Source organism: Nocardioides rubriscoriae (assembly GCF_008087085.1).
GTDB classification, from domain to species: Bacteria; Actinomycetota; Actinomycetes; order Propionibacteriales; family Nocardioidaceae; genus Nocardioides; species Nocardioides rubriscoriae.
This window is the reverse complement of sequence record NZ_VIYJ01000003.1, coordinates 55,724-111,714: the sequence shown is the minus strand read 5'-3', so window position 1 is coordinate 111,714 and position 55,991 is coordinate 55,724. Positions and strand designations below refer to the sequence as shown.

Below are 55,991 nucleotides of genomic sequence, written 5' to 3'. Positions count from 1 at the left end.
CCGGCACGGTGCGTCGGCTGGTGCCGGGGCTCGCCTGAGGGGTCCGCGGTCGAGGATGTCGCGCCACCCACCGTCACCCCACGGTGGTTGAGGAGGTCGCGCTAGCGACCGTCACGAGACCCACCGGGCGAGGCCGTACGACGACCCGACCCCACGGTGGTCGAGGAGGTCGCGCTAGCGACCGTCACGAGACCCACCGCCCCCACCTACCCCCGAATACTCATCCACAAATTCGTCGCTCACACTTTCGAATATATGCCGTCGGGCGTAGAATGAATCCATGAGCACCCGCACCCGGACCCCCAGCAGCGACCCGCTGCTGGAGTCCGTGCGCGCGCACCGCGACGACGAGTCCAGGGTGCAGGTCGCCAAGCTCAACGCGGTCCTGGACTGGGCGATGGTCAACACCGCCGACGAGTCCGAGACCGCGGTGTTGTTGGACCCGATGGAAGAACCGGCCCTGCACCTGGGCGGCCCCGGGTGCCCCGTGATCGGCGAGTACGCCGCCCTCGACCTCGCCCTGTCGCTGGGCATGTCCACCGACGGTGGTCTGGCCTACCTGGGCAGAGCGTTGGAGCTGCGCTACCGGTTGCCCAGGCTCTACGCCCGCGTCGTCAAGCTCGAGGTCCCGGTCTGGAAGGCGTTCCGGGTCGCCGAGCACACCACCGACCTCCCTGTCCTAGGTGCAGCCGAGGTCGACAAGGACATCGCCCCCTTCCTGCGCACCTGCTCCTGGGCCCAGGTCGACCGCGCCGTCGACGCCGCCCGCGCCAAGCACGACCCCGACGAAGCCGAACGCCGCCGCAAGAAGGCCGCCGAGAACCGTCACGCCGACGTCCACCTCGGCGACGCGTCGACGTCAGGGACCGTGGAGATGACCGCGACCCTGGACCTGGCTGATGCGATCGACCTGGAAGCCGCCCTGAAGAACGGCGCCCAGGCGTTGGCCGACCTCGGGTCCACCGAGACCCTGGACGTACGCCGCTCCCAGGCCCTGGGTGAGATGGGCCGCCACCAGCTCGCCCTGGACCTCCTCACCGGTGAGATCACCGGTGGCACCGGTCGTGGGATCACGCTCTACGCCCACCTCGACGCCGAGCACCCCGACCTGCCCTGGTTCCTCGACAACACCCGGTCCCCGGTGCTGGTCGAGCAGATCCGCGCCTGGTGCCAGCAAGCGGGTACCAAGGTCACCGTCAAACCGGTCGTCGACCTCGCCGCCGACCCCTCGACCGAGGCCTACGAGCCCACCGACGCGATCCGTGAGCTCGTACGCCTCAGGGACCACACCTGTGTGTTCCCCGGCTGCACCCGACGCCGGGTCGACCTCGACCACATCATCCCGTTCACCGCCGGCGGACCCACGTCAGCGCACAACCTCGCGATGCTGTGCCGCAGACACCACCGCGCCAAGACCCACTCCCGGTGGCGCTACGTCATGCTGCGCCCCGGGCTCTACCACTGGACCAGCCCCACCGGCGCCACCTACCTCGTCGACCGCAGACCCCCACCACTCCGCCCACCCCGTCCACCCCGTCGACGACCCTGACCGCCCCGATGACCCCGCCCAGCACCACCACGGCGGGGTCACCGGCACGCCCAGCGGTCCTCACCCCACCGTCTGGTCGGAGCAGGCTGCACCACACGGAGGTTGAGGAGGCCGCCCGCGGCCGTCACGAAACCACCCAGCCGCAGGGTGCAGACCAAGTCACCCAGACCCGCTGCGGTGAGCGGGTCTCGAGACGGTCGCGGGCGACCTCCTCGACCACCGTGGGATCGGGTCGGATGCGCCGGCTGCGGTCGGCAGGCGACCTCCTCGACCACCGTGCCGTGACGTCGTACGACGACCGGGCCCCACGGTGGTGGAGGAGGCCGCCACGGCCACGTGGTAGCCATGGCGCGTGAGCGACACACCGCAGCAGGTCGTCCAGCAGGACTGGACCGACGCCGACGACCAGCCCCAGCGGGTCCCCGACGCCACGGTCGAGCGGGTGCTGGCGGTGATGGGCGAGCCCCCGGCCGACCTCGAGCGCACCGCTCCGCTCGTGACGCGACGCGGGCGGCGTACGGGACTGGCGGGCGAGGTGCGGCTCGAGGACGGCGGCAGCGCGCGCCTCGATGACGTCGTGCCCGATGACCTCCCGTTCGGCTACCACGTGCTGGTGCCCGACGACGACGCCCCAGAGCGCCGGCTGGTGGTCTCCCCCGGACGCTGCTGGGTGCCCCCGGAGCAACGGTGGGGCTGGGCCGTCCAGCTGTACGCCGCGCGCTCGGCCGGCAGCGCCGGCGTCGGCGACCTCGCCGACCTGCGGGCGCTGCGGGAATGGACCGAGTCGCTGGGCGGTGGGTTCCTGGTGGTCAACCCGCTGCACGCGGTGGCACCGGTGCTGCCGCTGGAGGCCAGCCCCTACCTGCCGGCGACGCGGCGCTTCCGCAACCCCGTCTACCTGCACGTCGACGAGGCCCCGGCGGTGCCGGTCGACGGCATCGACCGCGACACGGCCTGGACCCACAAGCTGCGGGTGCTGCGCGAGGCCTTCACCGCGCGCGACGACGACACGGCCTTCGACGCCTGGCGGGCCGACGTGGGCCGGCCGTTGGAGGAGTTCGCCACCTGGATGGTCCTCGCGCAGGAGCACGGCGGCGACTGGCACGAGTGGCCGGCCGAGCTGCACGACCCGCACGGCGACGCCGTACGACGCCTCGCCGAGGAGCGCGCCGACGACGTCACGTTCCACGCCTGGCTGCAGTGGCTGCTGTCGGAGCAGCTGCGCGAGGCCACCGGCGACCTGACGGTCGTGCAGGACCTGCCGATCGGGGTGTCCGGCGGCGGCGCCGACGCGTGGGCCTGGCAGGGCGTGATGGCCGACGGCATCACCGTGGGCTGCCCGCCCGACGCGCTCAACAGCGTCGGTCAGGACTGGGGCTCGCCGCCGTTCGTGCCGTGGCGGCTGCGGGCGGCCGACTACGAGCCGTTCGTGCAGTCGGTGCGCGCGACCATCGCCGGCGCCGGTGGGCTGCGGATCGACCACGTGATGGGCCTGTTCCGTCTGTGGTGGATCCCGCAGGGCGCCGGGCCGCAGGAGGGCTGCTACGTGCGCTACCCGGCCGACGACCTGCTCGACATCGTCTGTCTCGAGTCGCACCGTGCCGAGGCCGTCGTGGTCGGCGAGGACCTCGGCACCGTCGAGGATGGCGTGACCGAGGCGCTCGCCGAGCGCGGCATCCTGAGCTATCGCGTGCTGTGGTTCGAGGACGACGACCCCGCGACCTGGCCGGCCGGGTCGCTGGCCACGGTGACCACCCACGACCTGCCGACGGTCACCGGGCTGTGGAACGGCTCCGACGTCGACGACCAGCTGGCCTCGTCGGACCAGGCCGAGGCCGACGTACGGGCCGGCGCCGACCACCTGCGCGCTCAGCTGCAGCGCGACGGGCTGGCCGACGACGCGTCGGCTCAGGAGGCCGTGGCGGCGGCGTACGCCCAGCTCGGCCGGGCCCCGTCGCTGCTGCTGTCGTTCTCGCTCGAGGACGCGGTGGGCGAGCAGCGCCGTCCCAACGTGCCGGGCACGACGCCGCAGGAGCGGGACAACTGGTCGGTGCCGCTGCCGGTGCCGGTCGGGGACCTCGCCGACCACCCCGGCCCGGCCGCGCTGCTGCGGGCCGCGGGCGTGGGCCCGGCAGCGCAGCGCGAGCCCCTGCACGGCTGAGGAGCGCCGGCAAGGAGCGGCTCAGGCCGTACGCCGCTGTGTGCCGGCCGTGGCCTGGGTCTCGTCGGTCCCGACGGTTCGGCGCAGCGTGCGCAGCACGCGCTCGAGGATGCGCGAGACCTGGGCCTGGGTGAGGCCGAGCTCGACCCCGATCTCACGCTGGCTGCGCTCCTCGTAGAACCGCAGGAACAGCACCTGACGGTCGCGCAGGGCCAGCCGGCTCATCGCCGGTCCGACCAGGCAGCGTGCCTCGACGGCGTCGTGCGCGCTGCGACCGTCGACGAGCAGGTCGCCCATCGTGGCCGACCCCTCCTCACCGAGCGGACGGTCGAGCGACGGCGGGTTGAAGCAGCCGAAGGCCGTGACGACCTCGGCGTACTCGGCGGCGTCGATGCCGAGCCGGTCGCGCACCTCGGTGTCGGTCGGCTCGCGGCCGACCTCGCGGCGCAGCTCGACGGTCGCGTGGGTGGCCCGGGCCTGCAGCTCCTGCACCCGGCGCGGCGGGCGCACCATCCACGACCGGTCGCGGAAGTGGTGCTGCACCTCGCCCCTGATCGTCGGCACTGCGAAGGTCAGCAAGTCCTCGGCCTGGGTCGGGTCGTAGCGGTGCACAGCCTTGACCAGACCCTCGTACGCCGCCTGCTGCAGGTCCTCGATCGGGACGCCGCGGTCGCGGTAGCGGGAGGCCACCGCGTCGGCGATGCGCCGGTTGAGCACGACGACCTCGCTCCGGAGGTCCTGACGCTCCTGCTCGTCGGCGGTCTGCCGGGCGCGGTGCAGCAGCTCGCGGGTGCTGTCGGCCCGCTCGGCTCGATCGGTGACGCAGGGACGCGCGAGGATGCTCAGGGACATGACGGTGATAGGCCTCCGATGGGCGCAGGGGAAGACGGACGGCGCGACGACGGCGTCACGCGGTGGTCCAGAAGGGCCGATGGACGGCAGCCGAGAATTCAGTGGAACGGGGCCCGATGGGGCGCATCCCGTTCCTCCACGTTAGGGGCCCGGCGGCGCGAGGACCCCCATCCGCGCGGGTGATCGTCAGGGAGCGGGCCGGTCCAGGGTGGCGAGGAAGGCCGCGAAGCCGCCGGAGACGCGACCCTGCAGGCGCGAGGAGGTGAGCACCGGCCGGGTCGCCGCGCCGTAGCGGGCGCCCGTGGCGAGGAGTCGCCGGTAGAGGTCGAGGTCCTCGCGGTCGGCGAGGTGCGCCCAACCGCCGGCGGCGTCGTACGCGGACAGCCGGAATCCGAGGTGCGCCCCGTGCACGCCCACGCGGCCGTCGTCGTGCAGCGCGTGCCACGCGGCGACGACCGCGGCGGCGGCGGTGTCGTCGGGCTCGACGCGCCCCAGGACGACGTCGGCACCGGCCCGGGCCACCGCGAGCTGGTCGGTGAGCCAGTCGACCGGCACCCGGGAGTCCCCGTCGGTGCAGGCGATCCAGGTCGCGGCGGGGGCGACGGCGTCCGCTGCGGCCAGCGCGGCCGCACGGGTGGTGCCGGCGGCCCGGGCGGCGCCGACGTTGCCGGCCGCGGTCACGACGACGTCGACGTCGCGACCCGCGCAGACCTGGGCGCTGTCGTCGGTGCAGGCGTCGAGGACGACGGTGAGCCGCGCGGTCACCCCGGCGGTCGCGTCGCGGACGTGCTCGAGCGCCGCGGTCAGGGAGTCGAGGGCCGCCGGAAGCAGCTGCGCCTCGTCGTGGGCCGGCACCACGACGTGGACCACCTCGACGGTGTCGGTCGGGTCGCTGGCCATGCAGCGAACGTAGCGGCCGTGGCGTGCCGGTCCTCCTCGGTCACCCGCTCGAGGGAGTTCGACGCACCACCTGCCCGGGTGACGGAAGCCGCGTTGCGGGCGCGACGTCGTAGGTTGCCAGGACGTGCTCGACGACAACGACCGGACGACGACAGGGGAGACGTGTGGACGCGGGAGACGGCAGGACGGTGCTGGTCACCGGCGCGACCGGCTACGTGGGCTCGCGCCTGGTGCCGGCCCTGGTCGAGGCAGGTCACCGGGTGGTGGCCGCGAGCCGTGACACCGCGAGCACCGACGACTACCCGTGGGCCGACGACGTGGAGACGCGCGCGTTCGACGTCACCGACGACGACCTCGTCGCCCGCGCCGTGCGGGACGTCGACACCGTCGTCTACCTCGTGCACTCGATGGAGTCCGAGGACTTCGTGCGCCAGGACCGCGAGGCGGCCCAGCGGGTCGCCGCCGCGTGCGCCGACGCCGGGGTCGGCCAGGTCGTCTACCTCTCGGGACTGGTGCCCCACGGCGACCTCTCCGACCACCTGCGCTCGCGCCTGGAGGTCGAGGAGGTCTTCCTCGACGGCCCCGTGCCCGCGGTCGTGCTGCGGGCCTCGATGGTCATCGGCGCCGGGTCGACGTCCTACGAGCTGCTGCGGCGGCTCAGCGAGCGCATCCCGCTGGTGACCCCGGTGCCGCGGTGGATGCGCAGCTCGATCCAGCCCGTGGCGGTCGAGGACGTCGTGCACGTCATCGTCCGCGCGCTCGGGTCGCCCGGCACCAACCGGCACTACGACGTCGGCGGCAGCGAGGTGCTCTCCTACCCCGAGCTGCTCGCGGCGTACGCCGAGGTCGCCGGCCTCCGCCGTCGACGGCTCCTGGTGCCCGGCGTCCCCCAGCGGCTGGTCGGCTGGGCCTGCGCGCGCATCAGCGGCCTGCCGGTCACCGAGGTCTCGTCGCTGACCGAGAGCCTGCGCCACGACATGGTGTGCCGCGAGGACGCCGTACGCCGCGACCTGCTCGAGGACGGCTACCGCTTCACCGGGGTCGCCGAGGCGCTGCGGCGTTCTCGCGACGGCAACGGTGCCCCCGGCACGTCCGTGCGCGGCGACGTGCAGTCCGCCGCCGCGACGGACCCCGCGTGACGGCCACCGTGGCGAGCCCGGTGCTGCTGTCCCCGGGGGGCGCCCCGGACCCGCTCCTCACCGACGTCGCCGCGCAGGCGCAGGCACTGGCCGGCGCGGACGTCGCCGAAGCCCTCGCCTGGGCCGCCGACCTCGCCGACCTGGTGCCCGACCCCGGCAGCGGCGCCACCCGCCTGCGCTGGGAGGTCCTGGCCACGGTGGCGGCGCAGGACCTCACCGTGGCCCGGACGATCGAGCCGCACCTCGACGCGGTGTCGATCCTGCACGAGGCGGGCGGGTCCGCTCCCGCCGGCAGCACGTGGGGGGTCTACGCCGCCGAGGGCCCGCCACCGCGCCTCGAGGCGGTCGCCGACGGCCCCGGGTGGTGGGTGCTGACGGGGCGCAAGCCCTGGTGCTCGTTGGCCTCCGTCGTCTCGCACGCGTTGGTGACCGCGTGGGTGGAGCCCACCCGCCGCGGACTGTTCGAGGTCGACCTGAGCCACCCCGGCGTCTCCGGCGACGACGGCGTCTGGGCGGCCCGCGGGCTGACCGCGATCACCTCGACGGCCCTGGTGATGGGCGCCGTTCCCGCCCACGCGGTCGGCGGTCCGGGGTGGTACCTCTCGCGCCCGGGCTTCGCCTGGGGCGGCATCGGCGTCGCCGCGGTCTGGTACGGCGGCGCCGTGGGGGTCGCGCGCCGACTGGCCCGCGCGGTCCGCGACCGCGAGCCCGACCAGGTCGGCCTGATGCACCTCGGCGTCGTCGACGCCGCCCTCACCTCGGCCCGCGCCGTGCTGGCCGAGGCGGCGGGCCTGGTGGACGGGGTCGACGGCGTCGAGGGCGGCTCCCTGACGGGCGACGGCGCGGCGCTGCTGGCCGCCCGGGTCCGCCACGTGGTGAGCTCGGCGGCCGAGACGGTGCTCACCGAGGTCGGGCACGCGCTCGGACCCGCACCGTTGAGCCAGGAACCCGATCACGCGGCCCGCGTCGCCGACCTCACCCTCTACCTGCGCCAGCACCACGCGGCACGCGACTCCGCTGCCTCCGGGCGCCTGCTCGCCGACGGGGACTCCCCGCCGTGGTGACGTTCCGCCACGACGACGCGTCCGGCACCTCCGCCTCCGGGTGGCGTGCGGAGACCGCGCGCCACGACCTGCCCGCGGTGGACCTCGCGGCCCTGACGCGGGTGGTCGTGCTCGCCGCACACCCCGACGACGAGACACTCGGCGCCGGCGGGCTCGTGGGTCGCGCGCACCGGCTCGGCCTCGAGGTCGTCGTGGTGGTCGCGACCCGAGGCGAGGCCTGCCACCCACGCTCCCCCACCCACTCCCAGGAGCAGCTGGCCGCCCTGCGCGCCGTCGAGCTCGACGCCGCCGTCGCGCTGCTGTCGCCCGGCACCCGCCCCGTGCTGCTCACGCTGCCCGACGGCGGGGTGCGCGACCACGAGGACGCCCTGGTCGCCCGGCTCGTCGACCTCGTCGGCGACGGCCGCGACACCCTGCTCGTCGCGCCCTGGCGCGGTGACGGGCACGCCGACCACGAGGCCGTCGGGCGTGCCGCGGCGGCCACGGCCGCCCGCAGCGGCGCCCGGCTGCTGGAGTACCCCGTCTGGTTCTGGCACTGGGGCGACCCCGCCGCCGCCCCGTGGGCGAGCGGACGACGTCTCGACCTCGACCCGGCCGAGCAGACGACCAAGCAGGCCGCCGTCGCCGCCCACCGCACCCAGGTGCGTCCGCTGTCACCCGCGCCCGGCGACGAGGCGCTGCTGTCAGCCGACTTCCTGGCGCACTTCGCGGCGTCGTACGAGGTGTTCTGGGAGGGCGCGGCCCGCGACGACGCCCTCGACGCGCTGCACGAGGCCCAGGCCGACCCGTGGGGCGTCGACCGTCGTTGGTACGAACGCCGCAAACGCGCTCTGCTGCTGGCGATGCTGCCGCGCGAGCGGTTCCGGCGCGGGGTGGAGGTGGGGTGCTCGACCGGCGCGCTCGCCGCCGACCTCGCTGCCCGCTGCGACTCCCTGCTCGCGCTCGACGCCAGCCCGTCGGCGACCACCGCGGCCCTCGCCCGGCTCGCCGGGCTCGACCACGTCGACGTACGTCTCGGGTCGGTGCCCGTCGACTGGCCCGACGGCGCCGTCGACCTCGCCGTCGTCAGCGAGGTGGGCTACTTCCTCAGCCCGGCGGCCCTCGACGGGTTGGCCGCCCGTCTCCGCGGGAGCCTCACCCCCGACGGCGTCGTCGTGCTCTGCCACTGGCGGCACCCCGTCGTGGGGTGGCCCCTCGACGGCCCCGGCGTGCACGCCCGGCTGCGCTCAGCCGGGCTGCCACCGGTGGTGGCCGAGTACGCCGACCGCGACGTCGAGGTCCTCGTGCTCGCGGACCCCGCCCAGCTCCCCGACCCCCACGCCGGCTGACTAGCCGCGACCGCGGCGGATCGCGGCGGCCTCCTCGGCCTGCTTGCGCTCCTTGTTCGCCTTCTTGTCCAGCCCCCGGGTGTCGCGGTGGGGCAGCAGGATGTCGTCCTCGGCGGGCTCGCCGCGCTGCAGCTGGCGGCCGCGTTCGAGCTCGGCGTCGAGCTCGCCGCCGAACAGCAGCGCGATGTTGGTGATCCAGAGCCACAGCAGGAAGACGATGACGCCGGCCAGGGCGCCGTAGGTCTTGTCGTAGGAGGAGAAGTTGGCCACGTAGAAGCCGAACGCCACGCTGGCCCCGACCCAGACGAGGATGGCGACGACCGCACCGACGCTGATCCACCGGAACGACGTCGGCCGCACGTTGGGGGTGAAGTAGTACAGGAGCGCGACGATGACCATCACGATCCCCAGCAGCACCGGCCACTTGGCGATGTTCCAGACCAGGACGGTGGTGTCGCCCAGGCCGATCGAGTCGCCGACCGCCTGCGCGGCCGGGCCGGTGAGCACCAGCGCTGCCAGCACGACGGCGACCAGGACGACCAGCACGGCGGTGAGGAGGAGCATCGCCGGTCGCAGCTTCCACACCGGGCGCCCCTCCCCCTTCTCGTAGATCCGGTTCATCGCGCGACCGAAGGCACCGACGTACCCGCTCGCCGACCAGAGCGCGCCGGCGAGGCCGAGCACGAAGGCGAGCCCGGCGCTCTGCGAGCCGCTCAGGTCACCCAGGGTCGGACCGATGGAGTCGACGACGCCACCGGCGCCGATCTGGTCGAGGATCTTGAGCACCTCGTCGACGGCCGACGGTCCCTGCCCGACGAGTCCCAGGATCGAGGTGAGCGCGATCGCGGCCGGAAACAGTGCGAGCACGGCGTAGTAGGTCAGCGCGGCGGCGAGGTCGGTGCACTGGTCGTCGGAGAACTCCGAGAGCGTCTTGCGCAGCACGAACTTCTTCGACCGACCGGTCAGCTCGGTCGGCGAGTCGGGCTCGCGCTCGTCCGCCGACACGTCGCGACTGGTGGCTGCGGCGGGCTTGCGGTGAGCACTGATCTCGGTGGCCGTGGTGCTTCGTTCTTCTGGCATGGCATCTCCTCGCGTCGTGCCGCAGCGGCGGTAAAACGACTGAGACCCCTCCGCCCGCCGAGCGGAGGAGGAGCCTCAGACGAACCCCGGCACGGTTCGGTCGGACAGAGCCGGGATCGAGCGTCGGCGACGGCGGGACTGCGTAAGTCCGACTCCATCAGCGACACCACTGACGTTACGTCGGTCGGCGCCTGGCCACCCCCACCCCCAGGAATGACTGCGGTCGCTCAGGACCCCCGCTTGCGCGACACGAGGTCGAAGAGAGGGCCGACCACGTGGTCGTAGGTGCGCGGCGCCAGCCGGAACGCCGCCATCATCCCGTAGTTGAGATAGGCGGTCTGCACCTCTCCGGAGCGGTGCAGGCGTGCGTCGACGCGGTCGAGGACGACCCGCGCGACGCGTTCGGGACTGATGGTCGGCGGGGGCGGCGAGTTGACCCCGCCGGCGTCGTCGAGCGCGTTGTCGTAGATCGGGGTGTCGACGCTGCCGGGCGCCACGTGGCTGATGCGCACCCCGGGCTTGTCCACGTTCTCGATCACCAGCTGGCGCGCCAGGGCGCGCACGCCCCACTTGCTCACGACGTACGGCGTCATCTCGGGCACGGCGATGTGGCCGAGCAGCGACCCGACCAGCACGAGGTCGCCGCGGCCCTGCTCGCGCATGACGGGGATGACGTGCCGCGCTACGGACGCAGCGCCGAGCAGGTTGATGCCGACGACCTGGGCGAAGTCGTCGGCGGTGGTCTCCTCCGTGCGGCCGTAGCTGACGATGCCGGCGCAGTGCAGCACGGCGTCGATGCGTTGGTGCAGGGCGAGCACCTGCTCGACCATCGCCGCGACCGCGGCGTCGTCGGAGACGTCGGTGACCACGACGTCGGCCGACGCGGCGCCCGCCTCGCGGCACGCGCCGGCCACCTCTTCGAGCACGTCCGCGCGGCGGGCCACCAGGACGAGGTGGTGGCCCTCCCCCGCGGCGCGCAGCGCGGTGGCCTCACCGATGCCGCTGGAGGCGCCGGTCACCACGACGACCATCTCGTGACGGCGGCCGTGACCCACCAACCGGGTCAGCACGAGGGCGCCCGTCGGGGGGAGTCGGCCGCCGCGAGGGCCGCACTAGCGTCGAGGACATGAGCATCAGCAAGGGCGACAAGGTCCACTGGAACACCTCTCAGGGCAAGACGGTGGGCAAGGCGGTCGAGAAGAAGACGAGGGAGTTCCAGCACGACGGCCAGAAGTTCAAGGCGAGCGACGACGAGCCCTACTGGATCGTCGAGTCCGACAAGACGGGAGCGACGGCTGCCCACAAGGAGTCGTCGCTCGAGAAGGGCTGAGGCGTGCGTTCGGTCGTCGTCGTCGGCGCCAGCAGCGGCATCGGACTGTCCGTCGCGCAGCAGCTGAGTGCCCGCGGTGACCGGCTCGTGCTGGTCGCGCGCGACGAGCAGCGGCTCCACGCCGTGGCCGAGAGCCTGCCCGGACCGACCGTGGTCGCCGCCGCCGACGTCACCGACGCCGACGCGGTCGAGCGGGCGGTGGCCGCCGGCGTGGCGGCGTACGGCCGGGTGGACGGCGCGGTGACCACGGCCCAGGCGATGGCCTACGGCTCGGTCGAGGACCTGCCCGCCGAGGTGCTGCACCACCTGGTCGACGTCGCCGTCGGCGGCACCGCCAACCTCGCCCGCTCGATCCTGCCGCGCTTCCGCGAGGCCGGCGGCGGTCACCTGGTCGTGGTGAGCTCGCTGCTCGCCGAGATCGCCGTGCCGTCGATGGGCGGCTACTGCGCCGCGAAGTGGGGCCAGCTCGGGCTGGTGCGCGTGCTGCAGACGGAGGTACGCCGCGAGCGCGGCCTGCACGTCAGCCTCGTGCTGCCGGGCGCCGTCGACACCCCGATCTACCGCCAGGCCGGCACCTACGCCGGCCGCCTGGGCTCCGCACCGCCGCCCGTGGTCACGCCCGAACGCGTCGCTGCGGCCTGCGTGCACCGCCTCGACCGTCCGCGCCGGATCGACCACGTCGGGCCGGCCAACCTGCTGGCCGTCGCAGGCTTCCGCGGCCTGCCTGCCGTCTACGACCGACTCGTCGGCCCCATGGTCGACCGCGTCGTGCTCCGCGGTCCTGAGTCGGCCGACGACTCCGGCAACGTCTTCGAGGCGGACCCGTCCGACGAGGGCCTGCGCGGCGGCTGGACCACCGGCGGGCGTCTGCGCGACCGGCGGACCGGACGGGCGAGGTGGCGCGGGTAGGAAGGGCATGAGGTGGTCGACGTTGTCACGCCGACCACCTCACGGGCTCACCCCGACAGCGAGCCCCCCGATGGGTGAGCACTGCTCACCCTGACGACCTACTCGGCGAGCTTGGCGATCGCCTGAGCCCACAGGAAGTACTTGTTGGTGCCGAGGTCACCGATCGTCTTGATGCCCAGGGCCTCGGTCAGCAGAGCCGCCTTCGCGTCACTGATGCCCTGCAGCGCTGCCACCGGAGCGTCCACCAGCTCCTGCACCGGCTTGGTCTCGTACGCCTTGTCGAGCTTGTCCTCGATGCCTGCCACGTCATGTCCCTTCGGTGGGTGGTGCGCGCCGCGCGGCGCGCGACCCGATTCAACACCCGTACAGCCCCGGCGCACGGACAAACGCCCCGAGGCGCGACCCGACCACACGGTGGTCGAGGAGGTCGCCCTGGCGACCGTCACGAGACTCACCCCCACCGATCCCGAAAACTCCTCCATAAACCAGTCGCTCACACTTTCGAATATAAGACATCGGGCGTAGAATGAACGCATGACCACCCGCACCCGGACCCCCAGCAGCGACCCGCTGCTGGAGTCCGTGCGCGCACACCGCGACGACGAGTCCAGGGTCCAGGTCGCCAAGCTCACCGCCGTCCTCGACTGGGCAGCGGTCAACACCGCCGACGAGTCCGAGACCGCAGCCCTGCTCGACCCCATGGAAGAACCGGCCCTGCACCTGGGCGGCCCCGGGTGCCCGGTCATCGGCGAGTACGCCGCCCTCGACCTCGCGTTGTCACTAGGGATGTCCACCGACGGCGGCCTGGCCTACCTCGGCAAAGCCCTCGAGCTGCGCTACCGCCTCCCACGCCTGTACGCCCGGGTCGTGCGGCTCGAGGTGGCGGTGTGGAAGGCCTTCCGCGTCGCCGAGCACACCACCGACCTCCCCTTGGCTGGTGCGGCCGAGGTCGATAAGGACATCGCCCCGTTCCTGCACTCGTGTTCGTGGGCCCAGGTCGACCGGGCCGTCGACGCCGCGCGGGCCAAGCACGACCCCGACGAAGCCGAACGCCGCAGGAAGAAGGCCGCCGAGAACCGTCACGCCGACGTCCACCTCGGCGAGGCCAACACGTCGGGCACCGTGGAGATGACCGCCACCCTGGACCTGGCCGACGCGATCGACCTCGAAGCCGCGTTGAAGAACGGGGCCCAGGCGTTGGCCGACCTCGGATCCACCGAGACCCTGGACGTCCGCCGCTCCCAAGCCCTGGGAGAGATGGGCCGCCACCAGCTCGCCCTCGACCTCCTCACCGGCGAGATCACCGGTGGCACCGGGCGTGGGATCACGCTCTACGCCCACCTGGACGCCGAGCACCCCGACCTGCCCGGGTTCCTCGACAACACCTGGTCCCCGGTCCTCATCGAACAGATCCGTCACTGGTGCCAGGCCGCCGGCACCAAGGTCACCGTCAAACCCGTCGTCGACCTCGCCACCGACCCCGCCACTGAGGCCTACGAGCCCACCGACGCGATCCGCGAGCTCGTACGACTCAGGGACCACACCTGTGTGTTCCCCGGCTGCACCAGACGCCGGGTCGACCTCGACCACATCATCCCGTTCTCAGCGGGTGGGCCGACGTCGGCTCACAACCTCGCGATGCTCTGCCGGCGCCACCACCGCGCCAAGACCCACTCCCGCTGGCGCTACGTCATGCTCCGACCCGGGCTCTACCACTGGACCAGCCCCACCGGCGCCACCTACCTCGTCGACCGCAGACCCCCACCACTCCGCCCACCCCGTCCAGCCCGCCCATCACGTCGACGACCCTGACCGCCCCACCGACCCCGCCCAGCACCACCACGGCGGGGTCACCGGCACGCCCAGCGGTCCTCACCCCACCCTCCGGTCGAGCAGGCTGCACCACACGGTGGTTGAGGAGGCCGCCCGCGGCCGTCACGAAACCACCCCGGCCGCAAGGTGCAGACCAAGTCACCGAGAGCGGCTGCGGTGAGGGGGTCTCGAGACGGTCGCGGACGACCTCCTGGACCACCGTCGGGTGACGTCGTACGACGACCGAGCCACACGGAGGTTGAGGAGGCCGCCCGCGGCCGTCACGAAACCACCCCGACCGCAGGGTTCGGACCAAGTCATCGAGGCCCGCTGCGGTGAGTGGGTCTCGAGACGGTCGCAGGCGACCTCCTCGACCACCGTGGGATCGGGTCAGATGCGCCGGCTGCGGTCGCAGCCCACACACCTCGACCACCGTGAAGGTCAGTCGGGTCGGCCCGGCTCCAGCGCGACGCGCGGGCGGCTACCCCCGCCGCACCCTCAACCCGTCGCCCTCGGACTGCCCCTGTCGCGGGGCGCGGTCGACGTAGAAGTAGGACGCCTCATTCACTGGAGCGTCCGAGACCGCACCGACGACGCTGGCGTCGACGACGCGAGTGGACTGCAGGCACCGGGCGGGGAAGCTGATCCGGAAGGTGTTGCGGCGGTAGTCGATCCGGTGGCGGACGTCGCGGCAGGGCACGCGTCCCCGTTGACGTGCGCGCGGCCCTGGAGGTCGGTGGGACTGACCTCCACCTCGGCCTCGAGGTACTCGAGCTGGACGTCGGACTCGTAGCGCAGGTTGACCGACAGGTAGCGCGAGGGCACGTCGCGACGCAGGTCGCGGAAGCGGACGACGGCCGAGAACCGACGGTCGGTGTAGGTGAACCGGTAGCGCAGGATGTCGCCGTCCGCACGGTCGACCAGGTGCGCCCGCTCCCCCCTGCTCGAGTGGCGCACGTCGTGGGAGCGGTCGCGTCCGCGGAGGGTCTCGGCCGAGGCGGGGGCCGGGGTCGCGGCGCTCGCAGCAAGGAGGGTGGTCAGGACGGCGAGGAGGACGCGCTTCACGCGCTGACCGTACGTCGCAGAGTCCGGGGTCGGTGCCGTCGGGACCAAAGACCCCAGTCGAACCCTGACCGAGATCGAGGGGTCGGTGATGGCCCGAACGGGCCATGCGTGATGCATGATCGGCCATCAGCAAGGACTACGGCTCCCTAGGGTGAACCGTTCATCCTCGGGCGCCGGGCTCGGCCGGCACCAGGAGCCACAATTGGGGGGGAACAACATGCACGCACGCACCTACGGCCGGCTCGGCACGACTCTGGCAGGGATCGCCGTCTCGGTGATGGCCCTGTCCGGCGTGGCCAACGCCGCGGCCAGGACGATCTCGGTCCCGGACGGCTTCGTCAAGGGTCTCTCGGACACCCGCGCGACGGGCCACTACGAGGTGACCAGCACCGGCGGGCTCCACGTCTACACCGAGGGCGCCACCGGCACCGACAAGGTCGCCGAGTACGTCGCCACCGACGTCGCGCTCAAGGGCGTCGGGGAGCCGAGCCTCGACTACACCAACACCGCGGGCGGTCTGCCCGGTTTCCAGCTCGTCGTCGACTTCAACGCGGACGGCACCGACGACGGCATCCTCGTCGGCGAGCCCGCTGCCTACGGCAACGACTGGTGGCTGAGCAACGGCTCGCAGCAGTTCGTCAAGGACGGCGCCCCGTCGCACACCGGCGGGTCCGGCAGCGACAACCACGGCACGCTCGACCAGTGGCGCGCTGCGTTCCCGACCACGGTCGTCCACGCCTTCGGCTTCTCGCTGGGCTCGGGCGTCAAGGGCGACGGCGTCATCAACGCGATCAACTTCGCCGGCGACACCTACACCTTCACCCAGCCCGTCGTGCTCACGAGCAAGGACCAGTGCAAGAACGGCGGCTGGGCCACCAGCACCAAGCCGGTCTTCAAGAACCAGGGCGACTGCGTCAGCTCCTTCGCGACCGCGAAGTAGCCGACCTACCGACACACCGCCCCGGCCGTCTCGGCCGGGGCGGTTCGTCATCGCAGCAGGTCGACGAGCGGCGCGGCCCGCTCGAGCGCGGCCGCCAGCATCTCGGGGCGCGCGGCGTACCACTGCCGGTGGGCCGCCGTCACCGCATCGGTGGTGACCGGCTCCCCGTCGACCGTCCAGACCGACGTCGGTGATGCCGACAGCGCGTGCGCCGCGACCACCTCGGGCAGCAGCGGTGCGTGGATCGACGTCAGCAGCGGTCGTCGTACGCCGGGCGGGCGCGGGGGCAGGCCGAGCGCCGACCGCACGCGCGCGGCCAGCGGCTCGAGGACGGTGTTGCCGGGGTGGTTGATGGTGCGCATCGAGTCGGCGACGGGAGCGGCGAGCAGGTCGCTGACCCGGACGGTGTCGTGGACGGCCTCGCGGCGGGCGAGCTCGGCGACCGAGGCCTCGGCGACCGCCCGGACGGCCGAGACCGTCAACGGCGGCAGGGGCGGCAGACCGGCGGCGGCGAGGATCGTGCGGACGTCGTGGTACGGCGCGACGGGCGGGTCAGGCTTCTCGAGCCCGGGTGGGTGCACCAGCAGGTGGTAGGGGTGCAGGCCGGCGTAGCGGACCGGCGGGACGAGCGCGGTACGCGCCCCGGGCGGCAGGTGCGCGACCAGCTGACGGGTGCCGACGGGCAGCCCGCGGTAGTCGTCGCCGACAGGTTGGGCGACGAACAGGTCGGTGCGCGCCAGCAGCTCCTGCAGCGGCGCGACGTCGGCGGCGGTCAGCTCGAAGACCGGGGGCAGCCGCTGGGAGACGACGTCGTCGGCGTCGAGCAGCAGCCGCAGCGACTCAGCCTGGCAGTTGCCCAGCACCACGAGGGTCAGCGTCACCGCGCCCAGCCGCCCAGCCACGCCTCGAGCGTGTGCCGCGGAGCCCACGGCGTCAGGTGCTCGTCGGCGACCGGGTGCACGGGCGCCAGCTCGAGGCGCCCCCACCGCTCGGCGCGCCGTGCGAGCCGCAGGTCGGTCAGGGTGCCGACCCCGAGGTCACGGTGGGCGTGACCGTCGAGGCTCCCGACGGCCGCCCGCCAGTCCCCCAGCGCCCCGTGCCGCAGGTCGAGGTGCAGGCGCGCCTCGTCCGGCACCCCGGGCACGAGCCGCGGGTCGTCGCCCACGAGGGCACGGTGCTCGGCCGACAGCACCACCCGCGCGGTCGGCACCGCCGCCCACAGGCCGTCGACGGTGACCAGCAGCTCGGTCGGCGTCATCACCGGCGCGCACGACACCACGAGGTCGGCCGGTCCGCGCACCAGGCCGCGCCACCCGGTGCCGGGCACGGCGACGTGGTCGGCGATCGCCACGGTCTCGCCGAGCAGCGCTGCGTCGGACCGCGAGCGGGCCCCGGCGTCGGGGCCGTCGTGCCACGCCACCGCGTCGCGCCGGTGGGCGACCAGCCCGCCGTGGCGCCAGGAGCGTGCGGCGAGGTCCCAGTCCTCGCCGCCGTAGGCCGTGAACGACTCGTCGCAGCCACCCAGCTCGTCCCACCACCAGCGGCTGCACCCGACGATCGCGCCGATCACGAAGCGGTGGCTCGTCTCGTCGGCGTCGAGCAGCTCGCTCGAGGCGGCGTAGGCCTCGGTCAGCCAGGCCGGCTCGGGCAGCTCGGTGCGCGACCCGTCGGCGGCGTACGACGCGTGGCGGCGGCGGCCGACGACCAGGCACTCGGGCAGCCGCGACGGCAGGTCGGCCAGCGCCTCGACGCAGCCGGGCTCGGGGGTCGTGTCGGCGTCGAGCAGCACCAGCAGCTCGCCGGTGGTGGCCTCGACCCCCCGGTTGCGGGCGGCCGCGACCCGGAAGCCGCGGTCGTCCTGCCGCACCAGCCGTACGCCGTCCGGCACCGTGGGCGCGACGGCCGAGCCGTCGTCGGTCACCACCACCTCGTCCGGCGGTCTCGTCTGGGCCCCGAGCGCCGCCAGGGTGCGCGCCAGCTCCTGTGGCTGCTCGAAGTGGCTGACGACCACCGACACGCGCAGCCCCGGCACGGCCGGACCCGCGAGGTCCCACCGGTTGCCGGTGACCGTGCCGCCGAACGGGGGCGGCCTCACGTGGTGCGCCACCACTCCTGGTAGGCCAGCGCGACGTCGGGCAGGTGCGGGGCCAGGTCGAGCCCCGGCCGGGTCCAGGTGGTCTCGGGGCGGCGCAGGGCGTCGGCGACCCGTTCGGCCAGCGTGTCGTCACGAAACAGCGTCAGCGTCCCCGCGCGTAGCGCCGCCATCTCGCGGGCGTAGGCGCCGTCACGCACGAGCGGGCGGCGCCCGGCGGCGAGCCAGGAATTGAGGCTGCCCGAGGCCGAGACGTTGCGGTGGGCCACCACCGGCACCGCCACCGACCGCAGGGCCGCTGCGACCTCGTCGTCGGGCAGGTGCCCGGTCACCTCGATCGAGACCCCCAGGGCCGAGGCGATGCGGCAGAGGTCGGCGACCTCGTCGGCGTGGCCGTCGGCCGCGCGCCCGATGACCCGCACGCGCGCCGGGGTGCCGTCGCGGCACAGCCGGGCGGCGGCCCGCACGACCTCGCGGTGGCCCTTGCCGGGGTAGACGAAGCCGAAGACGCCGAGCACCGGCTCGAGGTCGAGGGGCACCAGGCCCGCCTGCGGCGAGCGGTCCACCGGCAGCGGCACCACCGCGCCGCGGGCCTCGGGGGCGCACCACCGCGTGACCAGGTCGTGCTCGTGGTGGGAGCTGGTCGCCCAGGCCCGCACCGCGCGCACGATCCGGCCGTACGCCGCCGCGCGGGCCTCGAACACCGGCCCGTCGGTCGGCTGTGGCACGTCGTGCAGCGTCACGGTGAGCGCGACGGCACCGGCCAGCCGCTCGACCGCGCGAGCCGCGTCGTCGGGGGTGGGCCCGAGGAGTCGGTCGGTGAGATGCAGGTGAACCGGCCCGTCGTGGGCGGCAGCGGTCACGAGGTCGCGCACGACGCCGGCCCCGCACGCGGAGGCGACCTCGCCGGCATAGCGGGCGACACCGTGCGAGGAGTCGCCCAGCACGAGGTGGAGCGGGACGGCGCGGTCGGTGCGGGCGAGGGTGGGGGTGGGGACGGCTGCGGGGTCGCGGAGCCGTTCGGCGGCCTGGCTCATCCGTACGACGCCACCATGCCGCGGTGCATCACCCGGTCGCCCACGACACCGGCGTGGTCGGCGCGGTGCAGGACGCAGGCGTTGTCCCAGATCACGAGGTCCTCGGGCGCCCAGGCGTGGTCGTAGGTGTTGTCGGGGCGGGTCGAGTGGGCGAACAGCTCGGCCACCAGCGCGTCGGACTCGGCCTGGTCGAGGCCGCTCACCGACGCGCAGCGCGCCGGGGTGGTGAGGTAGAGCGACTCGCGACCGGTGACGGGGTGGGGTCGCAGGATCGGGTGCGCGGCCTCGGTCTCGCCGCCGGCGTCGGCGTCGACCCCGGTGACGACGTGGGTGATCGCGCGGCCCTCGACCCGGCGGCGCAGGTCGTCGGGGAGCGTCGCGGCGGCGGCGTACTGGTTGGTGAACTGGGTGGCGCCGCCCTGCGCGGGCACCGTCACCGCCCGCAGCGCGGTGTAGGCCGGGGGCGTGGAGACATAGCTGGTGTCGACGTGGAAGGAGCTCTTGGGCGGCGCGTCGGTGCCCCACCGCCCGACGTTGCTGATCACGTTGAGGTCGGGGAACCCGTCGAGCGGGGTCTCGCCCGCGGTGAAGGCCAGGTCGCCGAAGCCACGCAGGAAGGCCAGGAACGCGTGGTCGTCGAGCACCTGGCCCGGCAGCACCGCGACGCCGTGCTCGGCGAGCAGCCCGCGCAGCACCGGCACCAGGGCGGTCGGGTCGTCGGCGACCTGGACGCCGGTCACCCGGACGCCGATCGGGTCGAGCACGTCGGTCTTCACGTCGGTCTTCACGTCGGTCATCGGGCCACCTCGGGGATCGCTTGGCGCACGGACAGGTCCAACAGGTCGAGGAGCTTGATGCCCGCCGCCTCGGCCATCACCACGACCACGGACGTCGGGGCGAACGAGCAGTAGAGCGAGGCCTCCAGGAAGTAAGGCTGCCCACCAGGGTCGACGCGGAAGTCGAAGAGCCCGTGGTGGCGGCAGCCGAGCGCCGCGTAGGCGAGCAGCGCGGCCTGCTGCACAGGGCCGGTCACGGGGTCGGCCGGGTCGACGACCCAGGCGTGCGCGGCGTCCTTGGCGACCAGACCGAGATCACCGCTCTCGTCACGGGCGAGCTTGTCGGCGTGGTCGCGCACCGGCTTGGTGGTGGCGTCGACGGCATACTCCTCCAGCGGCAGGCAGACCAGCCCCTCTGGGGTCTCCACGACCCCGCAGCGCACCTCGCGGCCCAGCTCGACGAAGGTCTCCACCAGTGCGCGGTCGCTGTGCTCGCAGGCCAGCCGTACGGCCTCGTCGAAGGCCGCGGCCTCGCGGACCAGCGTGAGGCCCAGGGAGTTGTCGGCGTCGGCGGGCTTGACCACCACCGGCAGCTCGAGGCGCAGCGGGTCGCCGGGCCGCACCACCTGCGAGGCCGGGACAGCGACCCCGGCCGCACCCACGACGGCCGAGGCGCGCGGCTTGTCGGCGCCGACGGCCATCACGTCGGGGCGGTTGCCGACGTAGGGGATCTCGAGCAGGTCGAGCAGCGAGCGGTACGTCGTCATGCCGGGCCGACAGAACATCTGCGGCAGCGCGACGTCGACGTCGAGCCCGTCGAGGTGGGCGATCGCCTCGGCCAACGACAGGGCGGGAGCAGCGGCGAGCGCCTCGTCGTCGAGCGCAGCGGGGAAGCGCCACGCACCGCCCGGCGAGACGTGGGCGACGACGTGCTCGTCGCCGCCCCCGCGCGCGGCCACGGCGTCGAGGCAGCCACGGGAGTAGAGCCGGGAGACGTCGTCGAGCAGCGGGTCGACGGCCGAGCCGGTCAGGTGGAGGTAGCGCATGCTCAGTCCCCCGCCGGCTCGACGAGCTTGCCGATGTTGACGTCGACCTTGAGCCACGGGCGCCCGGCGCGCAGGTTGGCCAGCAGCAGCGACGGCAGGTGCAGGTGGTGCAGGGCCAGGAAGGGCAGCGGGTCGTGGCCGTCGAGGACCGCCTCGGTGCCGCGCGCGATGGTGCGCAGCCGCCCCGGCGCGGTCGAGGGGTGGCGCAGGGCCTGCCACAGCTCGTGGTGCAGCCAGTAGGTCGGGCGCCCGCCCAGCGGCGGCTCGACCGGGTCGGCGTCGTCGTCGAGGTAGGCCGCGGCGACCTCGGGACGCCCGGCCAGCAGGGTGATCGCGGAGTGGGTGCGCGGGTTGCACTCGATGGCCCGCACGGTGCCGTCGGACGCCTCCATGAAGTCGAAGGACACCTGCCCGGTCAGGCCGTACGCCGCCACGAACCGCTCCACCCAGTCGCGGATCACGGGGTGCTCGACCTGCTCGTAGGTCAGCTGCCAGGCCGAGGACCGGCAGCACGCCCAGACCAGGAGCCGGCCGTCGCGAGCGGTGCCGTGGGTGCACCACTCGGTGCCGGCCAGCAGCTCCTGCAGGATCCACGGCTGCTCGGGCGAGATCGGCAGGTCGCGCACGAACGCGGCCGTCTCGGCCGGGGTCGGGCGCGGCAGCGGCGTGAGGTCGAGACGGCGCACCGGGTCGTAGGGGATGCTCTTGAGCACCCACGGCCCGGGGTGGGCGGCGAAGTCGAAGTCGAGCACCTGCCGGGGATCGGTGATCCGGTGCGTCGCCGGCACCGGCAGGCCGACCGCGGCCGCCATCTCGGCGAAGGCGTGCTTGTCGTCGACGCGGCGCAGCGCGTCGGTGTCGAGGTGCACGACCTCGCAGTGGCCGTCGAGCAGCTCGGCGGCCTGCGCCTCGGGCAGGCTCGACGCCGGGCTCGACACCGGCACCCACACGTCGACGCCCTCCTCCTTGACGATGCGGAGCAAGGCGTCGGCATAGTCGGGGGAGGTGAGGTCGGGCACCACGTGGAAGGCGTCGACGGCGTTGCTGAACCGGTGGCCGGTCAGCCGGTAGCGCGCGGTCTCGACCAGCACGACCCGGTGCCCCGCGGCATGGAACAACCGCGCCAGCACGAGCGCCTTGGTCATCTTGCCGCCGCTGACGAGCACCGTACGACGCTCGCCGCCCGGCACGGCCGGTCGCGAACCACGCCGCAGCACCGCCGCGCCCACCAGCGCCAGGTTGATCGGCAGCGTCGCCTCGAGCAACGCGATCGCGGCGAGCGACCTCGCACGCGCGGCGGTGGTCGCGACGAGGGTCACGAGACGCGCCGGATGAGCGTCACGCCGTCGCGCAGCGGCAGCAGCACCTGCTCCAGCCGGTCGTCGGCGGCGACGCGGGCGTTGAAGGCGGCGATCGCGGCGCCGTTGGTGGTCGGCGACAGCGACGCCCAGGGCTCGCCCTGCAGCAGGGTGTTGTCGACGCACACGACCGCGCCCGGGGCGAGGAGGTCGAGGTCGAGCAGCAGGTCGAGGTAGTCGGCGTACCCGGCCTTGTCGGCGTCGATGAAGACCAGGTCGAACCACTCCCCGTCGGCGCCGAGCTGGCGCAGCGAGTCGGCGGCCGGGCCCACCCGGACGTCGATCAGGCCGCCGGCCGGCGAGGCCGCGAAGCCCTCACGGGCGATCGCCGCCGCGCGGTCGTCGAGCTCGCAGGCGACCAGGTGGGCGTCGGCGGGCATGGCCTCGGCCATCGCGAGCGCCGAGTAGCCGGTGAACATGCCGATCTCGAGCACCCGCCGGGCTCCCGTGATCGCCACCAGCATCCGCAGGAACGCGCCCTCGACGTGGCCGGAGAGCATCTCCTGCTCCAGGTGGCCCTCCCACGGCTCGGCGCGGGTGCGGTCCTCGAGCGCCACCAGGGCGGGTGAGGCCGGCGAGGTGCACCGGGCCACGTAGTCGTCGAGGCCGTGGAGCAGGGTGCGGGCGCGGGCGAGGTCGGCGAGCACGTCCGGGTCCGCTCCGTCGAGCCGGGACTCGACGGAGGTGAGGAGCGCCGCGGCGATCCCGACCGGGGTCACCGGACGTGCTGCCGCGACGGTCACGACTCGCGCGCCGTGTACTGCTCCACGCCCTCGCCACCGCGCGGGTAGCCGGCACAGATCTTCTTGTGCTCGCCCAGCACCCGCACGAGGTCGGCGACGGTGAGGTCGCTGAGGAAGTGGCAGGTGCCGATCGGCTTCGGTACGGCGGCGCGCAGCTTGCCGTCGCGCGTCTGCATGATCGACGGCGTGGCCTTCTCGAGCAGCTCGGGGGTGAAGAACGGGCTGTCGATCGCCAGGCCCACCGCGCTGAACAGGCCGAGGATCCGGTCGCGGTCGGCGGTCGTGATGTGACCCTGCTGCTCGGCCAGGGTCGCCGAGAACGCCATGTCGACGCTGATCGCGTGGCCGTGGAACAGCGGCGGGTCGGGCGTCAGCTCGAGCGTCGGGCTCCAGGTGTGGCCGTAGGCGATGACCCGGTCGAGGTCGAGCTCGTGCAGGTTGGGCACCTCGAGCTCGAGCATCGTGCGGATCGCGTCGTAGGTGATCCGGTCGGCCTCCTCGCGCAGGTGCTCGGCACCCTCGGCGTAGCCGAACGACGTGTGCAGCAGGTCCTCGGCGTACTTCTCGAGGCCCTCGAAGATGCCGAGGTTGGAGACCACGGCGATCTTGATGATCTCGGCGATGCCGTTGCGGATCTGGTCGACCGGCAGCGTCTGCAGCAGCGAGAAGTCGAGGAAGACCTGCTTGGACGCGTGGTAGGCGCCCAGGCGGTTCTTGTGCTTGCCGTGGTTGGCGCCGACCTTGATCGACACGCTGGCGTCGATCAGGCCGATCAGCGTGGTGGGGATGCGGATGTAGTCGGTGCTGCGCTTGTAGGTCGCGCACGCGAAGCCGGCCACGTCGGTGGTCAGACCGCCGCCGACGATGAGCACGCGCTCCTTGCGGTTGAGACCGAACTCGGCGAAGGCGTCGACGATCTTCTCGAGCGTGCGCAGCGACTTGGCGGTCTCGGCGATGCGCACCGGCACCGTCGTCAGGGCGATGCCGTGCTCGGCGAAGTAGGCCTCGGCGCGGTCGCCGTGCAGGCGCAGGACGTTCTCGTCGATGACCATCAGCACGCGACCCTGCTCGCGGAACGCGTCCGCGAGCTCGGCGTTGGCGGCGTCGAAGACCCCGTCGACGTACTGCAGGGTGTAGTCGATCTTCTCGTAGGCCTCGACGTGGAAGGCCTTGTCCGTCGCGGTCAGGCGCGCGGTCGGCGCGGCGCTCATCGGCGCAGGTCCGCGAGGTCGAGCGCGTCCACGCGGCGTACGTCGCCGAAGTCGTGGGTCACGGTGTTGCCGTTGGGGAACGCGACCACCGGCACGCCGGCGGCCTTGGCCGACTCGACGCCGCCCAGGTTGTCCTCGATCGCGACGGCCTCGGAGGCGTGGGCGCCGATCTGCGCCAGGGCGTAGGAGTAGGCCTCGGCGTCGGGCTTGCGGGCGCCGACCTTCGACTCGTCGACGACGACGTCGAACTCGGCGAAGTCGACCTTGCCGGCCAGGGCGTCGCCCAGGGCGGCCACGTTGTCGGCCGAGGTGGTGGTGACCAGGCCGACCTTGAGGCCCTGCTCCTTGGCGGAGCGGAAGGTCTCGACGACACCCGCGCGCGGGGCGACGTCGGTGGAGCGCAACGTCTCCTGGTAGATCCGCGACTTGGTCGCGTGCACGGCGTCGGCGTCGACGGTCTCGCCGCGGTCGGCGGCGTAGGCCGCGACGCGGTCGCGACCGCCGTTGGAGCCGAGGAGTCCGGCGTACTCCTCCTGGTCCCAGGTCCAGTCGAGGCCGTGCTCGGCGAACGCGCGGTTGAACGCGTCGCGCTGGATCTCGGACGTGTCAGCCAGGGTGCTGATCGATCCGAAGAGGATGGCGGGCATGGGTAGTCCGTTCCGCGCGTGGTCGCGCTGCGTTGGCAGTGAGGTGCCGGGCGTGAGGACTCGCCCTGGCTGCGCGTGCGGTGTGGCCGGAGGTCACTCGACGCTTGGCCTCGAAGGCTGTCAGCCCCCACCGGCAGGGGGACCACCCTTCGGTGGAGGGGACGCGATGTTCACCCGTGCGGGCGAGGCCGTTCACCCCGGGCGTTCGCCCGGACTCGGTGGGGCCCGGGTCAGGACCGGCTGATCGCGAACGCCACGATGAAGCCGGCGGTGCAGATCGCGCCGTTGAAGACGTGGGTACGCTCGAACGCCTCGGGCACCATCGTGTCGGCCACCATCGCCAGGATGGCGCCGGCGGCGACGGCGGTGATCACGGCGACCACGTCGGTCGGGGCGCCGTCGAGCAGCGCGTAGCCGAGCAGCGCGGCGATCCCGCTGGCCACCGCGATGGCGCCCCACACGCCGAAGACGAAGCCGGCGCTGCGGCCCTTGCGCTTCATGCCGGCCGAGCTCGACAGGCCCTCGGGCAGGTTGGAGATCACGATCGCGGCGAGCACCGCCACCCCGACGCCGTGCCCGGCGGTGAGCGACAGGCCGAGCACCGTCGACTCGGGGATGCCGTCGAGCAGCGCCCCGACGGCGATGGCGGTGCCGCTGCCGGCCTGCTCGTCCTCGCTGGGCTGCTGGTCGCCGGAGCGCTTGCGGTGGCGCGCCCCGCGGGCGTTGAGCACGAGGTTGGCCGCGACGTACGTCGTCGCCCCGAGCGCGAGGCCGCCGACCGCCGGGCCGAGGCCGCCGGTGGTCTCGGCCTCGTCGACCAGGTCGAAGGCCAGGGCCGAGATGAGCACGCCGGCCCCGAAGGCCATCACGCCGGCGATGACCAGGCGCGGCACCCGCACCCACCACGCGACCGCCGCGCCGACCACCAGGGTGCCGCCGGACAGCAGTCCCCAGAGACCGGCCTGCGCCCAGAGCGGCATCAGCCGACCGGTCGGGCCAGCGCGTTGACCGCGAGGGAGAAGACGGGAGGAAGGACGCGGGCAGCCGGCACGATGACCGACCGTAGCGGTCGCGGCGTGGTCGCGACGACCAGCCCGGCGGTGAGCCAGCGGTAGCGCCGGGTGACCCGTCGCCACTCCGCCTCGTAGTCGTCGGGGCGGTCGGCGGCGACGGCCCGGACCGCGGCGGCCGACTGCCCGAGCGCGAGCGCCACCCCCTCGCCGGTCAGGGCGTCGACGTAGCCCGCGGCGTCGCCGACCAGCAGCACCCGCCCCGCCGTACGACGTCGCGCCGACTGGCGCAGCGGTCCGGCGCCGCGCACGTCGCTGGCCGCCTCGGCGTCCGCGAGCCGGGCGCGCAGCCCGGGGAAGGCGGCGAGGTGGTCGTCGTAGGAGCGGCGGGTGGTCGACAGCACGGCGACCCCCACGAGGTCGTCGGCCACGGGGGTCACGTAGGCCTCGGCGTCGCGGGCCCAGTGCACCTCGACCCGGTCGGTCCACGGCGCGAGCGCGTAGTGACGGCGCTGGCCGTAGCGGGCGGTGCCGCCGTGGGGCCTGTCGAGCCCGAGCGAGCGGCGCAGCGGGGAGTGCAGCCCGTCGGCGGCCACGAGGTAGCGGGCGCGGACGCCGTCGACGGTGACGCCGTCGTCGTCCTGCTCGACGGCCTCGGCCTTCGTCTGCACGACCTCGACCCCGGCGGCCTCGACCACGTCGCGCAGCGTCGCGTGGAGCACGGTGCGGCGCACGCCCCGACCGGGGCCCTCGCGGAAGGCTGCCGTGGCCTGGCGGCCGGGCGCGCAGTAGGCGATGCCCGAGATCGGGTGGCCGGAGGGGTCGACCCCGAGGTCGTGCAGCGCGGCCAGGGCGCCCGGCATCAGCCCCTCGCCGCAGGCCTTGTCGATGACCGCCGTACGGGGCTCGAGCACCCGCACCGACAGGCCGGCGCGGGCCGCGTGCAGCGCCGTGGCGAGGCCGGCGGGACCGCCGCCAGCGACGAGGAGGTCGACGGTGGGGGTCATGGGGTCGTCCCTCTGGCCCCAGGATTCACCGGCCGGCCGGTGAATGCGTGACCGGGCCGATAAGATTTCAGCGTCCCGGTCGGGGTTTCACCGGCCGGCCGGTGAAACCCGGCACCCATGCGACGCACAGGACTCATCATGCCGCGGCCGGCAGACTCGCGAGCGCCTCGTTCTCGACGCGCAGCCGCACCCGCAGCAGCCCGGCGTTGACGACGGTGAAGACCAGCGCGGTGATCCACGCACCACCGATCAGCGGGAGCGCGACCCCCTCGACGACGACGGCGACGTAGTTGGGGTGGGCGACGTACCGGTACGGGCCGCCGGTGACCGGGGCCAGGCCGGGCACGATGATCACGCGGGTGTTCCAGCGCGGCCCGAGGGTCGTGATGCACCACCAGCGCAGGGCCTGGCTGGCCGCGGCGAGCACGAGCAGCGTCGCGACGAGCCACGCCGGCGGGTCGGGGCGCAGCACCCAGACCTCGACCAGCGCGCCGACGAGGAAGCCGGTGTGGAGCACCACCATGAACGGGAAGTGCTCGCGGCCGGTCTCGACGCCGCCACGCTCGAACGACCAGGCGGCGTTGCGCTTGGAGACGACCAGCTCGGCCAGCCGCTCGAAGCCGACGGCGAGCACCACGACGGTGAAGAGGACCTCGGTGCTCATGCTCACGCCCTCAGCAGGACGAGCTCGGAGCAGAAGCCGGGGCCCATGGCCAGGAGCAGGCCGTAGGAACCGGGCTCGGGCGGGTGGTCGCGCAGGGTGTCGGCGAAGACGTGCAGCACCGACGCCGACGACAGGTTGCCGATCGCGGCCAGGGAGTCCCAGGTGACCTGCAGGGCCTCGCGGCCGACACCGAGGGTCTCGGCCATGGCCTCGAGCACCTTGGGGCCGCCGGGGTGGGCGACGTAGAAGCCGATGTCGGCGCGGGTCAGGCCGTGGTCGGCGAGGAAGCGGTCGACGTCGTCTCCGAGGTAGTGGCGCACCACGTCGGGGACGCTGGAGTCGAGGACGATCTTGAGGCCGCCGGCGCCGACGTCCCAGCCCATGGTGCGCTCGGAGTCGGGGTAGAGGCGGCTGCGGCTGTCGAGCACCTCGGGCTGCACGCCGTGGCCTCCGACGAGCTCGCGGGCCCGGTCGGCTCCGGCCGCGACGACCGCGGCGGCACCGTCGCCGAAGAGCCCGCTGGCGACCAGGTTGGCGACCGACACGTCGTCGCGCTGCAGGGTCAGCGAGCACAGCTCGACCGACATCAGCACCGCGATCTGGTCGGGGTGACCGACGAGGTAGTCGTGCAGCCGGGCGATGCCGGCCGCCCCGGCCACGCACCCCAGCCCCACCAGCGGCACCCGCTTGACGTCGGGGCGCATCCCGATGAGGGCGGCGACGCGCGCCTCGAGCGACGGCACGGCCAGCCCGGTGACGGTGGCGCTGATGATGAGGTCGACGTCGGACGGCGCCAGGTCGACGGCCTTCAGGGCGTCGACGACGGCGCGCGCCCCCAGCGCGACCCCGGCCTCGATGAAGGCGTCGTTGGACTCGCCGAAGTCCTTCAGCGCGCCGTAGCGCTCGAGCGGGAGCGCGGTGTGGCGGGTCTCGACGCAGGCGTTGCGGTGGAAGCGGTCGACGACCCGGCGGTCGAGCGCCCCCCGGATCATGGTGGTCGCGAACGACTCGGTGATCTCGGCCTGCGTGTAGCGGTGCTCGGGCAGGACACCCCGCACGCTGAGGACTCTCATGGCTTCTCCTTCATGGTCGTCGTCGTGGTCATCGTGTCGGAGCCAGGTACGACGTGGCGAGGGCGCGCGCCAGCGACGGCGTGATCCGGCCGCGGGCCAGGCCCAGCTCGACGAGGTCGTCGAAGACCCGCTGGTCGCGGGCCGACGCGCGCAGGCCGGCGTCGAGCACGCGGCCCGAGCGGCACAGCCGTGAGGCCAGGGCGGTGTGGCGCAGGTGCCGGGCCAGGATCGGCCGGGTGGCGCGCGCGTAGCGGCGTCCGGCGCTGGCCGGGTCACCGGCCGCGATGGCCTCGGCGGCGGCGCGACCGGCGGCCAGGCCGGTCGCGACGGCGTAGAAGATGCCCTCGCCGGTCATCGGGTTGACCAGGCCGGCGGCGTCGCCGACGAGCAGCACGCGGCCGTCGGCGGGGTGCCAGTGCGCGGTCGACAGCGGCAGGTGGTGCCCGACCCAGTCGGTGCCGCCGGCGGTGCTGCCGGGCAGCAGCTCCTCGAGCCGCGCCAGCAGCCGCGCCTTGGTCGGGGCGCGGTGGCCGTCGCGCAGCAGCTCGCCGTAGCCGACGTTGGCCAGGCCGTCGCCGCGGTCGAAGGACCAGGCGTACGTCGGCTGCGGGCCGCCCCGCCCGTCGGCACCGTCGGCACCGCCGAAGACGATGCGCTGGGTGCCCTCGTGGCCGGCCGGCGTGGGCGCGTAGCCACGGATCGCCAAGGCCGTCGCGCCCTGCGGTTGGCCGAGCGCCTTGCGCAGCACGGAGTGCGCGCCGTCGGCACCCACCACCACCGCGGCCTCGTCGAGCTCGGCCAGGTCGCGCACCCGGTGTCGGACCAGCGTCGCCCCGGCGGCCTGGGCAGCCTCCACGAGACGGGCGTCGAGCACGGTGCGCGGCACGACGTACGCCGGGCGCGCCATCAGGCGCTCCACCCCGCGGCCGCCCCGGGTCAGGCTCAGGGTCGTGACGGGCTCGCGGTCGTCGAGCAGCCCGGTGACGCCGACGCCCTCGAGCAGGTCGAGCACGTGCGGGGCGACGCCGTCGCCGCAGGACTTGTCGCGGGGGAAGTCGGCGCGGTCGAGCAGGGTCACCTCCAGCGAGGGGTCGGCGGCCCGCGCCCCGAGCGCGGCGGAGGCCCCCGCCGGTCCGGCGCCGACGATGGTCAGGGCGGTGACGGGGCTCATCGCGCGCCCGCCACGAGCAGGGCGACGTCGACCAGGGCGATCACGATGGCGGCGCGGAAGGGCCACCGGCCGCGGCCGACGGCGGCCAGCACCGCGAGCACGGCGACGACACCGAGCGCCGTCCACGTCAGGGCCCCGACGGAGGCCGGGCCCAGCGCCGCCAGGGCCGAGGCGGTCAGCAGCACCGTGGCGGCCGCGACCCGCGAGGCCCGCTCCCCCATCCGGTGCGGGAGCCCGCGCACACCGGTGCGCGCGTCGTCGGCGAGGTCGGGCAGCGTGTTGAGCAGGTGGGCCCCCACCCCGAGGGCCGCCCCGGCGCCCACCAGCCACCACGCCGGCAACGGGTGACCGTCGCCGGCGAGCGACACGACGGCGGGCAGCGACCCGAACGCGACGGCGTAGGGCAGCCACGACAGTGCCGTGGCCTTGAGGCCGAGGTTGTAGGCGTGTCCCATGCCGACCAGGAGCACCAGGTGCACCACCCCGCTGCGCCAGCCCGCCGCGAGCGACAGCACCACGCACGCGAGGGCCGCGACGACCAGGCAGCGCTGCACCAGGCCGCGCGGCAGGGCACCGGTGGCGATCGGCTTGTCGGTGCGGCCGACCTCGGCGTCGCGACGGGCGTCGAGCAGGTCGTTGCCCCACCCGATCGTCAGCTGGCCGGCGAGCACGGCCGCCGTCACCACGACGAGCCGACCGGGGTCGAGGTCGAGCGCGACGCCGATCAGCGCGGCCAGGGTGGTGACGGCGACGCAGGGGCCGCCGTGGGCTGCGGCTGCGAGCGCGCCGAAGGTCCCCGCCGCAGCGGGGACCGTCTGCGGAGCCGGCGCGTGTGGAGCAGGTATGCCTGTCACCCTCGCACGAGTGCTGCTCGTGGTCCTCACCCCTATCGTGGTGTGCGATGACCACTCCTGCCCCCGCCGCCGAGCTCGTCGACGTCGTCGTCCTCCTCGACGACGCCGGTCAGCCGATCGGCACCGCGCCCCGTGCCACCGTCCACTCCACCGAGACCCCGCTGCACCTGGCCTTCTCGTGCCACCTGCGTGACGCCGCCGGCCGCACCCTGGTGAGCCGCCGGGCCCTGTCCAAGCGCACCTGGCCGGGGGTGTGGACCAACTCGTTCTGCGGCCACCCCCGCCCCGACGAGAGCTTCGAGGACGCCGTACGCCGCCACGCGCGCCACGAGCTCGGCCTCGAGGTCACCGACCTGCGCCCCCTGCTGCCCGACTTCCGCTACCGCGCGGTCGACGCCGCCGGGATCGTCGAGAACGAGGTCTGCCCCGTCTTCACCGCGGTCGCCGCCGGCGAGCCGCTGCCCAACCCCGACGAGGTGGCCGAGCTGCGCTGGGTCGACGTCGCCGACGTGCTCGCCGTCGTCGAGCGGGCCCCGTGGGCGCTGAGCCCCTGGCTGGTCGAGCAGGCCCCCGCGCTGCGGCTGCTGCTCGCGGAGCAGTCGCCGTGACCACCGTGAGCACCACCGGCACCGCGACCGGCGTCGACGACCAGAGCCTGGCGCGCCTGCGCCGCTGGAACCTCGGGCTCACCGCGCTCCACGGCGTCCAGGCCGTGCTCGTGCTCGTGCTGGCCACCGACTTCAGCATCACCGTCACCTCGTCGTTCCCCGACGGACCGCCCGGCAGCACCGTGCCCGCCCCGACCGACCAGTTCGACGTCGCGATCGGCCCGGCCATCGCGGTGTTCCTGGCCCTGGCCGCGCTCGACCACCTGCTCACCGCCACGGTCCTGCGCGGCCGTTACGAGGTCGACCTGCGACGTGGCATCAACCGCTTCCGGTGGGTCGAGTACTCGATCAGCGCGACGATCATGGTGATCCTGATCGGGTTCTACAACGGCGTCACCGGCATCTCGGCGATCCTCGCGATCGCCGGGGCCAATGTGGCGATGATCCTGTTCGGCTGGCTGCAGGAGAGCGTCAACCCGCCGGGGCGCGCGACCGTCACGATGATGCCGTTCTGGTTCGGGTGCTTGGCCGGCGCGACCCCGTGGGTGGTCATCTTCGTCAACCTCTTCGGGGCCAACGCCAACGGCGACCTGCCCGGCTTCGTGTGGGGCATCGCGATCTCGCTGTTCGTCTTCTTCATGAGCTTCGCCGCCAACCAGTACCTCCAGTACCGCGGGATCGGCCGGTGGGCGAGCTACGCCTACGGCGAGAAGGTCTACCTCGTGCTCTCGCTGGTCGCGAAGTCAGCCCTGGCCTGGCAGATCTTCGGCGGGTCGCTGGCCGGCTGAGCGTGGGCCGGGCCCAGCCCGGCTCAACCGGCCACGACGGCCCGGCCTACGCCGTCGCCGGAGCCGGCTCCCCCGTGGTCGTCGCGGCGACGACGCGGGGCACGACCTGGCTGCCCGCCCACCCGTAGGCGTTGCCGACCAGGAACGAGATCAGCATGACGGTGAAGGGGCCGGTCGGCAGCGAGAAGTCGGTGCCCGAGGCGCCCGTCAGCAGACCGAACAGGACCGTGGTGGCGAACCCGATCACGGAGCCCGGGACGAACCCCAGCGCGTCCACGAGCGAACCGAGGATGAAGACGGCCGTCATGCCGCCGACGATGAGCGCGACCACGATGTCGCTGGTGGTGTGGCTGAGCATCACCAGGGCGACCGTCCCGCACACGATGCCCCACACGTTGGTGGCGGTCGACGAGGCGAGGGTGGCGGTCGTGCCACCTGCGGCGAAGTAGCTGGCCGCCCCGAGGAACGTGGCCGGGACAAGCAGACCGAGGCTGGCGAACGGGCCGACGTACAGGTAGGTGATCACCACTCCCACGAGTCCGACCACCAACGCTGACGCGACTGGAACCTTCATTGACTGACCTTCTTCCCCATGGCCGGGGGCGTCTGGCTGACGCGTCCCTACGGCGCTCAAAGCCTGTGGGCCATCAGGACGGCTCGACAATGGGAGGGGACGAAAGTTTTCCGCTGAGAACCCGCCCGAAACAGAACCGGCCCTTCAGACCCCGACGGCGCGCAGCCGTTTACCTCCCGGTCGCACGCGCCGGGGGGTCAGCGGGGGGCATCGGGGGTCAGCGCGGCGGCGCCGGGAGCGCGTCGGTGGCCTCGAGCTGCCCGAGACCGGTGAGCATCAGCAGGTCGACGACGACCGAGCGCAGCTGGGCGAGCACGACCTCGGCGGTCATCTCGTCGGCGCGCTCGACCTCGCCGGTGGCCCGCCCGATGGCGACGAGTCCGTCGCGCTGGTCGTCGGGCATCCGGTCGTCGCGCAGGTCGGCGACCATCCGGTCGACGGTGGCGGCGAGGTCGCCAGCGAGGACGGCGTACGCGTGCGGGACGGGGCGGCGCCGGTAGGCACTGACCGCGACCTGGCGCACCAGCACCCGCGTCGAGCGCAGCGCCCGGTCGAGCGGGTCGACGATGTCGGCCACCCGGCGGATGCCGGGGCGGTGCCGGATGCGGAACGGCGAGGACGCGACGACCGCCATGCCCTCGTCGGCGGCCGACTGCAGGCGGCGCACGAGGTGGTCGGTCGCGCGGGCGTCGACGAGCAGGTCGAGGCCGCGCTCGGCGTCGCCGTCGACCATGACCTCGGCCGCGGCGCGCAGCAGCTCGGCGACCTTGCCGAGCACGGCGGCGGCCTGCTCGCGCGGACGGCGCAACGGCGCCGACGGCACGACGGTCGCGGCGACCAGGGCCACGAGGCCGCCGACGACGGCGTCGGTCCAGCGCAGCAGCGAGTCACCGGTGCCGGGCACCAGCGCCGCGACGAACAGCGACTGCACCGCCGCCTGGTTGACGAAGAGGGTGCCGGCGTCGAGGAGCACCGCTGCGGTCATGGCCAGGCCCACGATGAGCGCGATCTGCCAGGCGCCGGAGCCGACCCAGATCACCAGCAGGTCGCCCAGGAACACCCCGATCGCCACGCCCGAGGTGACCTCGACGACGCGCCGCAGGCGCTGGGCGTACGACGTCCCGAGCGCCACGACGGCCGCGATCGGCGCGAAGACCGGCACCTGGTGTCCCAAGAGGTCGTGGGCGACGAACCACGCGACGCCGGCCGCGACCGCGCACTGCGCGACCTGCCACCGCTTGTCGCGGAAGCGGTCGAGCCGCTGGGCCAGGCTGCGGCGTCCGCGCTGCCGTCCGCGCTCGAACGACGCCAGCTCCATGGGGCGATCGTGCCACCCCGGACCGGTGGCGCGGTCAGGCCTCACTCTGCGTGGTCAGCCGGGCGAGTCGCTCGGCGGCGTCGGGGTGCTCGTCGCGCACGTCGATCGCGAGGACACGGTCGAGCGCGGTGAGGCCGAGCACCGTCGACACCGGGTGCGAGGGCCGCCAGATGACCATCTCGACCCGCAGCACGCGCGCTCGGCGCCAGGTGGCGACCAGCGCACCGAGCCCCGTCGAGTCGAGGAAGGTCACGCCGGCGAGGTCGACGACCAGCATCCGGCAGCCGTCGATGAGCACCTCGGCCAGCGTGCGCCGCAACGCCCCGACGCTGAGCAGGTCGACCTCGCCGGTGACGGTCGCCGTCACGCAGTCGAGCTCGCGCTCGGTCACGACCGAGAAGGCTGCAGGACCCATGTCCCCCTCCTGACGGTGTCGCACTCCGAGCGGACGCCACGATGTTGGAGGACCAGTCTTACCCGTCAGGGAGGCTTGCGCAGCACCCGTGCAGGTGATACAGGCTGCGCCTACTCGGCGACCAGCGCGTCGTCGTACTCCTGGCGCGGGCGGCGTACGGCGGCGAGCAGGTCGGGCTCGCCGGCGGCCTGGTCGAGCACGACGAGCGTGCTGCGCACCGCGTGGGCCGGCAGCGCCGCGAGCTCGTCGGCCCACTCGCGGGCGGCCTGCGCCGCGGCGCCGGCGGGCGCGACGCGGTTGACCAGCCCGAGGGCGAGGGCCTCGGCGGCGTCGACGCGGCGTCCGGTGACGGCGAGCTCGGTGGCGGCGCGCGGGCCGACGAGGCGGGGCAGGCGCACGAGCCCACCGTTCTCGGCGAGCCGGCCGCCGGCGACCTGGTCGAGCGCGAGCCCGACCGGCTCCTCGAGCACCACGAACGGGCAGGCGAGCAGCGCTTCGAACCCACCGCCGCGTGCGTCACCGGCGACCGCGGCCACGACCGGCTTGGTCAGCCTGCGGGCGGTCAGGCCCGCCCAGCCGGTGCGGGGCAGGTGCTCGGGCTGGCCGGTGAGGCCTTCGGGCAGCAGCAGCACGAGCACCCGCGCGGCGGCGTCGGCCTCGAAGGCGTCGAGCACGCCGGAGAGCTCGTGGTGCCCGTCGGCGGCGAGGACCCCCGGCACGTCGACCTCGACGACGGGGCTGCCCGTGTCACGGCGTACGACGACGTGGTCGTAGGCGTCGCGCCACCCGACCGGCGGCCGCGGGACCAGCTCGTCCATGCGCTCGCGGCTCAGGGCCACCCGGTTGGCCGGTCCGGTCGCGCGCACGAAGAGCCGCTGCCCGACGGGCTCGCGGTCACCCTCGAGCCAGTCGGCGACCTCGTCGTCGCCGGGCACGTTGGCGGCCACGAAGCGGTGGCCCTCGGCGGTGCGGGCGACGACGACCGCGGTGCGGCCCGAGCGGCCGTGGCGCACGGTCCACGACTCGATCGTGCCCCACCCGTCGGCCGGCTGGTCGTCGAGCGGGACCGGACGGCGCTGGTCGATCGCGGCCTGGAGCACCGCGTCGTCGCCCTCGCGCCACGGCGCCGGGTCGGCGGAGTAGACGCCGACCGAGACCTTGGACAGGGTGCCGCCGTTGGCGCTGACGACGCCGATCGAGCCCGGCTCGGCGCGGGTGCGCTCCACGACCTCGGCGATCGCGTGCATCGAGTAGTTGTTGCCCGGCCCGCCGAAGAACGGCAGCCCGCCGGTCAACGTGAAGCCGCGCGGGTCGTCGGGCTCGAGGCCCAGGCCGTCGAGCAGCTGGGAGACGGCGACCGGGAAGCAGGAGTAGAGGTCGAAGAAGTCGACGTCGTCGAGCGACATGCCGGCCATCGCGAGCGCGGAGTGCACCGCGACCGGCTGGGTGGGCGCCGAGGCCAGGTCGGGGCGGTCGAAGAAGTCCTGCTCGCGCAGGTCGCAGCGCCCGTGCAGGAAGACCCACCGCGACTCGTCGATGCCCAGCCGCCTTGCGGTGTCGACCGAGGTGAGCACGAGCGCGGCGCCCTGGTTGACCAGGTCGCGCGAGACCACGAGCCGGGTGTACGGCGCGGCGATCACCCGGTTGCGCTCGTCGACCTCCATCAGCTCGGCGCCGGTGATCTCGACGGGTGCGACCGCGTGCGGGTTGGCCGCCGCGACCTGGGTGAAGGGCGCGAACAGCTCGCCCATCGATGCGGCGTACGTCTCGCGCGACTGGCCGTGCTTGGCCCGGCGCGCGTTCTCGGCCAGCGCGTAGATGCCGGCGACCTCGTGCAGCCCGTGGGCGAGCGCACGCCGGCTGACCATGCCGCGCAGGCCGTAGCCGCGGTCCTCGAGCGACCCGCCCGGGTCCTCGGACCAGTCGGGCCGCTCGGCCCCCTCGAGCCCGGCCAGGTGGCGCGCGGTCGACATCGCCTCGCCACCGGCCAGGAGCACCACGTCGGCCCGACCCGCAGCGATCTCACGCGCCATCTCGGTCACGAGCTTCTGCGGCGACTGCCCGCCCCCGATCTCGAGGACCGCGCGCGCCGGGTCGGCCCCGACGCGCTGCGCGATCGAGCGGGGCACGTTGGTCGAGCGTCCGAACGGCACCGCGCTGAGCGGTGTCGACACCTCGAACTGCCGGGTCGCCGCCACCACGTCGACCGCCTGCGCGAGCGTCGCTGCGTCGATGCCGGTGTCCTCCAGCGCCGCGCGCGCCGCCCTCGCCGCCAGCTCGACCGGGGACAACCCCTCGTAGCCGGGGTCGTCGATGCGCTCGGAGCTCTGCCCGGCGCCCACCAGCACGGGCGTCCTCGGGTCCACGTCAGTCACGCGAGGGAGCCTAGAGGCCCGCGCCGATCGCCGTACGACGCCACCACACGTCGGTCGACGGGGGGTCAGGTCAGGGAGATGCGGACCTCGGGCCGCAGGTCGCCGGACGACGACACCCAGCCCAGCCCCGGCTCGTAGCCCCGCAGCACCCGGGCCGGGGAGCCCCCGACGACGGCGTGGTCGGCGACCGTGCCGCGTACGACGGAGCCGGCGGCCACGACGACGTTGCGGCCGATGGTCGCGCCGGGAAGGATGATCGCGCCGTGGCCGATCCAGGAGCCGGCACCGATGCGCACCGGGGCGTGGGCCCCGAACTGGCGGCCGATCGGCACGTCGGGCTGCTGGTATCCGTGGCTGGCGTCGCAGACGAAGACGTCCTGGCCGAGCCACACGTCGTCGCCGAGCTCGATCGACTCGTGGGCGGTGAGGCTGCAGCGGGCGCCGATGACGCACCGCTCGCCGACGACCAGCCCGCGCGCGGGGGCGCCGGGGTCGCCGGGCCCGTAGCCGACCGACAGGGTGACGTGGCGACCGACGAGGGTGTCGCGGCCGACGTGGATCGAGGCGGGGTTCATCACGCTGGCGGTCGGGAAGCCGATCGCGACGCCCTCGCCGAGGGTGCCGAACCGGTCGCCGGCCCGCGTGCCGGGGGTGATGTCGCCGACGCGCTGCGTCCACTCCCAGGCGGTGTGGACGGCGCGGTTGAGCAGGCGTCGGGCGGTCACCTCGGAAGGGTAGTGGTGATCGCGACGCCCGGCAGCGGAAGTCGTACGTCGCCGGTGCGGCCCGAGAGGCGCAGCGACCCGGCACCGCAGGACCGGCCACGGCCCACGGTCGCCGACGACGGCAGCGACCGCGACGACGACCCGGCAGCGAACCGGTAGCAGCCGCGTACGACGCGGAAGCCCGCGCGGTCGCCGACCCAGCTGGCGAAGCTGCGCTCGTCGAGCGGGAAGGACACGCGCACCGTCCGCCCCCGCGGCACGTCGACCGAGGCGTAGCCGACGAGCTGGCGGCGTACCTGGTCGACCCTGGCCGTGCGCGGCTTGGAGACGTAGAGCTGCGGCACCGCGACCCCGGCACGGCGGCCGGTGTTGGTCACCGTCATCGTCGCGACGGCCACCCGGTTGTGGCCGGGCGCGCGCCGGATCGTCAGCGGCCCGTAGCGGAACGACGTGTAGGACAGGCCGTGGCCGAAGGGGTACGCCGGCCGGTGGCCGCGGGCGTCGTACCACTTGTAGCCGACGCGGATGCCCTCGTCGTAGAAGACCTCCTCGGCGACGCCGGGGTAGAGCCGGCGGTCGCCCGCGGTCGGCACCTGGCCCGCGCTCGCGGGGAACGTCGCGGGCAGCCGGCCGCCGGGGTCGGTGTCGCCGTAGAGCATCCGGGCGATGGCGGTGCCGCCCTCCTGGCCGGGGTACCAGGCCTCGACGAGGGCGGCGACCCGCCCACGGAACGGCGTGAGCACCGGCCCGCCGGTCTCGAGCACGACGACCGTGCGGCGGTTGGCGGCGGCGACGGTGGCGACCAGCCCGTCCTGGTCGGTGCCGTTGAGCGGGCAGGTCTGCTGCAGGCACGACGAGCCCTGCAGGAACAGCACGCCGTTGCTGTTGACCACGTCGGTCGTGGGGCAGCTCAACGACAGGCATCCCTTGTCCTGCCCCTCGGTCTGCACGTCGCCGGTCACCACGACCGCGACGTCGGCGGCGCGCGCGAGCCGGGCGGCGGCGGCCGGGTCGCTGCCGTCGGCGTAGGTCACCGTGACCCCGCGGCCCGCGCGGCGGCGCAGCGCGTCGAGCACGGTGACCGTGCGCTCGGCACGCACCGAGCCCGACCCGCCGCCGACCGGCACGCGGTCGGCGTACGGCCCGATGACCGCGATGCTCCTGACGTCCTTGCGCAGCGGCAGGACGCCGTCGTTCTTGAGCAGGGTGATCGCGCGGGCCTCGACGTCGCGGGCCACGCGGCGGTGGGTGGGCTTGTCGATGCGGCTCGGGTCGTCGGCGTACGCCGGGCGGTCGAAGACGCCGTGCAGGAAGAAGGTGCGCAGGATCTTGCGGACGTGGTCGTCGATCGTGGCCCGCGTGACCAGGCCGGACGCGACCGCGGCGCTGATGAGCTCGGGGCTGTAGGACTGGTCGGCGACGCCCTGGAACGGCACGAAGTCGAGGCCGCGGTTGAGGTCGTTGACCGTCGTCTTCGACGCGCCGTAGTCGGCGATCGTGAAGCCGCGGAAACCCCACTTCGTGCGCAGGATCTTCTGCAGGGTCAGGGAGTTCTGGCAGGCGTAGGAGCCGTTGATGCGGTTGTACGAGCACATGATCGTGCCGACGTGGCCCTGCTTGACCGCGGCCTCGAACTGCGGGAGGTAGGTCTCGTAGAGCGGCCGGTAGCCGATGTTGACGTCGACGAGCATCCGCCCGCCCTCGACCGAGGTGAGCGGGGGCACGCCGCCGAAGCCCTCCTGGTTGTTGGCGGCGTAGTGCTTGACGTTGGCGATCACGCCCTGCGCCTGCGCGCCGCGGATCCACTCGACACCGGTGCGTGCGACGAGGAACGTGTCCTCGCCGTAGCCCTCGAAGGTCCGGCCGTTCTGCGGGGTGCGCATGAGGTTGACGGTCGGCGCGTAGACCACGTCGTTGCCCTTGTGCTTGGCCTCGTCACCCACCACGGCGCCGTACCGACGCGCGTGGCGGGGGCTGAACGTCGCCGCCAGCGCCATCGGGATCGGCATCAGCGTCGCCCGCCCCTGCCGTACGCCGACCGGCCCGTCGGTCAGGTAGACCTCCCGCAGCCCCAGCCGCGGGACCGCGTAGGTGCCGCCCGTGTGCGGCGCCGCGCCCATCCCCTGCCCGCCCAGCAGCCGGATCTCCTCCTCGAGCGTCATCGCCTGCTGGAAGAGCACGGCCCGCCGGTCCGGGCCGAGCGACCGGTCGCACCACGGGTGGCTCTGCTGCGTCGGGCAGGGCTGGGTCGTGGCGCGTGCCACCGTCGGTTGTGCGGCCGACTGCCCCGGGTCGACTCCCAGGCCGGCCGCCAGCACCGCTGCGAGGAGACCGACCGTCACGCGTAGACGCACCATGCCGGGACAACGCTCGGGTGTGACGACGGTTACGCCGACCGGCGACGGTGGGCTGGTCCGCCCCGGGGCGGATCCGCCCGCACATGCCGAGAGTCGGGTGTTGTCCAGTGAACGCGTAGTTGGACTGGCATATCGGCACGCCACAGGCCGCAGTCAACACGGGTCAGAAGCGCCGGGCTCGGCGAAGGTGAGCGTGACAGTGGACCGATACGCACCTGACGGTCCGGTTTCGTCGGGAGTGCTGGATGTCGGTTCTTGGCCCGTGGGCCACACCTCATCGGTTCTGAACCGGTACCCGTCCTGTTCGGCAGACGTGAACTCGAACGTCACTTCCTGACCCACCGCCAGCGTCGCGAGGCCGTCGACGCGGACCGAAGAGAAGTGCGTCCAGCAGCCAGCCGGAGTCACAGGCGAGTCGATGACGCCCCAGCCCTCGTCTTCATGCCAGGCACGAACCACGCCGGTTGCCCTCATACCTAGAGCATCGCAGGCAAGACCCCGTCCATGCAGCCCGGCAGGCACCCGCCCGACTCTGCCGCGCAGAAGGCGGATGGGTGGGCGCGACTTGGCGTGAGACTCTGCGATGCTTACGGCGTGTCGCTCCGCACCCAGATGTACAACTGCGTGTTCGGCGTATTCGTCTTTGGCATGGCGACGGTGTCATTCTCGGGGCAAGGAGAGCACGTGCTGGCCAAGGTGTTCGGGGTACTGATGACCGTCTTCCTTGCGTTCGGCGTTGTCACCGCCTTAGCACTCGTCCGTGCTCGACAACGCCGACCCTGACTCCGCCGCACGTCGTATCGATTGCCGGACGGCGCTGCTAGCGGCCCAGTTCGACTACAGCGGCTTTTGTCGCTGCCAGTTCCGTCGCAATGCGCTGCCTCTCACGGTCCGGCATCCGGCGGAACTGCATGTCGAGCACGAGGCTGGCCTGTGCGTCGGTGAACCCGAACTCGTGCTGCACACGTTCTGTCGCGTCAGCAACGTCGGCGGCTCCCAGAACTACGTCGAGCAACCGATGCGGTTGCTCGATGACCAAGGCCACCGCTTCGAGCAGGTGGACACGCTCCCCAGCCCGCCGGAGTTCATCACGGCGCGTCTCGTCGTCCATCTGCATGAGCCCGATGTTGTCACGCGCTGACCGACTCAGAACCGCCCGACCATGGCGCCTTCCGAGCACAGTGATGCCGAGAGTCGGGCGTATCGGCTACGACGGCGCTTCGCCCCACCATGGCTCGGTGACTTCCACGTCGTAGTGGTCGCCGACAGCGGCTCGCGATTCTGCGAGCAGCCTCTTCCCCTCCGACAGCCAAGACGTGTCGCCCGGGCCTTGTAGTGGCACTTTGTCCTCTTCGTAGGCGCCGTTCCATGCGGTGATTCGCGCAGCGAGGTCTGCACTGATGGGCAACCCCGTCGGGTCAACGACTCCACCCTCCTTGGCCCACAGAGGTCCCGGGCCGTAGTCAGGCCAGAACTCGATGAGGGACATGGCGACAGCCTGCCTCACGCGCCTGACCATGCCGCGTCTAGGGCGCCCGATGCCGAGAGTCGGGCTCCGATCAATCACAGCCCGAGAAGTGCGGGAGGTAGCAGTCGACGGGCGTCCAGAACCTCGACGCCGAGGATGCGGCCATCAGCGCCTACGTCGATGTTGACCATCCAAGGATGCTCCCCGCCATCCACGGGGACGGTCCTGACCGCCTGACCGAACTCGACGTCCGGCACGAAGTAGATGTACGCGGCGTCCGCCTGCGCGTCGTAGGTCACGCGCAACGGCTCAACCGAGTCCTTCATGAGTTCAGCATGGTTCATGCAGCGACCTGCCCCTACTTTGCCGCGTTTGAAGCGCTCTCGTGCCGATGGTCGGGCAGGCTAGGTGCCGCGTGCGACCCTGTTGCTCCACTCGTAAGGTCTGGAGCCCGCGTGCGCAATCTCGGATACCCGCTCTTCACCGCAGTGCTTGTGGTTCCCGCCGTCATTTCCGAGGCTGCCCCGACCCAAGCCGGAGCAGCAGCCACATGCGGTGGACAGCCCGCCACCATCGTCGGAAACCCCGGCCAGGCTCGACTTTCAGGGACCCCCGAACCGGACGTCATCATCAGCAACGGCGCGAAACTCGTGTACGCCGACGAGGGTGCAGACCTCGTATGTCTGACCGGAGGAGACGCAACCGCAGTACTGGACGGTTACGAGGAGTACGACCACAACTTCGCCTGGGCGGTGGATCGGGTGATCGGCAGTGACGGCAACGACTTGATCGTGAGCGGTGCCGGCGCCGACGACGGCATGGACATCGACCAGCGCACAGAAAACGGCGACCTTGTCAGCATGGGGACCGGACACAGCACCCTGACGATGGATGGTGTCCCGGTGGGTGTCATTCAAGGCGGCCCGGGCCGCGACCGGCTCATCCTTCGCAGCTCAGGGAACCTGATGTCAGCAGATGCCGGCGCATCCGTGGCGGTCGACGAGCACCCTGCGGCGACGCTCAACGGAATCGAGTCTTTCCATCTCGAGGGAACCAACCTCAACCAGATCCGGTTCAGAGGTACCCCTGCCGCTGAGAGCCTCTACGCCAACGCTGGCGAAGCACCCCTCATCGGCGACGACCCAGACACCCTCACAGCCACGCTCGGAGGCGGCAACGACGTCGTGTCGGTCGCCGCCGGGACCAACGGCTCCGTGGCAGGCGGTGAAGGGGCGGACGAGGTCCGATACACGCCGACCTTCCGCGGATCGCGCAACGTCGTCGTCAGCCTACGAAACGGCTCAGTTGACGCCACCCAGCTGGCGGTGACCGCGACGTCGTTCACCAACGTGACCGCGAGATCCATCTCAGTCACCGTGAACGGCGACACCCAGTCCAACGTCATCCGGGCCATGGGTTGCACCGTGCGCGTGTCGGGCGGCTCGGGCAACGATCGAATCACCGCAAGGTCAACCTCGGATTGCACGCGAAAGCCGCACGTCGTTCGCGGCGGACCCGGCAAGGACACTCTCGTAGGTAGCGGGGGTCGGGACAACATCTATGGCGGACCCGGACGAGACATCGCCAACGGTGGTCCTCGCCTAGACCTGTGCCTGGCAGAAGTTCGACGCAACTGCGAGCGGTGAAGACTGGGGCTCGACACATCCGCCCGACCAGGCCGCGAGTCGTGCTGGGGGCCGGATAGGTCGATGCCGCTGTCGGGACCGGCTCAGAGCTGCAGCACTGCCGCCTGGCACCAGCGCGTCCTCACTCGGTGTCGTGGCCCTGTCAGTCGCCGTCGATGTCCTTGATGGCGCGCAACGACTGCCACGGCCGGTGCGCGGTGTAGCGCCCGCTGCCGTCGTGAGGGTCCATCACACAGTCGACCGCCCACCACCGACGATGGACCTCGACGACCTGCTGCTTGAGGTAGCCCGGCCGCGTCTCGTAGCAGCTCTCGGCCGCGTGGCTGAGCGCCACCTCCAGACCGCCCCAGGTCAGACCCAACGGGGGCAGGACCAGCGCGAGGGCCAGGACCAACCGGCGACGGGACGACACGACGCCAGTATCCCGGGCCATGACTCCGACGGACGCGCTGCACTGTGGAGGAGCACCGCCGCGACCACCACCAGACCGACGTTTTGTCTCGTCGTCACTCTGATCGAAAACTGTCGGTGGTCGCGTCTAGGGTCGAAGACATGACCAGCACCCAGACCCTGCTCGACCCGGCCCTGGCCGCGGTCGCGCAGGCCCGGGACTGGAAGCGTCAATCTGAGGTCGCCGAGCTGGTCGCGGTCCTCGACTGGACAGGCGCCCACCAGGTCGGCGATGCACTGGTGGCGACCCCGGGGCTGCGGCTGGGTGGGGTCGGGTGCCCGGTCATCAGCGAGTTCGACACCTGGGACCTGTCCTGTGTCCTGGGCCAGTCCGCCGACTCCTGCACCACCTACGTCGGCAACGCGTTGGAGCTGCGCCACCGCCTGCCCCGGCTGTGGCAACGCGTCCTCGACCTGCAGGTTCCGGTGTGGCGGGCCTTCCGGATCACCGCCCGCACCCAGTGCCTACCCCAGGCCGGTGCGGCTGACGTCGACCGGGCCCTCGCGCACTGCGCCCACACCATCACCCTCGGCCAGGTCGACCGCACCATCGCCGTCGCGCTGGCCACCCACAACCCGGCCGAAGCCGAGGACCGGCGCAGACGCGCCGACGAAGCCCGCTGCTTCGACATCGACCTCACCGACAACCCGATCGTGCTCGGCGGGACCGTCGAGGTCCACGGCGTCCTCGACCTCGCCGACGCCCTCGACCTCGACGCCGCGGTGTCAGCCGCCGCGGCCCAGCTCGCCGACCTCGGCTCCGACGACACCCTCGACGTACGCCGCGCCGCAGCCGCCGGCGAGATCGCGCGCGGCCAGCTCGCCCTCGACCTCCCCACCAACCCCGACACCGGCACCAGCGCCGGGACTGGCCCCGGGCGCGGGGTCACCCTCTACGCCCACGTCGACGGCAGCGACGTCGCGACCGTCAACGGCACCCCGGTCCTGGTCGACCAGCTGATCACCTGGTGCACCCGGCCCGGGGTCAAGGTCACCATCAAACCCGTCATCGACCTCAACGCCGACCTCACCACCCACGGCTACGTCCCCGACACCCGCCTGGCCGAACAGGTCGACCTACGCGACCGACGCTGCGTGTTCCCCTTCTGCACCCGCCACCGCACCGACCGCGACCACACCGAGCCCTACGACCACGACACCGATGACGACGACGGGGATGATGACGCCGGGGATGACGACGCCGGCGACCTCGAAGCCGACGCACAAACCCGCTCCAGCAACCTCGCCCGCCTGTGCCGCGGACACCACCGCGCCAAGACCTTCAGTCTCTGGTCCTACGAGTCACCAGCCCCAGGGGTCTACCTGTGGCGGTCCCCCGCCGGCGCGACCTACCTCGTCGACCGCACCACCGAACCCTGACCACCCCGCCCCCACACCCCGCCCACCCGGGCGGGGCTACAGGCATGTCAGGACGTGGGTTCGGTGGGTGCGACCGGGTCCGGTGCCGCTGAGGGCTGCGGCGGCGCTGCGGGCGGTTGCTCGACAGCCGGCGCCGGTTCGGGCGTCGACGGAGGCGTCGGCTCGGGTGCCGGCTGAGACGTCGGCTCGGGAGCGGTCGGGGTCGACCGCTCCGTCACCGGGGCCGACTCGGTGGCAGCCCCCGCAGGCTCGACGGGCCCAGAGGCCCCGGCGGTCTCACCGGACTCGGGGGCAGCAGGCTTCTCCCCGCGCGGGCCACGCCCACGACGTCCACCACGACCACCCTCACCACGGCCGTCACCACGGCCCTCACCTCGGCCACGGCCACCCTCGGGCCGACCGCGACCGCCACCGTCGCGACCGCCACCCTCACGACCACCCCGCTCGGGGCGCGTCTCGGCGCGCCCGCCGAGGAACAGGTCGGCCGCGCCGGTGACCAGCGGGCCGGCCAGCGCCTCGGGCGAGAGCCAGAGCTGGGTGAGGGCGTCGTCCTCGAGCACGGGGACGGCGACGCGCACGTCGGTCATGGTGACCTGGTGGTCGAACATCTCCAGCACGAACTCGTCGACGGCGCGCAGCGACGTGATGACCTCGCCGACCGGGCGCTTGCGGGCCGAGACCAGGCGCTGGACCAGCGACTCGGTGGCCGACGACGTACGTCCACGGCCCTGGGGGCGGCTGCCGCCGTCGAGCTGGTGCATGGCGGCGCTGACGGCGTCGAGGGCGGTCTCGAAGACCTCGGTCCAGCCGTCGGCACGCAGGACGACCTCGACGGGTCCGCCCTTGCCGCCGCGGGCGAGCTCGTCGGCGCTGCGGCGCCGCGGCTTGGTCAGCGCGACGGGGACCTGCAGCCACCCACCGCCCTTGCCCGCGGGCGGGGTGACCAGCGAGACCGGCGTGACCCGGCCGCCAGCGAGGACCAGCGCATCGGCGCGGGCGAGCTGGCGGCGGTCGAGCTTGCCGAGGTCGACGGCACCGTGGTGACCCGAGGTGATGGCGTCGATGACGGCGGTGACCGTGGTCGAGGTGCGCACGGCCGTCCAGAACTCGTCACCGGCGCCGGCGGGGACCCGGTCGAGCCCGAGGGCGACCATGACCAGCGGCTCGCGGCCGGTGACGCCGAGGCGCCGCAGGGCGTCGCGCAGCGGGTCGACCGCCGCGGGCACGCCCGCGTTGACCGCCTCGACGACGCCGAGACGGAACGCCTGGGCGGCCAGGCCGGCGTGGGGACGGAAGAGGGTCGCGACCTGGCCGAGCGTGGCCTGCTCGCCCTGCTCGCCACCGGAGCGCTCGACCTGCGACCGCAGCACGGCGGCGACGGCGAGCCGCACGACCTGCTGGGTCACCCACTCGCGCGGCGTCGCGCTCCACACGTCGGGGCTCTGCGCGGCGGCCGCGGCCAGCTGACGGTCCGACGGCTTCTCGGGCACCGCCAACCGACGCGCCGGCAGGATCAGCTCACGCGACAACGACTCAGCCATGCAGGGAACCGTAACCGTGACGTCGTACGCCGGGCCGGTGAGGGTCGGTCAGCCGGCCAGCGGGTCAGGCGTCCAGCGCGGCCTCGAGGTCGAGCAAGGCGTTCTCGACGACCTCGGCGAGGCTGGGGTGGATCCAGTACTGGCTGCGCGCGAGGCCGCGCACGGGCAGGTCGTGCGCCATCGCCTGGATCAGCGGCTGCACCAGCACCGACGCCATCGGCCCGATCAGGTGCGCGCCGACCAGGAGCCCGGTCGAGCGCCGGGCGAGCAGCTTGACGAAGCCGGTCGCCTCGGCGTCGTCGTCGAGCTCGCCGGCCAGCGCCCAGCCGAAGGCGACGTCGGCGATGTCGTGGCGGGCGATGACGAGGTCGTCGCCGTGCTCCTCGCGCGCCTCGGCCTCGGTGAGACCGACGGAGGCGACCTGCGGGTGCGCGAAGACGGCCTGCGGGACGAAGCGGTGGTCGCTCACGACCAGCTCCCCGGAGCCGGAGAGCACCGCCAGCAGGTTGGCCTGCACGGTGCGGGCGTCCTGGTTGGCGACGTGCTTGAGGGGCTCGTGGCTGCTGGCGTCACCCAGCGCCCACACGCTGTCTGCGGTCGTGCGCTGGTGCTCGTCGACCACGATCAGACCGTGCTCGTCGGTCTCGACACCGGCCTTCTCGACCTGGAGGAGGTCAGAGTTGGGCACGCGGCCCACGGCGACGAGCAGCACGTCGACCTCGGCGGTGGAGCCGTCGTCGAGGTGCATCGTGATGCCACCGGGGCCGTGCGAGACCCGCTCGAGCTGGACGCCCAGCCTGACGTCGTAGCGGCGACGCGCGCCGGCGGTGAAGTGCGCGGCGACGTCGGCGTCCTGGCCGGCGAGCAGCCGGTCCTCGCCCTCGACCTGCACCACCTGGCTGCCGTACGACGCGAACACGTGGGCCAGCTCGCAGCCGACGTAGCCCCCGCCGAGGACGCCGAGGCGTGGGGGCAGCGCCGGGATCCGCATGATCGTGTCGCTGGTCTCGAAGGCGACGCCGGCCAGGCCGCCGATCGGCGGCACCACCGGGCGCGACCCGGAGGCGAGCACGACGTGGTCGGCGGTCAGCTCGACCGAGCCGCCGTCCTCGAGCTCGACGACCAGGCGCCGCTCGCCGGTGAAGCGGGCGGTGCCGACGTGGACGTCGACGTTGTCGGCGCTCCGGCGCTTCTCGCGCCCGCCCTGCGCGTTGGCGTCGACCCGGGTGAAGATCCGGTCACGGATCGCCGCCCAGTCGGCCGGCCCGACGTCGGTCGGCACGCCGAGCACGGGGCCGCGCAGGGCGGCGACGGTGGTCTCGGCCGGGTGGATGAACATCTTCGACGGGATGCAGCCGCGGTTGAGGCAGGTGCCGCCGAAGGGGCCCCGCTCGACGATTGCGACCTTGAGGTGGTCGAAGCGGTCGTCGACGATCGTGTTGCCGGAGCCGGCCCCGATGACGACGAGGTCGTAGTGGTCGGTCATTCGGGAAGGCTACGGGTGGGCAGGTCGCCCAGCTGGGCGAAGTGGTCGAGGTAGGGCGTGACGTCGCCGGCGACGACGTAGGACCGCAGCTGCGCGGCCGTACGACGGCTCGACACCGCCCGGAAGAGGTCGAAGCCCGACGCCTCGAGGACGACCCCGGACTCGCCCTCACCGGACGACCACGACCACGCGTCGGAGCGCAGCTCGAGCGGCGCGAGCCCGTCGAGCGACCCGGCCAGCCGCGTCGCCAGCGTCTCGCGCACCGAGGCCACGCCGGCGCAGTCGCGGGCGCCGGGCCGTTGCAGCGCGCCGCGCAGGTCCTGCTCGTGGATGATCGCGTCGTTGAGCGGGCGCGTGCTGCGCTCGCGCAGGTAGGTGTCCATCCGGTCGGCCAGCCCGGCCCACTCGTCGAGCACCTCGAGGCTGGTGCGACCCCGACGGGCGACGACCTGGGCCTGGGTCCAGTCGGGGTGGTGGTCGTCGGGCTCATGGCCGTCGAGCACGTCGGCGACCAGGCCCACCATGTGGCAGAGCAGGTCGTGGGCCGACCAGTCGGGGCAGGCCGGCACGGTGAGGTTGGTCGCCTGCACGCCGTCGTGCTCAACGGCGTCGATGACGAACCCGCGCACCCGGTCGAGCACCCCGCGCCACTCGACGGCCGCGTCGGGCCCCTCCAGCTGCTGGGTCATCCGAGCCTCCCGTCGAGGTTGGTGGCCGCGCTGATGAGCGAGAGGTGGGTGAAGGCCTGGGGGAAGTTGCCGAGCTGCTCACCGGTGAGACCGACCTGCTCGGCGAACAGCCCGAGGTGGTTGGCGTAGGTGAACATCTTCTCCAGCGCGAGCCGGGCCTCGTCGAGCCGACCCACCCGGGTCAGGGCCTCGACGTACCAGAACGAGCAGAGCGAGAAGGTGCCCTCGGCCCCGTCGACGCCGTCGGTGGCCTCGCCCAGGTCGTAGCGGAAGACCAGGCTGTCGGAGACCAGGCGCTCCTCGATGACCTTCAGTGTCGACACGAAGCGCGGGTCGTGGGGTGCGACGAACTTGACCATCGGCATCAGCAGCACCCCGGCGTCGACGGTGTCGGAGCCCTCGCTCTGCATGTAGGCGCCGACCTCGGCGTCCCAGCTGTGCTCCTGGATGCGGGCGTAGATGTCGTCGCGGACCTTCGACCACGCCGAGACGTCGCCGGGCAGGCCGCGCTGTCGGGCCGTGCGCATCATGCGCTCGACCGCGACCCAGCACATCAGCCGCGAGGTGGTGTGGGCCTGCGGCTCGTCACGGATCTCCCACATGCCGGCGTCCTTGCGCTCCCAGTTGGCCATCACCCACTCGAGCACGCGACACAGGTCGGTCCAGGCGTCGTGGCTGATGCCGGGGCCATACTTGTTGAACAGGTAGACCGAGTCGATGAGCTCGCCGTAGATGTCGAGCTGCAGCTGACCGGTCGCGGCGTTGCCGACCCGGACCGGCTGGGAGTCGCGGTGGCCGCGCAAATGCTCGAGCTCGGTCTCCTCGGGGATCTTGCCGTCGATGTCGTAGGCCACGCGCAGCGGCCCGAGGTCGTCGACGTCGTGGGTGGCCTCGCCCATCCGCTTCGAGAGCCACTCCATGAAGCGCGCGGCCTCGTCGGTGAAGCCGAGCTTGAGCAGGGCGTAGAGGCTGAACGCCGCGTCGCGGATCCAGACGTAGCGGTAGTCCCAGTTGCGCGGTCCGCCGATCTCCTCGGGCAGGCTCGTGGTCGGGGCGGCGATGATCGCGCCGGTCGGCTCGTGGGTGAGCAGCTTGAGGGTGAGCGCGGAGCGGTGGACCATCTCGCGCCACCGCCCGGTGTAGGTCGACTGCGACAGCCACTCGCGCCAGAACGTCGCCGTGCGCGCGAGGAGCACGTCGGGGTCGTGCGCCCCGGCCTCGGGCCGGGAGTCGGGGTCGTCGGGGTCGAGCACCTCGAGCACGAAGGTCACGACGTCGCCGGTCGCGACCCGCACCTCGGCGTGCACGTCGCCGCCGTCGACCTCGAGGTCGGCCGACGTCGTCAGCCCCAGCCTCACGCCGTCACCGGTGATCAGCAGCCCGTCGTCGGTCTCCTCGATCTCGGGGGTGACCCGCCCGTAGTCGGGCCGGGCGGCCAGCCGCGTGCGGACCGTCGTGGTGCCGCGTACGCCGACCACGCGGCGCACGAGGCGCTGGCGGTGGTCGGGGTCGTCGGGGCGCAGGACCGGCATGAAGTCCTGCACCTCGGCGACGCCCTCCTCGGTGAGCAGGCGCGTGATGAGGATGGTGGAGTCGGGCAGGTAGAACTGGTGCGTCGAGGTCGCCCCGTCGACAGGCTCCATCGTCCACGAGCCGGCGTCGGGGTCGAGCAGGCTGCCGAACACGCTGGCAGAGTCGAAACGACCGGCACAGAACCAGTCGATCGTGGCGTCGATGCCGACCAGCGCGCAGGTGCGCAGGTCGCCGACCAGGCCGTGACCGGCGATCGGCAGCCACTCGCTCACGCCGTGTGCTCCCACGGCGGCGTCGGGCCCCAGGAGCCCGGCTCGTAGGTCTGCGTCTGCGGCGGGTCCTCCAGCAGCGGCTGACCGACCTGCCACAGCCGGTCGACCTCGTCGGCGCGGGCGAAGAGCAGCTGGTCGCCGTGGAAGACGTCGAGCAGGATGCGTTCGTAGGCGGCCAGCGGGTCGTCGTCGGGGAAGTCGTCGGCGTAGTCGAGGGTCAGCGTCGCGGGCGCGACCTCGAGCTCGGGCCCGGGGCGCTTGCCGCGCACCTCGACGGCGACCTTGGCGTCGTCGCTGAGGTCGAGGACCAGCTCGTGCGGGTGCCCGCCGTCACCGGTGCTGCCGAACAGCGCCGGCTCGGGCTCGCGGAAGCGCACCGTGACCGTGCGCCGGTCGTCGGCCATCGCCTTGCCGGTGCGCAGGTGGAAGGGCACGTCGCGCCAGCGCTCGTTGTCGACGTACGCCGTGAGCGCGACGAGGGTCTCCACCTCGGAGTCGTCGTCGACGTCGTCGTCGTCGCGGTAGCCGTCGAACTGCCCGAACACCGCGTGCTCCTTGGAGAACGGGCGCAGCGCCTGGAAGACGGCCGCCTTGGCGTCGCGCACCGCCTCTGCGGTGAGGTCGGCGGGCGGGTCGAGGGCGACGAAGCCCAGGATCTGGCTCAGGTGGGTGGTCACCATGTCGCGCAGGCAGCCGACGGTCTCGTAGAAGCTGCCGCGGCCCTCGAGCTCGAGGGTCTCGGGCACGTCGATGTGCACCGACTCGACGTGGTCGCGGTGCCAGAGCGTGCCGAAGAGGCGGTTGGCGAACCGCAGGGCCAGCACGTTCTGCACGGCCTCCTTGCCCAGGAAGTGGTCGACGCGGAAGACCTCGTCCTCGTGGACGACGTCCTTGAGCGCGGCGTCGAGCTCGCGGGAGGTCTCCAGGTCGAGGCCGAACGGCTTCTCGACGACCAGTCGGGCGCGGTCGGTGATGCCCTCACGACCGAGCATCGCGACGATGTCGGTCATCGAGCCGGGCGGCACCGAGAGGTAGACCAGACGGCGTACGTCGTCGACGTCGACGCCGGCCTCGGCGGCGACCTTCTGCTCGGCCTCCTGCACGGCCTTGGCCAGGTCGGCGCCGTCGTCGGCGTCGGAGGTCTGAAACGTCGCCCGCTCGGCGAGATCAGTGTTCTCGCCGTCGGTAGAATCGGCGATCGACTCGCTGATCACGCCGGCGTAGTCGTCGACGTCGTGGCGCCCGGTGCCGACCACGGCGTACGCCGCGGGCAGCCGCCCGGCCGCACCGAGCCTGGCCAGCGCGGGGTAGATCATCCGCTTGGCCAGGTCGCCGTTGGCCCCGAAGAGGACCACGACGTGCGGCGCGGGCGTGCCCGGCTCGGTCACCTGGTCGCGCCCAGGGTGGCGACGTCGATGACGGCGCGGTAGCGGACGTCGCCGGCGACGACCTTGTCGTAGTAGTCACCGACCTGGTCGGCCGAGATGACCTCGACCGTGGCGGTGATGTCGTGCTCGGCGCAGAAGTCGAGCATCTCCTGGGTCTGCGCGAGGCCGCCGACCATCGAGCCGGCCACCGCGCGGCGCATCCCCAGCAGGGAGAAGGCACCGATGTCGAGCGACTCGCTCGGGGCGCCGAGGTAGACCATCGTGCCGCCGCGGCCCAGCGTGCCGAGGAACGCGTCGAGGTCGACGGCGTCGCCCACGGTGTTGATCAGCAGGTCGAAGTGCCCGGCGAGGTCGTCGAAGACCGACTCGTCGGCGGTGGCGACGTAGTGGGTCGCGCCGAACTCCTTGCCGTCGGCCTCCTTGGCGTCGGTGCGGCTGAGCACGCTGACCTCGGCGCCGAGGGCCGCGGCGATCTTGACCGCGACGTGGCCCAGGCCGCCCATTCCGATGACGCCGACCTTCGACCCCTCGCCCACGCCGTAGCGCTTGAGGGGGTTGTAGGTCGTGATGCCGGCGCACAGCAGGGGCGTGACGCCCGCGAGGTCGTCGTCTGCGTAGGAGGCGGGCACCTTGATGACGAAGTGGTCGCGGACCACGACCTGCTGGCTGTAGCCGCCGGCGGTGACCTCGCCGTCGTAGCCGCGCGAGCTGTAGGTCTGGATGACGCCCTTGCTGCAGAACTGCTCCTCGCCGTCGCGGCAGGCCTCGCACTCGAGGCAGGCGTCGACGAAGCAGCCGACCCCGACCCGGTCGCCGACGGCGTGGTCGGTGACCGTGGAGCCGACCTCGGCGACGGTGCCGACGATCTCGTGGCCGGGGGTCATCGGGTAGATGCCCTGGCCCCACTCGTCGCGGGCCTGGTGGATGTCGGAGTGGCAGATGCCGGCCCAGCTGACGTCGATGCGGACGTCGTCGGGTCGCAGGTCGCGACGCTCGAGGTCGACGGTCTCGAAGGCGGCGCCCGCCTCCGGGACGGACAGGGCGGTGACGGTGGTGGTCATGCGTTCTCCTTCTGGGGGCGGATCCGGCCGACGAGGTCGTGCGCGTCGGCCGGCCGGGTGTGGGAGGCGAGCAGGGCGGTCGCGTCGTCGAGACCCCCGTCGCAGTCCCAGAGCAGGACACCGACGACCTCGTCGTCGGTCAGGTAGTAGACGACGACGCTCTCGTCGTCGTCGTCGCCGCCGTCGCCGCTGGCGAAGCGGTCCTCGACGGTCTCGAGCGAGGAGTCGAGGGTGCCGATGGCCTCGTAGCCGTGACCGAAGAGGTCGGAGTAGAACATCGGGGTGTGGTCGTAGGTCTCGTCGGAGCCGGCCATGATGCGGCCGACCGCCGCGCCCATGGAGTCGGCGTTGTCGACGTGCTCGACGCGGCGGCGACCCAGGATCTTGTCGGGGTACTGCGCGACGTCGCCGGCGGCGTACACGTCGGGGGCGGTGGTGGCCAGCCGCTCGTCGACGACGATGCCGCCGTCGTCGGCGCGCTCGACGGCGTCGCTGATCGGCTCACCCGACGGGCGGATGCCGAGACCGAGGACGACGACGTCGGCCTCGAGGGTCTCGCCTCCGGGCAGCCGCAGCGAGACGCCGTCGTCGGCCTGCAGACCGCCCTCGACGCGGGTGCCGCCGCGCACGTCGACGCCCGCGTCGGTGAACAGCGCCTCGAAGTCCTGCGCCAGCCGCGGCGGGTAGGTCGACTGCCCGAGCACGTCGTCGGGGTGCAGCAACGTGACGCGACAGCCCTCGCCGACCATGGCTGCAGCGATCTCGGAGCCGATGTAGCCGCCGCCGACGACCGCCACGTGCGGCTTGGGGTCGACGTCGACGAGCTCGCGCAACCGGTGGTAGTCGGTCAGGGTGCGGTAGTAGAGCACCCGGTCGCTCGGCTCGAGGCCGTCGAGTCGCGTGGGGTGGCCGCCGGTGGCGATGAGCAGGGCGCCGTAGCCGACGGTCTCGCCGGCCTCGGTCGTCACCTCGTGGGCCTCGGGGTCGACGCTGATGACGCGGGTGTCGAGGGTGACGTGGGCGCCGGTCTCGTCGGCGGTGCCCGGGTCGGCGTCGGCCACGGTGAAGTCGGGGTCGGTCCAGAGCTTCTTCGACAGCGCCGGACGCGGGAACGGCGGCGTCGGCTCGTCGCCGAGGACGCCGATGCTGCCGGTCGAGCCCTGCTCGCGGATGCCCCTGGCCGCGGCGTCGGCCACCATGCCGCCGCCGACGATGAGGAAGTCGTAGTGGGTCACCTGACGAACCTAGGCAACCCTTTCGGCACGTCCGGACACCTGTGGGGGTGACCACGCGCGCGTACGGGTGAGCCACGGTGGGGTGATGGACCTGGGAATCAGAGGCAAGACGGCCGTCGTCACCGGTGGCGCCGGAGGCATGGGCCGCCACATCACCCGGATGCTCCTCGAGGAGGGCGTGCAGGTGGTCATGGTCGACCTCGACAAGGACGACCTCGACGACGCGGCGGCCTGGTTGCCCGAGGGTCTGCCCCGACCGCTGACGGTGGCGTGCGACCTGTCGAGCGACGCCGCGGCGCAGGACCTCGCCGCGACGGTGGCCGACCTGGCCGGTGAGGTCGACATCCTCGTGAGCGGTGCCGGGATCACCGGTGCGACCGGCCCCTTCCACGAGATCAGCGACGACGACTGGGTCGAGGCCATCAACACCAACCTGCTCTCGGCCGTCCGCGTGACGCGCGCGTTCCTGCCGAGCCTGCGCCACGGCGGCTGGGGCCGGATCGTCTACATCAACAGCGAGGACGCCGTGCAGCCCTACGACGACGAGCTGCCCTACTGCGCGTCGAAGGCCGGCCTGCTCTCCTTCGCCCGCGGCCTCGCCCGGTCGTACGCCGACGAGGGCCTGCTCATCAACTCGGTCTCGCCGGCGTTCGTCGAGACCCCGATGACCGACAAGATGATGGAGAAGCGCGCCGACGAGAAGGGCACGTCCTTCGACGAGGCCGTCGAGTCGTTCCTCGCCGAGGAACGTCCTTACATGGAGCTCGGCCGCCGCGGCCAGCCCGAGGAGGTCGCCGCCGTCGTCGTCTTCCTCTGCTCCGCGCTCGCGTCCTTCGTCAACGGCGCCAACTACCGCGTCGACGCGGGCTCGGTCGCCGGCCTGTAGGTCGGCGTACGACGTCACCACACGTCGTACGACGACCGGGCCACACGTCGGTCGAGGAGGTTGCGCTCGCAACCGTCACGAGACCACCGTGGCGTTACTTGCCGGTCCACCTCGGCGGTCGCTTCTCGGCGAACGCCGTCGCGCCCTCGGTGGCGTCGGCGGAGCCGAAGACCGGCATCATCATCTCGCCCTGCTTGGCCCAGCGTTCGGCGTGCGACCAGTCAGGAGACTCGAGCGCGACGCGCTTGGTGGTCGCGACGGCGAGCGGCCCGTTGGCGGCGATCGCCTTGGCCAGCACGAGCGCCCCGTCGAGGGCCTCGCCCTGGGGCACGACGCGGTTGACCAGGCCGAGCTCGGCGGCGCGCGTGGCGGTGATCGGGTCGCCGGTGAGCAGCATCTCGAGCGCGATGGCCGGCGGGATCCGCTGCGGCAGCAGCATCGCCGCACCGGCGCCGGCGACCAGCCCGCGCTTGACCTCCGGCACCCCGAGCTTGGCGGTCTCGGCGGCGACGACGAGGTCGCAGGCCAGCAGCAGCTCGAAGCCGCCGGCGACGGCGTACCCCTCGACGGCGCCGATCAGCGGCTTGCGCGGCGGCCGCTCGGTGATGCCACCCAGGCCGCGCCCCTCGACCAGCGGCAGGTCACCGGTGAGGAAGCCCTTGAGGTCCATGCCGGAGCAGAACGTGCCGCCGGCGCCGGTGAGCACCCCCACCCACAGCTCGTCGCTCGCGTCGAGCTCGTCGACGGCCGCGGCGATGCCGCGTGCGACGTCCCCGTTGAGGGCGTTGCGCGCCTCCGGTCGGTTGATGGTGATGACCTGGACCCCGTCGCGGGCCTCGACCAGGACGGCGGGCTGGGCTTCGTCGCTCATGAGGGCACTCAACCAGATCCGGACGGGCGGGTGGCGGCGGCTAACCTCGGAGGCATGCCTGCACGCCGAGTCCTCGACACCGAAGAGCACGCCGACCTGCTGCGCCT

At 73.0% G+C, this 55,991-nt stretch carries 57 protein-coding genes and 1 pseudogene (2 of these 58 running past the window's edge); 18 read left to right on the top strand and 40 right to left on the bottom strand.

What is annotated here, in order from left to right; translation table 11 throughout:
• The 3 genes from FZC61_RS07115 to malQ all read left to right on the top strand — a co-directional run.
• A protein-coding gene (locus FZC61_RS07115; RefSeq protein ID WP_148613470.1) for an SDR family oxidoreductase crosses the window boundary here: on the top strand, positions 1–38 show its final stretch. Its footprint begins 958 nt before the window's first position; the window shows 38 of its 996 coding nt (coding positions 959–996); its start codon lies beyond the left edge, outside the window; it ends in the stop codon at positions 36–38.
• A gap of 242 nt (positions 39–280) precedes the next feature.
• Positions 281–1,549 carry an HNH endonuclease signature motif containing protein gene (locus tag FZC61_RS07110; RefSeq protein WP_148613469.1) on the top strand — a complete coding sequence of 423 codons (1,269 nt, stop codon included), beginning with the start codon at positions 281–283 and terminating at the stop codon, positions 1,547–1,549.
• A gap of 352 nt (positions 1,550–1,901) precedes the next feature.
• The gene (gene malQ / locus FZC61_RS07100; protein ID WP_211357148.1) at positions 1,902–3,710 is read left to right on the top strand and encodes a 4-alpha-glucanotransferase; all 1,809 of its coding nucleotides are present in this window, start codon (positions 1,902–1,904) and stop codon (positions 3,708–3,710) included.
• A 21-nt stretch (positions 3,711–3,731) separates the two neighbouring features.
• Here the strand turns inward: malQ and FZC61_RS07095 are convergent, their stop codons facing one another.
• Entirely contained in the window at positions 3,732–4,562 is an 831-nt protein-coding gene (locus FZC61_RS07095; protein WP_148613468.1) for a sigma-70 family RNA polymerase sigma factor, read from the bottom strand.
• A 186-nt stretch (positions 4,563–4,748) separates the two neighbouring features.
• Positions 4,749–5,462, bottom strand: a complete 714-nt coding sequence (locus FZC61_RS07090) for a glycosyltransferase family 2 protein (RefSeq protein ID WP_148613467.1) — start codon at positions 5,460–5,462, stop codon at positions 4,749–4,751.
• Between the two features lie 164 nt (positions 5,463–5,626).
• On the opposite strand from FZC61_RS07090, the gene FZC61_RS07085 reads away from it, so the two are divergent.
• Genes FZC61_RS07085 through FZC61_RS07075 form a run of 3 tightly spaced genes read left to right on the top strand, consistent with a single transcriptional unit; the run spans position 5,627 to position 8,993 of the window.
• Entirely contained in the window at positions 5,627–6,601 is a 975-nt protein-coding gene (locus FZC61_RS07085; protein WP_148613466.1) for an NAD-dependent epimerase/dehydratase family protein, read from the top strand.
• Entirely contained in the window at positions 6,598–7,665 is a 1,068-nt protein-coding gene (locus FZC61_RS07080; RefSeq protein WP_246142578.1) for an acyl-CoA dehydrogenase family protein, read from the top strand. Before FZC61_RS07085 ends, FZC61_RS07080 begins: the two co-directional genes overlap by 4 nt.
• On the top strand, positions 7,659–8,993 hold the full coding sequence (locus FZC61_RS07075; RefSeq protein ID WP_148613465.1) for a bifunctional PIG-L family deacetylase/class I SAM-dependent methyltransferase: 1,335 nt from the start codon (positions 7,659–7,661) through the stop codon (positions 8,991–8,993). Before FZC61_RS07080 ends, FZC61_RS07075 begins: the two co-directional genes overlap by 7 nt.
• Here the strand turns inward: FZC61_RS07075 and FZC61_RS07070 are convergent, their stop codons facing one another.
• Entirely contained in the window at positions 8,994–10,073 is a 1,080-nt protein-coding gene (locus FZC61_RS07070; protein ID WP_211357147.1) for a YihY/virulence factor BrkB family protein, read from the bottom strand.
• 227 nt (positions 10,074–10,300) lie between these two features.
• On the bottom strand, positions 10,301–11,143 hold the full coding sequence (locus FZC61_RS07065) for an SDR family NAD(P)-dependent oxidoreductase (RefSeq protein WP_148613464.1): 843 nt from the start codon (positions 11,141–11,143) through the stop codon (positions 10,301–10,303).
• Positions 11,144–11,199: 56 nt separating this feature from the next.
• On the opposite strand from FZC61_RS07065, the gene FZC61_RS07060 reads away from it, so the two are divergent.
• Together FZC61_RS07060 and FZC61_RS07055 are read left to right on the top strand one after the other, a co-directional pair.
• Entirely contained in the window at positions 11,200–11,403 is a 204-nt protein-coding gene (locus FZC61_RS07060) for a hypervirulence associated TUDOR domain-containing protein (RefSeq protein WP_148613463.1), read from the top strand.
• A gap of 3 nt (positions 11,404–11,406) precedes the next feature.
• The gene (locus tag FZC61_RS07055) at positions 11,407–12,312 is read left to right on the top strand and encodes an SDR family NAD(P)-dependent oxidoreductase (protein WP_148613462.1); all 906 of its coding nucleotides are present in this window, start codon (positions 11,407–11,409) and stop codon (positions 12,310–12,312) included.
• A 98-nt stretch (positions 12,313–12,410) separates the two neighbouring features.
• Here FZC61_RS07055 and FZC61_RS07050 read toward each other — a convergent pair whose 3' ends face one another.
• Entirely contained in the window at positions 12,411–12,617 is a 207-nt protein-coding gene (locus FZC61_RS07050; protein WP_148613461.1) for a hypothetical protein, read from the bottom strand.
• A 229-nt stretch (positions 12,618–12,846) separates the two neighbouring features.
• Between FZC61_RS07050 and FZC61_RS07045 the strand changes: the two genes are divergently transcribed.
• Complete coding sequence (locus FZC61_RS07045; protein WP_148613460.1) at positions 12,847–14,124, top strand: HNH endonuclease signature motif containing protein; 1,278 nt, start codon at positions 12,847–12,849, stop codon at positions 14,122–14,124.
• Positions 14,125–14,688: 564 nt separating this feature from the next.
• On the opposite strand, the gene FZC61_RS07040 is transcribed toward FZC61_RS07045, so the two are convergent.
• The gene (locus FZC61_RS07040) at positions 14,689–15,189 is read right to left on the bottom strand and encodes a hypothetical protein (RefSeq protein WP_148613459.1); all 501 of its coding nucleotides are present in this window, start codon (positions 15,187–15,189) and stop codon (positions 14,689–14,691) included.
• A gap of 217 nt (positions 15,190–15,406) precedes the next feature.
• Here FZC61_RS07040 and FZC61_RS07035 point away from each other — a divergent pair, with 217 nt between their 5' ends.
• Positions 15,407–16,129 carry a hypothetical protein gene (locus FZC61_RS07035; protein ID WP_148613458.1) on the top strand — a complete coding sequence of 241 codons (723 nt, stop codon included), beginning with the start codon at positions 15,407–15,409 and terminating at the stop codon, positions 16,127–16,129.
• A 47-nt stretch (positions 16,130–16,176) separates the two neighbouring features.
• On the opposite strand, the gene FZC61_RS07030 is transcribed toward FZC61_RS07035, so the two are convergent.
• From FZC61_RS07030 to FZC61_RS06960, 16 genes and pseudogenes are all read right to left on the bottom strand, one after another.
• Positions 16,177–17,031 carry a WcbI family polysaccharide biosynthesis putative acetyltransferase gene (locus tag FZC61_RS07030; RefSeq protein ID WP_148613457.1) on the bottom strand — a complete coding sequence of 285 codons (855 nt, stop codon included), beginning with the start codon at positions 17,029–17,031 and terminating at the stop codon, positions 16,177–16,179.
• Positions 17,007–18,224, bottom strand: coding sequence for a glycosyltransferase (locus tag FZC61_RS07025; RefSeq protein WP_170286013.1), 1,218 nt, complete (start codon positions 18,222–18,224; stop codon positions 17,007–17,009). Before FZC61_RS07025 ends, FZC61_RS07030 begins: the two co-directional genes overlap by 25 nt.
• Positions 18,221–19,258, bottom strand: a complete 1,038-nt coding sequence (locus FZC61_RS07020; RefSeq protein ID WP_148613455.1) for a glycosyltransferase family protein — start codon at positions 19,256–19,258, stop codon at positions 18,221–18,223. Before FZC61_RS07020 ends, FZC61_RS07025 begins: the two co-directional genes overlap by 4 nt.
• The gene (locus FZC61_RS07015; protein WP_211357146.1) at positions 19,255–20,055 is read right to left on the bottom strand and encodes a TauD/TfdA dioxygenase family protein; all 801 of its coding nucleotides are present in this window, start codon (positions 20,053–20,055) and stop codon (positions 19,255–19,257) included. Before FZC61_RS07015 ends, FZC61_RS07020 begins: the two co-directional genes overlap by 4 nt.
• A complete protein-coding gene (locus FZC61_RS07010; protein WP_148613454.1) occupies positions 20,052–21,080 on the bottom strand; it encodes a D-alanine--D-alanine ligase family protein in 1,029 nt (342 codons plus the stop codon). Before FZC61_RS07010 ends, FZC61_RS07015 begins: the two co-directional genes overlap by 4 nt.
• 2 nt (positions 21,081–21,082) lie before the next feature.
• Complete coding sequence (locus FZC61_RS07005; protein WP_148613453.1) at positions 21,083–22,399, bottom strand: ATP-grasp domain-containing protein; 1,317 nt, start codon at positions 22,397–22,399, stop codon at positions 21,083–21,085.
• Complete coding sequence (locus tag FZC61_RS07000; protein ID WP_148613889.1) at positions 22,396–23,157, bottom strand: O-methyltransferase; 762 nt, start codon at positions 23,155–23,157, stop codon at positions 22,396–22,398. The genes FZC61_RS07005 and FZC61_RS07000 overlap by 4 nt, the downstream gene beginning before the upstream one ends.
• A 20-nt stretch (positions 23,158–23,177) precedes the next feature.
• Entirely contained in the window at positions 23,178–24,392 is a 1,215-nt protein-coding gene (locus FZC61_RS06995; RefSeq protein ID WP_148613452.1) for a sedoheptulose 7-phosphate cyclase, read from the bottom strand.
• The gene (locus tag FZC61_RS06990; protein ID WP_148613451.1) at positions 24,389–25,039 is read right to left on the bottom strand and encodes an HAD family hydrolase; all 651 of its coding nucleotides are present in this window, start codon (positions 25,037–25,039) and stop codon (positions 24,389–24,391) included. Before FZC61_RS06990 ends, FZC61_RS06995 begins: the two co-directional genes overlap by 4 nt.
• 230 nt (positions 25,040–25,269) lie before the next feature.
• On the bottom strand, positions 25,270–26,019 hold the full coding sequence (locus FZC61_RS06985; protein WP_148613450.1) for a ZIP family metal transporter: 750 nt from the start codon (positions 26,017–26,019) through the stop codon (positions 25,270–25,272).
• Positions 26,019–27,056, bottom strand: a complete 1,038-nt coding sequence (locus tag FZC61_RS06980) for an NAD(P)/FAD-dependent oxidoreductase (RefSeq protein WP_148613449.1) — start codon at positions 27,054–27,056, stop codon at positions 26,019–26,021. The genes FZC61_RS06985 and FZC61_RS06980 overlap by 1 nt, the downstream gene beginning before the upstream one ends.
• A gap of 136 nt (positions 27,057–27,192) precedes the next feature.
• Positions 27,193–27,720 (bottom strand): isoprenylcysteine carboxyl methyltransferase family protein, encoded by a 528-nt coding sequence (locus FZC61_RS06975; RefSeq protein WP_148613448.1) that lies wholly within the window; start codon positions 27,718–27,720, stop codon positions 27,193–27,195.
• A gap of 2 nt (positions 27,721–27,722) precedes the next feature.
• Positions 27,723–28,148 carry a 3-oxoacyl-[acyl-carrier-protein] synthase III C-terminal domain-containing protein gene (locus FZC61_RS23925; protein ID WP_281289806.1) on the bottom strand — a complete coding sequence of 142 codons (426 nt, stop codon included), beginning with the start codon at positions 28,146–28,148 and terminating at the stop codon, positions 27,723–27,725.
• 51 nt (positions 28,149–28,199) lie between these two features.
• Positions 28,200–28,796: pseudogene (locus FZC61_RS23920) on the bottom strand (type III polyketide synthase); the annotation flags it as partial.
• Positions 28,797–28,821: 25 nt separating this feature from the next.
• On the bottom strand, positions 28,822–29,964 hold the full coding sequence (locus FZC61_RS06965) for an NAD(P)/FAD-dependent oxidoreductase (RefSeq protein ID WP_148613446.1): 1,143 nt from the start codon (positions 29,962–29,964) through the stop codon (positions 28,822–28,824).
• The gene (locus FZC61_RS06960) at positions 29,961–30,818 is read right to left on the bottom strand and encodes a UbiA family prenyltransferase (protein ID WP_246142577.1); all 858 of its coding nucleotides are present in this window, start codon (positions 30,816–30,818) and stop codon (positions 29,961–29,963) included. Before FZC61_RS06960 ends, FZC61_RS06965 begins: the two co-directional genes overlap by 4 nt.
• Positions 30,819–30,865: 47 nt before the next feature.
• Between FZC61_RS06960 and idi the strand changes: the two genes are divergently transcribed.
• Both idi and heR read left to right on the top strand, forming a co-directional pair.
• Positions 30,866–31,426, top strand: coding sequence for an isopentenyl-diphosphate Delta-isomerase (idi, locus tag FZC61_RS06955; RefSeq protein WP_148613445.1), 561 nt, complete (start codon positions 30,866–30,868; stop codon positions 31,424–31,426).
• The gene (heR, locus tag FZC61_RS06950; RefSeq protein ID WP_148613444.1) at positions 31,423–32,214 is read left to right on the top strand and encodes a heliorhodopsin HeR; all 792 of its coding nucleotides are present in this window, start codon (positions 31,423–31,425) and stop codon (positions 32,212–32,214) included. Before idi ends, heR begins: the two co-directional genes overlap by 4 nt.
• Positions 32,215–32,260: 46 nt before the next feature.
• Here heR and FZC61_RS06945 read toward each other — a convergent pair whose 3' ends face one another.
• The 7 genes from FZC61_RS06945 to FZC61_RS06915 all read right to left on the bottom strand — a co-directional run bounded on the left by FZC61_RS06945 (position 32,261) and on the right by FZC61_RS06915 (position 40,452).
• Complete coding sequence (locus FZC61_RS06945) at positions 32,261–32,788, bottom strand: DUF1097 domain-containing protein (protein WP_148613443.1); 528 nt, start codon at positions 32,786–32,788, stop codon at positions 32,261–32,263.
• Between the two features lie 217 nt (positions 32,789–33,005).
• Entirely contained in the window at positions 33,006–34,106 is a 1,101-nt protein-coding gene (locus FZC61_RS06940; protein WP_148613442.1) for an FUSC family protein, read from the bottom strand.
• A gap of 34 nt (positions 34,107–34,140) precedes the next feature.
• Positions 34,141–34,521: an STAS domain-containing protein gene (locus FZC61_RS06935; protein ID WP_148613441.1), complete on the bottom strand. Its 381-nt coding sequence runs from the start codon at positions 34,519–34,521 to the stop codon at positions 34,141–34,143.
• Positions 34,522–34,631: 110 nt separating this feature from the next.
• On the bottom strand, positions 34,632–36,896 hold the full coding sequence (locus FZC61_RS06930) for an acetyl-CoA acetyltransferase (RefSeq protein WP_148613440.1): 2,265 nt from the start codon (positions 36,894–36,896) through the stop codon (positions 34,632–34,634).
• 65 nt (positions 36,897–36,961) lie between these two features.
• Complete coding sequence (locus FZC61_RS23915) at positions 36,962–37,621, bottom strand: acyltransferase (RefSeq protein WP_281289800.1); 660 nt, start codon at positions 37,619–37,621, stop codon at positions 36,962–36,964.
• Positions 37,618–39,963: a beta-glucosidase family protein gene (locus tag FZC61_RS06920; protein ID WP_170286012.1), complete on the bottom strand. Its 2,346-nt coding sequence runs from the start codon at positions 39,961–39,963 to the stop codon at positions 37,618–37,620. Before FZC61_RS06920 ends, FZC61_RS23915 begins: the two co-directional genes overlap by 4 nt.
• A gap of 168 nt (positions 39,964–40,131) precedes the next feature.
• Positions 40,132–40,452 (bottom strand): cold-shock protein, encoded by a 321-nt coding sequence (locus FZC61_RS06915; protein ID WP_148613438.1) that lies wholly within the window; start codon positions 40,450–40,452, stop codon positions 40,132–40,134.
• A gap of 120 nt (positions 40,453–40,572) precedes the next feature.
• Between FZC61_RS06915 and FZC61_RS06910 the strand changes: the two genes are divergently transcribed.
• Complete coding sequence (locus FZC61_RS06910) at positions 40,573–40,761, top strand: hypothetical protein (RefSeq protein WP_148613437.1); 189 nt, start codon at positions 40,573–40,575, stop codon at positions 40,759–40,761.
• Complete coding sequence (locus FZC61_RS06905) at positions 40,739–41,119, top strand: hypothetical protein (protein ID WP_148613436.1); 381 nt, start codon at positions 40,739–40,741, stop codon at positions 41,117–41,119. Before FZC61_RS06910 ends, FZC61_RS06905 begins: the two co-directional genes overlap by 23 nt.
• A 66-nt stretch (positions 41,120–41,185) precedes the next feature.
• Here the strand turns inward: FZC61_RS06905 and FZC61_RS06900 are convergent, their stop codons facing one another.
• Positions 41,186–41,467, bottom strand: a complete 282-nt coding sequence (locus FZC61_RS06900) for a hypothetical protein (protein ID WP_148613435.1) — start codon at positions 41,465–41,467, stop codon at positions 41,186–41,188.
• A gap of 74 nt (positions 41,468–41,541) precedes the next feature.
• Entirely contained in the window at positions 41,542–41,772 is a 231-nt protein-coding gene (locus FZC61_RS06895; RefSeq protein ID WP_211357145.1) for a DUF2283 domain-containing protein, read from the bottom strand.
• 129 nt (positions 41,773–41,901) lie between these two features.
• Here FZC61_RS06895 and FZC61_RS06890 point away from each other — a divergent pair, with 129 nt between their 5' ends.
• On the top strand, positions 41,902–43,092 hold the full coding sequence (locus tag FZC61_RS06890; RefSeq protein WP_148613434.1) for a calcium-binding protein: 1,191 nt from the start codon (positions 41,902–41,904) through the stop codon (positions 43,090–43,092).
• Positions 43,093–43,234: 142 nt separating this feature from the next.
• Here FZC61_RS06890 and FZC61_RS06885 read toward each other — a convergent pair whose 3' ends face one another.
• Positions 43,235–43,504, bottom strand: a complete 270-nt coding sequence (locus FZC61_RS06885; protein WP_148613433.1) for a hypothetical protein — start codon at positions 43,502–43,504, stop codon at positions 43,235–43,237.
• 140 nt (positions 43,505–43,644) lie between these two features.
• On the opposite strand from FZC61_RS06885, the gene FZC61_RS06880 reads away from it, so the two are divergent.
• Complete coding sequence (locus FZC61_RS06880) at positions 43,645–44,922, top strand: HNH endonuclease (RefSeq protein ID WP_148613432.1); 1,278 nt, start codon at positions 43,645–43,647, stop codon at positions 44,920–44,922.
• Positions 44,923–44,969: 47 nt separating this feature from the next.
• Here the strand turns inward: FZC61_RS06880 and FZC61_RS06875 are convergent, their stop codons facing one another.
• The 7 genes from FZC61_RS06875 to FZC61_RS06845 all read right to left on the bottom strand — a co-directional run bounded on the left by FZC61_RS06875 (position 44,970) and on the right by FZC61_RS06845 (position 54,127).
• Positions 44,970–46,463 (bottom strand): hypothetical protein, encoded by a 1,494-nt coding sequence (locus FZC61_RS06875; RefSeq protein WP_148613431.1) that lies wholly within the window; start codon positions 46,461–46,463, stop codon positions 44,970–44,972.
• 64 nt (positions 46,464–46,527) lie between these two features.
• The gene (locus tag FZC61_RS06870; protein ID WP_148613430.1) at positions 46,528–47,949 is read right to left on the bottom strand and encodes a mycothione reductase; all 1,422 of its coding nucleotides are present in this window, start codon (positions 47,947–47,949) and stop codon (positions 46,528–46,530) included.
• Positions 47,946–48,638 carry a maleylpyruvate isomerase mycothiol-dependent enzyme family protein gene (locus tag FZC61_RS06865; RefSeq protein WP_148613429.1) on the bottom strand — a complete coding sequence of 231 codons (693 nt, stop codon included), beginning with the start codon at positions 48,636–48,638 and terminating at the stop codon, positions 47,946–47,948. The genes FZC61_RS06870 and FZC61_RS06865 overlap by 4 nt, the downstream gene beginning before the upstream one ends.
• Entirely contained in the window at positions 48,635–50,443 is a 1,809-nt protein-coding gene (locus FZC61_RS06860; protein WP_148613428.1) for a glycoside hydrolase family 15 protein, read from the bottom strand. The genes FZC61_RS06865 and FZC61_RS06860 overlap by 4 nt, the downstream gene beginning before the upstream one ends.
• Positions 50,440–51,831, bottom strand: coding sequence for a glucose-6-phosphate dehydrogenase (locus FZC61_RS06855; protein WP_246142576.1), 1,392 nt, complete (start codon positions 51,829–51,831; stop codon positions 50,440–50,442). Before FZC61_RS06855 ends, FZC61_RS06860 begins: the two co-directional genes overlap by 4 nt.
• Positions 51,828–52,892 carry an NAD(P)-dependent alcohol dehydrogenase gene (locus tag FZC61_RS06850; protein ID WP_148613427.1) on the bottom strand — a complete coding sequence of 355 codons (1,065 nt, stop codon included), beginning with the start codon at positions 52,890–52,892 and terminating at the stop codon, positions 51,828–51,830. Before FZC61_RS06850 ends, FZC61_RS06855 begins: the two co-directional genes overlap by 4 nt.
• Entirely contained in the window at positions 52,889–54,127 is a 1,239-nt protein-coding gene (locus FZC61_RS06845) for an NAD(P)/FAD-dependent oxidoreductase (protein ID WP_148613426.1), read from the bottom strand. The genes FZC61_RS06850 and FZC61_RS06845 overlap by 4 nt, the downstream gene beginning before the upstream one ends.
• An 85-nt stretch (positions 54,128–54,212) precedes the next feature.
• On the opposite strand from FZC61_RS06845, the gene FZC61_RS06840 reads away from it, so the two are divergent.
• On the top strand, positions 54,213–55,013 hold the full coding sequence (locus tag FZC61_RS06840; protein WP_148613425.1) for an SDR family NAD(P)-dependent oxidoreductase: 801 nt from the start codon (positions 54,213–54,215) through the stop codon (positions 55,011–55,013).
• Positions 55,014–55,107: 94 nt separating this feature from the next.
• Here FZC61_RS06840 and FZC61_RS06835 read toward each other — a convergent pair whose 3' ends face one another.
• Entirely contained in the window at positions 55,108–55,884 is a 777-nt protein-coding gene (locus FZC61_RS06835; protein ID WP_148613424.1) for a crotonase/enoyl-CoA hydratase family protein, read from the bottom strand.
• A gap of 54 nt (positions 55,885–55,938) precedes the next feature.
• Between FZC61_RS06835 and FZC61_RS06830 the strand changes: the two genes are divergently transcribed.
• Positions 55,939–55,991: the 5' portion of an acyl-CoA dehydrogenase family protein gene (locus tag FZC61_RS06830; RefSeq protein WP_148613423.1), read on the top strand. 1,123 nt of this gene lie beyond the right edge of the window; 53 of the gene's 1,176 nt are visible here — the first part of the coding sequence; its start codon is at positions 55,939–55,941; its stop codon lies off the right edge, out of view.

What these genes read in the sequence shown, in the direction of transcription:
- FZC61_RS06865 (WP_148613429.1), bottom strand. Translation starts at nt 48,638, where the DNA reads ATGACCCAGCAGCTGGAGGGGCCCGACGCGGCCGTCGAGTGGCGCGGG.
- FZC61_RS07015 (WP_211357146.1), bottom strand. Translation starts at nt 20,055, where the DNA reads ATGACCGACGTGAAGACCGACGTGAAGACCGACGTGCTCGACCCGATC.
- FZC61_RS06945 (WP_148613443.1), bottom strand. Translation starts at nt 32,788, where the DNA reads ATGAAGGTTCCAGTCGCGTCAGCGTTGGTGGTCGGACTCGTGGGAGTG.
- FZC61_RS06870 (WP_148613430.1), bottom strand. Translation starts at nt 47,949, where the DNA reads ATGACCGACCACTACGACCTCGTCGTCATCGGGGCCGGCTCCGGCAAC.
- FZC61_RS07110 (WP_148613469.1), top strand. Translation starts at nt 281, where the DNA reads ATGAGCACCCGCACCCGGACCCCCAGCAGCGACCCGCTGCTGGAGTCC.
- FZC61_RS07070 (WP_211357147.1), bottom strand. Translation starts at nt 10,073, where the DNA reads ATGCCAGAAGAACGAAGCACCACGGCCACCGAGATCAGTGCTCACCGC.
- FZC61_RS06850 (WP_148613427.1), bottom strand. Translation starts at nt 52,892, where the DNA reads ATGACCACCACCGTCACCGCCCTGTCCGTCCCGGAGGCGGGCGCCGCC.
- FZC61_RS06875 (WP_148613431.1), bottom strand. Translation starts at nt 46,463, where the DNA reads ATGGCTGAGTCGTTGTCGCGTGAGCTGATCCTGCCGGCGCGTCGGTTG.
- FZC61_RS06990 (WP_148613451.1), bottom strand. Translation starts at nt 25,039, where the DNA reads ATGCCCGCCATCCTCTTCGGATCGATCAGCACCCTGGCTGACACGTCC.
- FZC61_RS07010 (WP_148613454.1), bottom strand. Translation starts at nt 21,080, where the DNA reads ATGCGCTACCTCCACCTGACCGGCTCGGCCGTCGACCCGCTGCTCGAC.
- FZC61_RS06995 (WP_148613452.1), bottom strand. Translation starts at nt 24,392, where the DNA reads ATGAGCGCCGCGCCGACCGCGCGCCTGACCGCGACGGACAAGGCCTTC.
- FZC61_RS07060 (WP_148613463.1), top strand. Translation starts at nt 11,200, where the DNA reads ATGAGCATCAGCAAGGGCGACAAGGTCCACTGGAACACCTCTCAGGGC.
- FZC61_RS06915 (WP_148613438.1), bottom strand. Translation starts at nt 40,452, where the DNA reads ATGAGGGCAACCGGCGTGGTTCGTGCCTGGCATGAAGACGAGGGCTGG.
- FZC61_RS07035 (WP_148613458.1), top strand. Translation starts at nt 15,407, where the DNA reads ATGCACGCACGCACCTACGGCCGGCTCGGCACGACTCTGGCAGGGATC.
- FZC61_RS07090 (WP_148613467.1), bottom strand. Translation starts at nt 5,462, where the DNA reads ATGGCCAGCGACCCGACCGACACCGTCGAGGTGGTCCACGTCGTGGTG.
- FZC61_RS07095 (WP_148613468.1), bottom strand. Translation starts at nt 4,562, where the DNA reads ATGTCCCTGAGCATCCTCGCGCGTCCCTGCGTCACCGATCGAGCCGAG.
- FZC61_RS07045 (WP_148613460.1), top strand. Translation starts at nt 12,847, where the DNA reads ATGACCACCCGCACCCGGACCCCCAGCAGCGACCCGCTGCTGGAGTCC.
- FZC61_RS06975 (WP_148613448.1), bottom strand. Translation starts at nt 27,720, where the DNA reads ATGAGCACCGAGGTCCTCTTCACCGTCGTGGTGCTCGCCGTCGGCTTC.
- FZC61_RS06965 (WP_148613446.1), bottom strand. Translation starts at nt 29,964, where the DNA reads ATGAGCCCCGTCACCGCCCTGACCATCGTCGGCGCCGGACCGGCGGGG.
- FZC61_RS07020 (WP_148613455.1), bottom strand. Translation starts at nt 19,258, where the DNA reads ATGAGCCAGGCCGCCGAACGGCTCCGCGACCCCGCAGCCGTCCCCACC.
- idi (WP_148613445.1), top strand. Translation starts at nt 30,866, where the DNA reads ATGACCACTCCTGCCCCCGCCGCCGAGCTCGTCGACGTCGTCGTCCTC.
- FZC61_RS06935 (WP_148613441.1), bottom strand. Translation starts at nt 34,521, where the DNA reads ATGGGTCCTGCAGCCTTCTCGGTCGTGACCGAGCGCGAGCTCGACTGC.
- FZC61_RS06980 (WP_148613449.1), bottom strand. Translation starts at nt 27,056, where the DNA reads ATGACCCCCACCGTCGACCTCCTCGTCGCTGGCGGCGGTCCCGCCGGC.
- FZC61_RS06900 (WP_148613435.1), bottom strand. Translation starts at nt 41,467, where the DNA reads ATGTCCCTCATCGAGTTCTGGCCTGACTACGGCCCGGGACCTCTGTGG.
- FZC61_RS06895 (WP_211357145.1), bottom strand. Translation starts at nt 41,772, where the DNA reads ATGAAGGACTCGGTTGAGCCGTTGCGCGTGACCTACGACGCGCAGGCG.
- FZC61_RS06940 (WP_148613442.1), bottom strand. Translation starts at nt 34,106, where the DNA reads ATGGAGCTGGCGTCGTTCGAGCGCGGACGGCAGCGCGGACGCCGCAGC.
- FZC61_RS06835 (WP_148613424.1), bottom strand. Translation starts at nt 55,884, where the DNA reads ATGAGCGACGAAGCCCAGCCCGCCGTCCTGGTCGAGGCCCGCGACGGG.
- FZC61_RS06985 (WP_148613450.1), bottom strand. Translation starts at nt 26,019, where the DNA reads ATGCCGCTCTGGGCGCAGGCCGGTCTCTGGGGACTGCTGTCCGGCGGC.
- FZC61_RS06880 (WP_148613432.1), top strand. Translation starts at nt 43,645, where the DNA reads ATGACCAGCACCCAGACCCTGCTCGACCCGGCCCTGGCCGCGGTCGCG.
- FZC61_RS06840 (WP_148613425.1), top strand. Translation starts at nt 54,213, where the DNA reads ATGGACCTGGGAATCAGAGGCAAGACGGCCGTCGTCACCGGTGGCGCC.